Source organism: Brevibacterium sp. HMSC07C04, from assembly GCF_001815905.1.
Taxonomy (GTDB): Bacteria; Actinomycetota; Actinomycetes; order Actinomycetales; family Brevibacteriaceae; genus Brevibacterium.
In genome coordinates this window covers 72053-128871 of the sequence record NZ_KV823250.1, presented here as the reverse complement: position 1 = coordinate 128871, position 56819 = coordinate 72053, and the positions used below count along the sequence as shown (strand labels likewise).

Here is a 56819-nt window from a genome sequence, read left to right as displayed (position 1 = left end):
GGACCCGTCATGAGGAAAGCGGATGCTGGGCGGGCCCCGATCGAGTTCATCTTCGCCTCGATCGTCCTCATCATCCCCCTGGTGTACGGGGCTGTTGCGTTCTCGCAGGTACAGTCAGCCGCCTACGCGGCCCAGGCTTCTGCCGTCGATGCCGCACGCGCGGCCGCCCGCTACCCGCAGACGGCTCAGGAGCGCGCACAGCAGTCGGCAAAGCTGCACTTTGCCGACTTCGGTTTGGACTCTGCCGAATACACCATCAGCTTTGACTGTGCCGGGGACTGTCAGAAAGACGGGACTCGTGTAACGGCAACTGTGAGATCTACGGTTCCGCTGCCTGGCATCCCCAACTGGCTGGCCAGCGGCGGCAGGGCAGGCATCACCGTGCAGTCAGAGCACGCCGACATCGTTGCGGCATTCGGCGAGGTCAGACCATGAACCGCCGCAGGGACCGCGGATCGATCATGCCTCTGTCGATCGGCTTCATGAGCATCGCCTTGGCGCTGCTGATCATTGCGGTTGTCATCACCGATATCTACATGGCCCACAGGAAGCTGTTTGCCCTGGCGGATTCAGCTGCCCTGGCCGCCGCGGACTCCTACACACCAGGTCTGACAGAACGGCCGTCCCTCTACTTCACCAATTCCGATATCGAAAGCGCAGCCAGCCGCTATATTCGGCTCTCCGCCGACGATTCCCGGTGGACCAACATGCGCGTGCGGGCGCAGACCACCGATGCCAATCACGTTTCCGTAGAACTCACCGCCGGCTACAGACCAGTTCTGATCAGCCCTTTTGTGCCAAAGGGACTGCCGCTGCGCGCATCGGTCACGGTTGAGGGCGCTCTGCTCGATCCCGCCCGGCGGTAAATCTCGAGGTGCCGCTCGGCTGCGTCAGCCCGGGCGGCTGCGATGGTGCCGATGTGATCCGGTGACTTCTGTTCGGCGCAGTGTGGATAAGACAACGGCAATGCACAGGGCTAAGCAGCAGGCTGCGCGGTTCTCCCCTGCTGTCCTATGTTCCGAGCATGGCTCAGACAACAGTTCACGTCACCGGTCAGGGGCACGCGTCCTATGCGCTCAGTGCCCCTGACCGGGCGAGTGCTGCTGATGTTCTAGCGGCCTTCACCCGTCACACCGCAGCTGAGTCGGCGACTGCGTGGGCGGTCAGCCCCGATGGCGAACACTTCCGGCCCGCCTCGGAAACCTGGCGCCAATGGTGTGCCCGGTATCCGGCAACCGTGGTCAGCCGTCCAAGCCAGCTGGATGTGCGCGCTGGACTGACCGGCGTTCAGCCGGCCGCCACAGTTGTGGCCGGACCGGATGCGGGTTTCGCTTTCATCCTGCCTGCCCACTCCGTCACGGTCGGCCGCAGCGAGCGTGCTGACTTCTGCCTGCACGACCCTTTCGCATCGCGTGTTCCGCAGCGACTGCAGTTCGGCACGAACACGGTTGGCAGCAGCATCGTGGTTGTTGACGACGGGCAGCCTGAGACCGTCAGCAGCTCAACTATTCCCTGGCCGAAAGCGCCGCGGGTAGCGCAGCTGAACCGCCCATCGATACTGCATCTGATCCTTCCGCTGCTCATTGGGATTGTCTTGGCCGTGGCGATGCAGGTGTGGTGGTTTCTTGCCTTCAGCCTCTCGGGACCGCTGAGCGCGGGACTGCAGCTGCTCACGGAGCGTCGGCGCATCCGCCGACAGTCAGCCGAAGGACTGCGCGCCTACGCAGCCCGGCTGCGTGCTTTGGCAGATGAAGTCAATCTGCAGACAGTCGAAGCGAAGATCCCACCCAGTCGAGACCCGCTGACGGTGTGTGTCGGATACGGGACTGTTCTTCTTCCGGCTGCTGTTGCCGAACCTGCCGAGCCCGAAGAATCATGGGATGACGATTACTGTGCGGCTTGCCAGACACTCGAGGGTCGGACCGTGCTGCCGATCGAGGCTGACAGTCGCAGAATTCAAACGCAGGCGCCCATCAACATCGACCTGCGGCAACATGCTGTGGTGCTCTGCGGTGCAGAAGCCGTGCCGATTGCCCGCGCGCTGTGCGCTCAGGTCTGCACTGCGTCTGTACCTCTTGTCCACGGTCACGCGGCTGTCCAGCGCTCACCGGAACTGGTGTCTGTCCTGCCGACCTGCCCCTGTGTTCGCGGCGAGAGCTGTGTCGACAGCGACGCAGAAGTGTCGATCACAGTTGAAGACGACCGCATCGTGGTGGCGGGCGCTGAAACACGGCACCGTGTTGTAATCGAAGCGTCTGCCCGCACGGCGCGAATTGTGCAAGCCGCTCCGTCTTCTGCAGCTGTTCCCCAACCTGGAATGTTCAATCCCGCGCGTATGACTACCGGTCGGTTCCTCAGCCTGTGCCCGCACACTGCAGGAACAGCGGATGCGTGGGCCGCACCCGTGAGCTTCGATGATCTTGCGGCCCAGTGTACGCAAACGGCTGTTCCCATCGGCATGGGCGAAAATGGTCCGATCTTCGCTGATCTGCGCGCCGATGGGCCGCACGCTCTTGTCGCCGGAACCACCGGAAGCGGAAAATCTGTCCTCCTGCAGACTTGGATCGCCGCTTTGTGCCGAAGCAGAAAGCCGGAGGAGCTGCGGCTTATCCTCATGGATTTCAAGGGCGGAGCAGCATTTGCCCCACTTGCTGACCTGCCGCACGTTGAATCGTGTTCGGACAACCTGGACCTGCGATCGGCTCTGCGCACACTGCGCAGCGTTCAGGCCGAAGTTCGCTACCGCGAAGCAGTTCTCAAAGAGTCGGGCTGTCCTGACATCGATGCGCACAATCAGGCCGGTGCTGAACCTCCGCTGCCCAGAATCGTCGTTGTGATCGACGAATTCCAAGTGCTGACAGCAGATTTTCCACCCGGTGTTGAAGCGCTCGAATCTCTCACCGCGCTGGGCCGATCGCTGGGCATCCACATAGTCCTTGCCACGCAGAAGCCCTCGGGGGTCATCACATCGCGCATGCGGACGAACATCGCACTGCGCGTCTGCATGCGGGTGCGAGACGCTGCCGACTCACTCGAAGTTCTCGATTCCCCCGCGGCTGCCGATATCCCACCGGACCGGCCGGGCATGGGCTGCATATCCACTGGCCACCGCAGCGATATGTTTCGCGCAGCCTCGCTGGATGTTCCCACCGACGTGTCCACCACGGTGAGTTGGCGGCTGCTGGCGGGTGGCAAGCGCGAAAGCGATTCCGCCTCGGGTGAGTGCGGTATCGAAGTTGAAGACCCGCCTGCACCGATCCTGCAGAAGCTGCGGCAGATCAGTCCGCCGCAGCGCACGCGCAGGATCACTCCGGAGGCGCTGCCGGACATCCTGCCGTTCACCGATTCAGGCCCCGTGGGGCGGATTGACCTTCCTGACCGCCAAACTCTCGTCGACTGGACACCCGATGCCGATATCAGCACAGCGATTCTGGGAGGGCCCCGCACGGGCAAGTCATCCCTGCTGTGGCTGCTTGCCGATGGGTCTGACAGCACATGTGAACGTGGTAGGGCGCTATCGTCTGGCTCAGCATCAGACGGCATTGTGGCTCCGACCGGTGTGGTCTTTACGCGAGACAAGCCCTCGCACTGCCGGTATGAGCTGCTCGTAGTCAATCATTCCGATGCCTGGCTGGTGGAATACGCGCTCGGTCTGATTGAACGCACGATCTCTTCCGGTGGCCGACCGCGGGTGTTCATCGACGATTTCGAACACCTGACTGCCCAGCCGCACATCCTCATGCGGGTGGAGGCGCTGCTCGGCGACGCTGCGACCACTATTGTGTGCGACCGCAGAACACTGCATTCGCGGGTCGGCGGATCGGTCAGCAGACGAGTTTTCTTCCCACCTGCCTCTGACGGTGACGCTATTTTTCTCGGGCTCAGCAATCACCGCTTTGACGGTTTTCCACCCGCCGGACGTGCTGTTCTCATCGGCCCGCCCACCGATTGTGCCGGTGCCAGTGCTGATGAAAGACACCATGCGCTGGGGGCGGACGTTATCGGAGCTGACGGGGTCGATGTGCAGATCGCCTGTGCGGCAAGTGCTGTCGGTTCTGCCGCTGCTGCCAAGTCTACCGCCACTGCGGGTGTTGGAGGCGATATTGCTGAATCGCCTCTCCCGCTGCCGTGGGGTGCCGGGCGTTCACCGGCCTACGGCATTCTCGGCTACGACCCCTGCGGCCAACCGGCTGTGTGGGACACGGAAGAGCACGGCCAAGTGCTGAGCATCATCGGTCCTGCCGAGGTGCGGCAGGCTATAGCGGCAGGCCTGCCCGACTGCTTCACGCAGCTCAGTGCGGCCGACGCACTTCCAAGTGACCTAGCACCGGCTATGACGGCAGATCGAGCAATTCTCGGATGGGGTCTGCACGAACAGCTGCCGTACGGTTCACCTGCTGCACAGGCGAGCGCTTTGGGCCCCAGAATCATCGTCGGAGCCAGAGCCCAGGCCGAACTGGAAAACCTGGGCCTGCGACACCTGCCGGTGGCCCCACCGGGTGTTGCGTGGTTCATCACGCGGACTGCCGCGATACCCATTCAGCTGCAGGGAACTCCGCCACAGAAACCTGACCGGTCAGAAGGCCCCGTCACGCCGAAAGAAGGAGAACCGCTGTGAGACTCAGCTGGTGGCAACCGTGTCGTACTCGTAGAGCACGCGTGCTTTGCCGGCCTCCACCAGCCCATCAATGAGCGTTGAGAGCACCGGCATTTCGCCTGTTACCTCAACCACAACAGGGGTGTCCGTCGACAGACGGGCAATGAGCGCGCCCGTGTCCTCCAGTGCGGCCTGGAACTCAGGAGTATCAGCCGATTCCGCCTGGTGCACAGCGCCGTCGCCCTCAGCCCCGGCCGCATCACCGTCGGACACCGCGCCACCGGACACAGCCCCGTCGTACACGGAGCCGACGGTCAGCTCGGTCGCACCGTCCTCACCATCGTCAATTGCGGGGAACGACACTGCGAAAGCCATGATCTGACCAGCCCTGCGCATGAGCGCCGCACCGTGCGCACCGGTTGCCTCAGACAGGAAACGCTGGTTGACCTGGCCAATCGTCATCTCGGCCGGACGGTCAGCGCGATTAACGCCCGCATACCAGCGGCCAAACGCCTGGGTCAGCGCAACAGAACCGGTCGCAGTCACCTCGAAGTCCTCCAACCGGTCAGCACCCAAACCACCCAGCCCGGCAGCCTCAATGCGGACCACCCGGGTGCGAAACAGCGGCGAAAAGCCCCATGCCGCAGCGGCCTGCGCTCCCGCAGTGCCCGGCTCCACCCGAGCCCGCAACGGCAGACCCTCAAGGTCCGTGCCGACAACAGCCTCGCGTACGGCGCTCAGCAGAGCCGAACCGACACCTCGGCGTTCATCGGTCGGGGCGACCTCAACATGTGCCCACGCACGCGTAGGGTGCGCGGGCGACTGCGCGACCACAGCGGCACCGATCAGAACATCATCAGCCACCTGGGCGACAACGGCCCGGCTGACAGGAGCATCAGCATCCGCCCGAAACAGCGAACGAGCCATGTGAGCGGCAGGATTCTGCGGATCGCCGAGGATCGTGTTGAGCTTGAGATCGTCACCGTCGACAAAAGGGCGGATATGCATACAAAGTCCTTCCAGGGCAACTGACCCCACTATTTTAGGCCCGCCCACACCAGCACCCAGAGGCGGCAGTTGTGCCCAGAAGAGCTGTGTCCCACTCTGCCCGGCGCAAGGGCATTCCGCTACCGTTATGACATGACTTCGAATACCTCGCCCACTAAGGCGCAGATGACGGACAATCCCATGAAAGCGGCCGAAGAAGCCGCAGCGGTCATCAACTCGGCAGCCGGTGTCGACAAACACGACATCGCCCTGGTTCTCGGCTCCGGCTGGGGAAGCGCAGCAGACCTGCTGGGCGACACGATCGCCGAAACCCCGGCGGCAGAAGTTCCCGGATTCCACGCCTCGGTCGTCGCCGGCCACGGCGGTACCCTGCGTTCCATTCGCCTGAAGAACAGCGACAAAGTCGCCCTCGTGCTCGGTGCCCGCACCCACTACTACGAAGGCCGCGGCGTACGCGCAGTCGCCCACGGAGTCCGCACCGCAGCGGCCGCCGGCGCCGACAAGCTCGTGCTGACCAACGGCTGCGGTTCAACCTCGGAAGAGTTCGCACCCGGCACCCCGGTCATCATCAGCGACCACCTCAACCTCACCGCCATCAGCCCGCTCGAAGGTGCGAACTTCGTTGACCTGACCGACCTCTACTCACCGCGTCTTCGCGAGGTTCTGCGCAGTGTGGACCCTGAACTCAAAGACGGCGTCTACGCCCAGTTCCCCGGACCGCACTACGAAACCCCGGCGGAAGTGCGCATGGCCCGCACCCTCGGCGCAGACCTCGTCGGCATGTCCACCGCGCTCGAAGCAATCGCAGCACGGGCCGCCGGATTGGAAGTTGTCGGCATTTCACTGGTGACCAACCTCGGCGCCGGAGTATCCGCCACTGCCCTGTCCCACGCCGAAGTCATCGAAGCCGGCCAGGCCGCAGGACCGCGCATCTCTGCTCTGCTGGCCGAAGCCGTCAGCACCATGGCCGAACTACCCCGACAGGAGCGCTGACCCATGATCGCCGATCGCTTCACAAATGGCTTCGACCCCGAAATCGTCAAAGCTTGGATCGCTGACGACCCCGACCCCGTCACGGCCGCAGCCCTCCAGAAGCAGCTGGACGCGGCCACCGGCGAACCCGGCGAGGCCTCCGAGCGCGCAATCGCCGACATCACGGAAGGCTTTCAGGGTCTTCTGCAGTTCGGAACGGCCGGTCTGCGCGGCGAAATCGGGCCAGGCCCCAGCCGCATGAACGCAGCCGTCGTCACCCGTGCAGCCGCAGGACTCGCAGCGGCTCTGCGCGATGTTGTCGGTGAGGGCTTCACCGTCGCCATCGGCTGCGATGCTCGCCACGGCTCAGCCGATTTCGCCCGCGTCACCGCCGCCGTCGTCACCCAGGCCGGTGGCCACGCCATGCTCTTGCCCGCACAGCTGCCCACGCCCCTTCTGGCCTTCGCCGTCAAACATCTGGGAACTGACGCCGGAGTGATGGTCACAGCCAGCCACAACCCGCCCCAAGACAACGGCTACAAGGTCTACCTTGGCGAGCGGCCCCTCGTCGGTTCAGCTCGCGCAGCCGCGGCTGCCGACGGGCGCGAACTCACAGACGCCGAACTCGAAACCATTGCGGCCGGTGCAGGCGCGCAGATCGTTGAGCCTTTCGACGCTTTTATTGCCGGCAAAATCGCCGAGGTTCCGTCTGTCGGCAGCATGACCTTGCCGGACACCGGGTGGACCGAACTGGGTGACGAGGTGCTCGATGCCTACACCGAGCGGCTTGCTGAATTCAGTGACATGGCCGGTGCCCGCCAGAGCGCACCGCTGACGATTGTCTACACTGCCATGCACGGCGTGGGCGGTCAGACCGCGCTGCGTGTTCTTTCCCAGGCCGGCTTCACGGATGTTCACGTGGTCGATCAGCAGCACCAGCCCGACCCCGACTTCCCCACCGTCACCTTCCCCAACCCGGAAGAGCCCGGTGCGCTCGAGCTCGCCTTTGCCAAAGCGCGGGAGGTCGGCGCGGATCTCATCATTGCGAATGACCCGGATGCCGACCGCGTATCGGCCGCTGTGCCGGATCCGCGGGACGAAAGCGGGTACCGTCAGCTCTCCGGTGACGAGGTGGGGCTTCTGCTTGCCGAATTCATGGCCGGAACCGTGCGAGCCCGCCAGGCTGTGGGCGAGACGTGCGTCATGGCGAACTCGATCGTGTCCTCGACCGCTGTTGCCCATTTAGCGACCAACCGGGGCATTGAGCACCGGCAGACGCTGACCGGCTTCAAATGGATCACCCGCGTACCCGGTCTGGTGTACGGCTACGAGGAAGCACTCGGCTACTGCGTCGACCCCGAAGCTGTGCGCGATAAGGACGGCATAAGCGCTGCCGTTGTCTTCGCCGGCCTCGTTTCCAAACTCAAAAGCGTTGGACTCAGTGTTGAAGACCAGCTGGATGACATTCGTCAGCGCGACGGTGTCTTCCTCACCGCGCCACTGACATTCCGCTTTGACGACGTGGAGAAGATCACCGCGGCAGTTGACTCGCTGCGCAGCACTCCTCCTGCCGAACTCGCAGGGCGGGACGTCGTCGAAGTCATCGACCTGGCTGCTGGAAGCGATGAGCTGCCGCCCACCAACGGCATCAAACTGCGTCTGGCAGGCGGTGACAGGATCATCATCCGCCCGTCGGGCACAGAGCCGAAGCTCAAGTGCTACCTGGAAACGGTCGCACCGGCTGACGGCTTCGACACCCCCGAGGACGTGCGCACCGCAGTTGCCGAATGCCGCCAGCGCCTATCGGCGCTCTCAGCCGCACTCGGCGCGTACCTGGGTCTGTAAAAGCTCACGCTGGCAGACCACCAACTCAGCCAAGACACACAGCCGCCGAACCTCGACACACCGCAAAAGAACAAATCCACCCGTTAGCCGTGCGGCTAGCGGGTGGATTTGTTGCTATCGGGAGTTTTCCGGCTGACGAGTGTTTTCCGGCTAGAGCCGAACCCAGAACCTCAGTCTTCGAAGCCGTCGAGAACCGCAGCGGAACCGGAAAGGCCCAAACGCGATGCTCCGGCTTCAATCATTTCGCGGGCAGCTTCAGCCGAGCGGATACCGCCGGAGGCCTTAACACCCAGAGCGTCGCCGACGGTCTTGCGCATGATGGCAACAGCGTGAGCCGAAGCCCCACCAGCCGGGTGGAAGCCGGTGGAGGTCTTCACAAAGTGAGCACCGGCGCGCACCGAGGCTTCGCACGCGGCGACGATTTCGTCGTCTTCGAGCGCTGCGGATTCGATGATGACCTTGACCAGGGCATCGTGCCCGGCCTTCTTCGCGGCATCTGCAACGGCTTCGACAACGCCGCGGATGTCAGCTTCGACGTCATCCCACAGTCCGGCCTTGGCGGCACCGATGTTGATGACCATGTCGACTTCCTGAGCACCCTGTTCAACAGCCAGTGCCGCCTCGGCAGCCTTGATCTGCGGGGCGACAGCACCGGAGGGGAACCCGCAGACGGTTGCGATCACAAGGTTGCCCGTGTCTTTCAGCGGCAGAGCCGACGGCGACACGCACACTGCGAGCACGCCGAGCTTCTTGGCTTCCTCAACGAGAGCGGCGAAGTCTTCCGGGGTGGATTCGGGCTTGAGCAGCGTGTGGTCGATGATCGCTGCGACATCGGTCTTCTTCATAATGCTCCTTGAGTTCACTTGATGTGTTCGAAGATGACCGAGGTGGATTCGGCAGCCGCTGTCGCCTCCGGGCTTCCTGCCGGGGCGATCACCGCTGCTCCCTCGAGGCTTTCGAGGGCTCGGTCGAAGCGCTGGGCTTCATCTGTGTACAGGGTCATGAGCGGGGCACCGGCTTCAACAGTGTCGCCGGGCTTGGCGTGCAGGCGAATGCCCGCACCGGCCTGTACGGCGTCGCCCGGACGGGCGCGGCCTGCGCCCAGTCGCCACGATGCCTGGCCCACAGAAAGCGCGTCAAGACCGGTGAGAACACCGGATTCGGCGGCCGTGACAACGTGGTTCTCGCGGCCCATCGGCAGTTTCGCGTCAGGGTCACCGCCCTGTGCGCTGATCATCTGACGCCACTTGTCCATGGCGCGTCCGTCCTTGAGTGCCGCGGCGACATCGACGTCTGTCTTGCCGACGAGTGCCAGCATTTCCTGCGCCAGAGCGACGGTGAGTTCGACGACGTCGGCCGGGCCGCCGCCGGCGAGCACCTCGACGCTTTCCTCAACTTCGATCGCATTGCCCACAGCCAGGCCCAGCGGGGTGGACATGTCGGTGATGAACGCGGATGTTGCGGTGCCTGCGGCTTTACCGAGTTCAACCATGGTGCGGGCAAGCTCCTCGGCCTTCTGCCGGTCTTTCATAAACGCGCCGGAGCCGGTTTTGACGTCCAGCACGAGAGCTTCTGTGCCCTCGGCGATCTTCTTCGACATGATCGATGAGGCGATCAGCGGAATCGTGTCGACGATCCCGGTGATGTCGCGCAGCGCGTACAGCTTCTTGTCTGCAGGTGCCAGCCCTTCTGTGGTTTCGCAGATGATGGCGCCGACCTCGTCAAGCTGTCGCACAATGCCCTCGGTGGAGATCGCTCCGTGCCAGCCGGGGATCGCTTCGAGTTTGTCGAGCGTGCCCCCGGTGTGGCCGAGTCCGCGGCCGGACAGCTGCGGTACGGCGACGTCGAACACTGCGACAAGCGGTGCCAGCGGCAGCGTGATCTTATCGCCCACACCGCCGGTGGAGTGCTTGTCCGTGGTCGGCACCGACAGGCTGGAGAAGTCCAGGGTTTCACCGGACTTGATCATCGCCTGCGTCCAGCGCGTGATTTCGCGCGACTCCATGCCGTTGAGGAAGATCGCCATGCCGAGAGCAGACATCTGTTCATCGGCAATGACGCCGCGGGTGTAGGCGTCGATTGTCCAGTCGATCTGTTCGTCGGTCAGGGAATTGCCGTCGCGCTTGGCGATGATGATGTCAACGGCGTCAAACTTTTCCACGTCACACACTCCTCATGGTTGCGGTTGGGTGGTCTGCTGTTTCAGGTGGTCGGGCCCGAACGCTTCGGGCAGCACGGTAGACAGCGGCTGGATGCCGCTGGGCATGTCCAGCAGGAGGTCAGGTCCGCCGAATTCGTAGAGCAGCTGGCGGCATCGCCCACACGGGACAAGCTTGCTGCCCTGGCCGTCGCTGCAGCTGAAGGCGACGAGCTTGCCTCCCCCGGTTGCCGCCAGCTGCGATACGAGTCCGCACTCGGCGCACAGGCCGAGCCCGTAGGAGGCGTTCTCGACGTTGCATCCGGTGATCACCCGGCCGTCGTCCACGAGCGCTGCCACCCCGACCGGGTAGCCGGAGTACGGCGCGTAGGCTCGCCGCATGGCTTGGCGGGCCTGTTTTCGCAGGTCCTCCCACACGCGCTCGTCCACGCTGCCCGGCATGCTGTCGGCCTGCCGGCTGTCGCTCTTTTCTGACGAGGCGCCGCTTGGCTGATCGGGCATGTGCATCACTGCTTGGAGTAGGGTACGCCTTCGGCCGCCGGTGCGCGCACTTTGCCCACGAATCCGGCGACGGCGAAGATCGTGACGATGTACGGCAGCATGAGCAGCAGGTCCGGCGGGATCGGCGAGCCAATGGCCGAAAGCGAATTGCCGAGGTTCTTCGCGAACCCGAACAGCAGCGCAGCCATGAGCGCGCCGCGGGGGTTCCATTTGCCGAGGATCATGGCGGCCAGGGCAATGTATCCCTGTCCGGCTGTCATTTCCTTGCCGAAGGCAAGACCCGAACCGACGGTGAAGAACGCTCCGCCCAGACCGGCAATTGCACCGGCCATGATGGTGTTGAGCACGCGGCCGCGGTTGACGTTGATGCCGACGGTGTCAGCTGCCCGCGGGTGTTCGCCGATTGCGCGCAGGCGCAGGCCCCACTTGGAGTTGAACAGCGCAATCTGCAGAACCGCCACGAGGATGTACATGAGGTACACGAGGATGTTCTGGTTGAACAGCACCGGCCCGATGATCGGAATGTCCGACAGGACCGGCACGGGCAGTGCCGGAAGGCGCATGGAGCGGTTCCACTGTTCGGGGTTGTCCGACAGGACGGTTGAGAAGAAGAAGCTGGTCAGACCAATCACGAGGACGTTGAGGACGACACCGATGATGATCTGGTCGACCCAGTAGCGCACCGCGAAGAACACGAGGACAATCGCCACGAGCACGCCGCCGATGGGTGCGGCGACAAGGCCCGCGTAGGGGCTGCCCACGAGCGAGGCGACGACTGCGGCAACAAAAGCACCGGCCAGCAGCTGGCCTTCAATTGCGATGTTGATGATGCCCGCGCGTTCGCCCACCAGACCGCACATTGCGCCGAAGATCAGCGGAACCGACAGTGCAAGAGCACCGGCGAGCAGAGCGGTTGCGGGGATGACGCCTGATCCGGCGCCGGACCACGCGAGGAACGCAATGACGAACAGCACGCCGACGGCCACGGGAAGCCAGTTGCCGATTGTGATGCGCTTGAGCTGACCCCAGAAGGACAGTCCCGCAAGCACTGCCAGCAGCAGTCCCATCACAATGCCGGTGGTTTTGGCATCGACGGTGATGTTCGGAATGTGGAAGAAGTCGCCCTGCTGGCCCAGCTGGAAGGTTGCGTTTCGACCGCCTTCGGCGGCCAGGCCGAAGGCCGCCAGTGCGATGAAGGCGAGGACGCCGTAGACAACCGGGAACTTCCAGTCCCTCGGTGCGAGCTTCTGGGCGCTGTGAACGCTGGTCTGTGTGCTCATCGTTCCTCCCCGCCGTTAGCAGCGGCTGCGGTCGTCGGTGCGGCGTCTGCCGCTTCTGTGCTTTCGGCTTTCGCGCCGGTCGAGTCTGCTGTTTCAGCACCTGTCGAGGTGCCGGTCGACTTCACGTCTTCACGGCGCTTTTCGATGGGCTCCGGCAGGCGGAAGATTGCCCTGACTAGCGGGGGTGCCGCAATCAGGAGCACGATGATCGACTGCACGACGAGCACGATGTCAATCGGCGTGCCGGTTTGGGCCTGCATGAGGTAGCCGCCGGCTTTGAAACCGCCGAACAGAATCCCGGCGAAGAACACTCCGATCGGGCGCGAACGGCCCAGAAGAGCCACCGTGATGGCGTCGAAGCCGATCGTTCCGGCGATGCCGCCGCCGACGTTGCCCTCTGTGGCGAGCACCTGGTTGGCGCCGCCGGCACCTGCCAGCGCACCCGCTACCGCCATGACGACGATCGTCACCTTCGACACGGAAATGCCGGCGGTGCGCGCCGCGGCCGGGTTCTGTCCGACCATGCGCATTTCGAATCCGATGGTGGATCGCTCAAGCAGCCACCAGATGATCGCGGTGGCCAGTATGGCGATCACAAAGCCGATGTGCAGGCGGAACGGGTCCGGCAGGATCTTGAAGAAGTGCGCGGTCGAGTCGATATTGGCCGTCAGCGGGATCGAACCGGACTTGTGCTTGTACCACTCCTGTTTGAGCAGATAGGACATGAGGTACAGCGCGATCGAGTTGAGCATGATCGTCACGATCACTTCGTTCGCACCGGTCTTGGCTTTCAGCACACCGGCAATCGAAGCCCAGATGGCGCCTGCGAGCATACCGCCGAGAAGTGCCACGAGCATGTGGAGGACAGCCGGCAGGTGCAGCGCGTAGCCGAGGTATCCGCCGATGACGGCTCCGAGGATGACCTGGCCCTGACCGCCGATGTTGAACAGACCCGAGCGGAAGGCCAGCGCGATGCCCAGTGCGGTGAGGATCAGCGGGGTTCCCGACACCAGCGATTCGGTCAGCGGGCGCACAGAGCGCACAAAGGAATTCGCGTTCCAGTCGAACACGGCACCCCGGAAGAGAGCTGAATAGGCTTCGAGAACCGAGTGGAAAGCGTAGTAGAAGAAGTCGCCCGGCCGGGCGAAGATGTAGCCTGCGGCCCGCTGGACGTCGGCGTCGGCCAGGATGATGAGCACGGCTCCTGCGACGAGCGCAATGACGATCGCCAGAACCGACACCAGCCAGCTGCCCGACAGCAGTCCGCGGATGATGCTCTGGCGCGCACTGCCTCGATCAGCGCTGGCGGCAGTGGTCTTCTGATTCATACGATGTCCTCCTGGGCTGCCTGGCTGACCTCTGTCACGGCCGAACCGTCGGCAACGCGGGCGTTGGCTTCTTCTTCGGGCACACCGGCCATCATGAGGCCCAGAACGTCACGCGATGTGCCGCCGGGCACGGTGCCGATGATCTGTCCGCGGTACATCACGGCGATCCTGTCGGCAAGGTTGAGCACTTCGTCGAGTTCTGTTGAGACGATAAGGCACGGAGTTCCGCTGTCGCGCTCTTCGATGATCCGCTTGTGGACGAACTCGATGGATCCGACGTCCAGGCCGCGGGTGGGCTGACTGGCCACGAGCAGACGCAGATCGCGTCCCATTTCGCGCGACAGAACAACTTTCTGCTGGTTGCCGCCCGAAAGCGTGGAGATTTGGTCCTGCACTGATCCGCAGCGGATGTCGAACTGCTCGACCTTTTCCAATGCGGCTGAGCGAATGGCCGACGGATTCAGCGCCAGTCCGTTGGCGTAGGGCTTCTGGTCGTACCAGTCGAGGATCATGTTCTCTTCAATCGAGAACCCTGCCACGATCCCGTCTGTTGAGCGGTCCTCGGGGACGAACCCGATGCCCTTGTTGAGTCTGGCCTTAATCGACGAGGCTTCGAGGTTCACGCCGTCAAGTTCGATCGTTCCGGCAGCCGGGGCCTCCAGACCGATGATCGCTTCGGCAAGTTCTGTCTGGCCGTTGCCGTCAACGCCTGCGATCGCAAGGATTTCGCCGCGGCGCACGTCGAGGGACACCTGGTTGAGCGCCGGCAGGTTGTTCTTGTCGAGCACCGTCAGGTCTGTGACCTTGAGTGCGACATCGCCGGGTTCGGCGGGCGTCTTGTCAGACTTGAGGTTGACTTCGCGGCCGACCATGGCCGAGGCGAGTTCCGCCTCTGAAGACTCCGGGCTGACTTCGCCGACGACCTTGCCGCGGCGGATGACCGTGATGGAGTCTGCAACGGCGCGGACTTCGCGCAGTTTGTGGGTGATGAACACGATCGATGTGCCGCGCTCTTTGAGCTGGCGCATGATTTCGATGAGTTCGTCGGTTTCGTGCGGGGTGAGCACCGCGGTCGGTTCGTCGAGGATGAGCACCTGAGCATCACGCGACAGGGCTTTGATGATCTCGACGCGCTGCTGCACACCGACGGGAAGGTCTTCAATGTAGGCATCGGGGTCGATGTCGAAGCCGAAGCGGGCTGAGATCTCCTTGACTTTCTCCCGAGCCTGCTTGAGATCCAAAAGGCCGAGCGATTTGGTGGGCTCATAGCCCAGGGCCACAGATTCTGCGACCGTGAACACGGGAATGAGCATGAAGTGCTGGTGCACCATGCCGATGCCTGCCGCAACAGCGTCACCCGGACCCGAAAAAGACACGGGTTCGTCGTCAATGAGGATACGGCCGGCGGTGGGCTCATACAGTCCGTAGAGGACGTTCATGAGAGTTGATTTTCCTGCACCGTTCTCCCCCAGGAGCGCATGGATTTCGCCTGGTTCGACGACGAGGTCAATCGAATCGTTTGCGGTGAATTCACCGAACTTCTTCGTGATTCCCTCGAGGGTGAGTTTCACTGATTACTCCTCAATACATGTGGACAGGCGCGGTCCCGGCAGGAAGATTCTAACTGCATGAGGACAGTCGCTCTTCCATGCCGGGACCGGCGTCTCGTTTCAGAGACCTGCGCGTTCAGCGCGGGGTCACTTAGGAGCGTTCTCGGTTTCGACCTTGGTCTTGCCGTCGATGATCTCCTGCTTGATCTTTTCGACGCCGTCCTTGACGTCGTCGGAGACCTTGTCTTCGAAGTCGTGGAACGGAGCGATCGACACGCCTTCGTTCTTCAGATCGCCGATGTAGGGCTCACCGGTGAAGTTGTCTTCCGAAGCTTCCTTGGCGCTGTCGTAGACGGCGTTGGACATCTCCTTGAGCACCGAGGTCAGCATGAGGTCGCCGTACTCGGTGGTTTCGTAGCCGTCAGCGTCAACCCACACGAGCGAAACATCGCCGTGCTTCTTAGCCGATTCAGCCGCACCGAGGCCCACCGGCCCTGCAACGGGCATCACGATGTCAGCACCCTGCGAAATGAACTGGTCTGTCAGAGCCTGACCCTGACCCTGGTCGGAGAAGTTTCCGACGAAGGAGCCCTTCTGCTTGGCTTTGTCCCAGCCGAGCAGTTCGACCTTGCCGTCGTGGTCCTTGTTGTAGCGGTCCACACCGTCGGCAAAGCCGTCCATGAAGATAGACACGGACGGAATCTGCATGCCGCCGAAGGTGGCGACTTTGCCGCTCTTGGTGGTGCCTGCGGCAACGTAGCCTGCAAGGTATGCGGCTTCAGCGGTGTTGAACACCAGCGGCTTGGCGTTGTCGTACTCGACGGTTTCGCCGTTTTCGTCAGAGAAGTAGGAGTCGACGAGCGCGTATTCGATGTCGCTGTTCTGCTTGGCGGACTTGCCGAGTTCAGCGGCGAGGTTGAAGCCCACGCCGTAGATGATGCTGCAGCCGTTCTGCACCATGGTGTCGACGTTCTGCGAGTAGTCCGACTTGTCCTTGGATTCGGCGACTGCCTCCTGCAGGCCGAAGTCCTTCACGGCGCGGTCGAAGCCGTCCTTTGACGACTGGTTGAACGACTTGTCATCCCAACCGCCTTCGTCAGAGATGATGCAGGCCTTGAAGTCAGACTTCTTGGCATCGGCGCCGCCCTCCGGGGCTTCACCGCAGGCGGAAAGAGCGAGAGCTGCGGTCGCAAAGACGGCGACGGCAGGAGCGAGAAACTTGCGCTTCACAGTCACTTCCTTAGAAAGACGCACCGAATGGGAGGACCGTCGAGACTGTGGGTGCCTATGAGCACAGCTGTCTGAACAGCCCGCGCGCAGTGCGTGCAGTGATATTACGACTCCAAGAATACTGGAAGAACACCCAGGATTTCATGAGGGGGATCACAGAGCCCTGCCCGCCGTGTTCGCTTCGGTCCGCTTGCCCAGAATGGCGGGCATCGCAGGCTTCGCGCTCGCGTGAACTTAGACACGTCCGCGTCTCGCATTTCGGAGCCTGATTCCCTGCAGTCTCGGCGTTCGCGTTGCCCCTGTCCATAAATGGGGCTGCTTGATCCCAAAGCGCGGACATCGCCAGAGGCGCGGTCGGATTTTCCCAATTAGGATGAACGCCATGCTTCCGGATTCCCTTAACCGCCTGTTCGACACCGCTGGCAAACAGCATTTTCCGTCGGACACTGAATTCAACGCGGAGCTTGCGCGCTTGGTCCATGCCAATATGGCGCAGACCAACCTCATTCGCACCGCGCAAGCACACTTCGCCCGCCGTCACGGTCTCAATCTTGTCGATTTCACCGTCCTGACTGAGATCGTCTACGCGACAGACCAGCACACGACCATCACCCCCGGCTACATCAGCGAACGCGTGGCCCTGTCGGCTTCTACCCTGACCTCTATTCTTGAGCGTCTGGTCTCCCGCGGCCTGCTGGTGCGCGAACGCGATATGACGGACAAGCGCCGGATCGCCGTCAACTACACGGCGGACGCCGCGGAGCTCATCACGAACTTCTACGGCGCAGTCGGCAAGATCTACGCCGCGGCCTTTGCAGACAGGCGAAAAGCGGCAAAGGCTCTCGACATGGCAGAGCAGCTCGAAGACGCCAACCGGTCCCTCTACGAATCTCTGCGCGACCGCATCCTCTGACACTCCGCCAACTCGCACTGCGCCCAGCGGGCACCCCGTAATCATCCGTGCGGGGTTTGGAGCCTGCTGGGCCACCACACCCTGTCGCCGATCAGGGTGAACACGGCCGGCACGATGACAGTGCGCACCAGAAGGGTGTCGATGAGCACGCCGATTCCCACAATCAGGCCCAGCTGCCCCAGGGTCACCAGCGGCAGCACACCCAGGGCGGCGAAGACGGCGGCGAGCACAATGCCCGCGCTCGTAATGACCCCGCCGGTGTGGGTGACGGCTTCGATCATGCCTTCGGCGGTTCCGCGCAGACCGGCCTCGCGGCGGGCCCTGTGAACCAAGAAGATCGTGTAGTCAATGCCGAGGGCCACAAGGAACAGGAACGCCAGAAGCGGAACCTGCAGATCCAGCGCTTCGCTTCCCAACATCAGGCGGCTGAGAACCCAGCCTGCACCAATCGCGGCAAGCGAACTGGCCGCATTGATCGCCAGCAGAACAACCGGGGCAACAGCCGAACGAGCAACGAAGATGAGCACGATGAGCGTCACCCCGAGAATCAGGGGGACGATGAGCGCGAAGTCCTGTGCATTGCCCGCGCGCGCATCGACATCCGCTGCGACCTGCCCGCCGACCAGAGCATCCGCACCGTTTATCGCACCGACGGCGTCGCGCAGCTCATCGATCTGCGCCAGACTCTTGTCCGTGCTCGGGCTGTAGCCGCTTGTCACCATGATCTTCGACAATCCGTTATGCGTGTCGATTTCACCGGCACGGACAACGCCTTCGCGGTCTTCCACCGCCGCCACGACGTCATCAGCCTTGTCTTCGTTCGCGACAATGAGGATCGGCTGGGCCTCACCGGGAGGGAAATGCTGCGACAGGGTTTCCAGACCGGCTGCCGACTCCGACTGCACCCGGAACCGATCCAGCTGGTCAAGGCCGACCTTCACACCGAACAGCCCCGATGCCATAACGGCCAGCGCGGCGATGCCCGCACCTGCTGACACAAGAGGCCGGCGGGCAACGGAAGTCGCCACGCGATGCCACACCCCACCCCGGCCCGCAGCGGCACCGCAGCGTGGAATCGAGGGCCAGAAGGCGCCTCGTCCGACTATCGCGAGCATCGGAGGCAGCACAAGAAGAACAGCAGCCAGTGCGGTCAGCAGGCCGATAGCCGAGGTGACTCCCAGGCCGTGCGTACCGGGAATGACGGCCAGCACGAGTGTCAGCAGAGACAGCACAACCGTGAGATTTGAGGCGACAATCGCACCGACCGTGTGCCGCCACGCAGCCGCAAGCGCCGCCCGGTGGTCGGCCTGGCGCAGCAGTTCCTCGCGGTAGCGCGAAATGAGCAGAAGCGCATAGTTGGTGCCCGCGCCGAATACGAGCACGCTGATGATTCCGGCATCGAACTGCAGATTCCACGCTTGGCCAGCCGCTGCTGTCAGGCGGCCCGCGAGACCATCTGCCAGGCCGACGGCAAGCAGCGGCCCCAGCCACAGAATCGGCGAGCGGTAGGTGACGATCAGCAGGACGGCGACAATCGCGATCGTCACCGCCAGCAGAGTGAAGTCCGCCCCGTCAAACGCGGCGGCGACGTCCGCACCGAGGGCAGGCCCGCCCGTGACTTCCAGCTTCAGATCGGCCGGGCCGTGCTCAGCGACGGCCTCGCGCAGCTCGCCGATGACTTCGGCATTGGCGGTGTTGGATTCGCCCGCCTGGATAGGGGCGAGGACGACCGCGGCGCGACCGTCCTCACTGAGAATAGGCTCGGATGCCTCACCGAGCGATGCTGAAGCGGTTCTGCTCAGCGCCTCAGCGAGGTCTTTCAGTTCGGTCTTCTGGCCGTCTGCGATCTTTCCGCCGTCACGCGCGGTGGCGACGATCAGCACGGACTGTTCGTCCGCGCCGGGAAATTCGTCCAGCAGCGCCTGCGCCCTCTGTGATTCGGATGCGGCAGGGGCCTGTTCGCTGGCTTCGGGCGCTTTCGCCGAACCGAAAACTCCGAACAGCACCCCCATCACCACTAGCCCGATGATGAGTGTGAACCATGACCCCCGCTTGGAGGTGATTCTGTCTGCAAAACCGTGTCGTTCCATGCTTCCAGTTCACCGAAAACACGGGGTGATCCCATCGGTTCTTCGGCTGAACCGGAGTCATACTTTCGGACGACCCCCGCACTGGGGGCGGGGTCGTGGCCGCTGGCGCAGTCAGCTGTCTTCGAGCAGATCAGACAGTTCGAGCCAGCGCTCTTCGAGCTGTTCGGCTTCTTCGCGGTGTCCCCGCAGTTCTTCGCCGAGGGCCTGCAGTCCCTCGAAGTCGGTCTGGTCGTGTTCGCCGAGCCGTTCGAGAACCTTCTCGATTTCCCCGTTGACCCGGTCGAGCCTGCGTTCGATCGCGCCGACCTCTTTGCGCTTGGCGTGCCTTTCGGCGCCGGTCAGTCCGCTGTCAGCAGAGGATGCCGAGGTGCCGCTGTCTTGGTTCCGGGCACCTCGGCTGCTGCTGTCGGCGCCGTCAAGTTCAGCGGCGAGTTTCAGGTATTCGTCGATTCCGCCGGGCACGTGGCGCAGCGTGCCGTCGAGAATTGCGTACTGCTGGTCGGTGACGCGCTCAATGAGGTAGCGGTCGTGGGATACGACGATGAGTGTGCCCGGCCAGGAGTCCATGAGGTCTTCCATGGCGGCGAGCATGTCAGCGTCAACGTCGTTGGTCGGTTCGTCCAACAGGATGACATTGGGTTCGTCCAGCAGCAGCAACAGCAGCTGAAGGCGCTTCTTCTGCCCGCCGGAGAGGTCTTCGACATAGGCCGAGAGATGTTCGCGCTGAAAGCCCAGCCGTTCCAGAAGCTGCGCCGGGGTGTGGTCTTTGCCGTCGATTTCAAAGCTCGTTTTGGTGCGGGCGAGAACTTCGCGCACACGGTCGCGGCCGATGTCGGCAAGCTGGGAAAACTGCTGGTCGAGCACCCCCAGTTTGACGGTCTTGCCGCGTTTGATCCGCCCGTCGGTCGGCTGCAGGCTGCCGGCGATCAGCCCCAGCAGCGTCGATTTTCCCGACCCGTTGCGGCCGAGGATTCCGGTGCGCTCACCGGGGGCGATCCGCCACGTGACACCCGTGAGCACATAGCCGTCCGGGTAGGCAAAGGCCACATCTTCGAGATCGACGACGTCTTTGCCCAGGCGCGACACCGCCAGCCGTTTGAGTTCAAGCGAGTCGCGTACCGGCGGAACATCGGCAATGAGCTGATTGGCCGCTTCCACGCGGAACTTCGGCTTGGATGTGCGGGCGGGGGCGCCTCGGCGCAGCCAGGCGAGCTCTTTGCGCATGAGGTTTTGGCGCTTGGCCTCTGCTGCCGCGGCCAGGCGGTCGCGTTCGACCCTCTGCAGGACATAGGCCGCGTATCCGCCCTCAAACTGGTCGACCGTGCCGTCGTGAACTTCCCACGTGTCGGTGCTGACCTCGTCGAGGAACCACCTGTCGTGGGTGACGACCAAGAGTCCCCCCGTGTTTTTGGGCCAGCGCTTGTTCAGGTGGCCGGCCAGCCAGGCAATGCCCTCAACATCCAGATGGTTGGTCGGTTCGTCGAGTGCGAGCACATCCCAGTCGTCCACCAGCAGGGCGGCGAGTGCCACGCGCCTGCGCTGCCCGCCTGAAAGTGCGGAAATCTGGCGGTCCCAGTCGAGATCGCCCACAAGACCCGCAATGATGTCGCGGATCCGAGCGTCGGAAGCCCATTCGTATTCGGGGCGGTTACCGACAATTGCGATGCCGACGGTGTCATCGGGGTTGAGGCTGTCAGTCTGGGTGAGAACTCCCACGCGCAGCCCACCGCGCTGGGTCACGCGGCCAGAATCGGGCTCCATCTGCCCGGTCAGCAGTGCCATCAGCGTCGATTTGCCGTCGCCGTTGCGGCCGACGATGCCGATCCTGTCGCCTTCGTGGACACCGATGGTGAGCGAATCGAAGACGGTCTTCGTGGGATAGTCCAGCGAAATGTCTTCGGCTCCGATCAGATGTGCCACGGTGCGTCCTTCCTGCAGTCAGTCGGCTGAGGCTCTTCAGCCGCCGTCTCAGTCTATTGGTCGTTCACGCGCCCAGCTCCACCAGGAGCACACCGGTGCAGATGAGCGCAATGCCGGCACCCATTGCCAGGGTCAGAGGCTCCGAACAGCCACGGGAATCAGTCCTCAACGAGGTGAGCTCCCGGGGCGGGTCCCGTTGTGCGCACGACATTGCGCACGGACGTGCTGGCTTCGAGAATGACAGCGAGGTCAAGGGCGTGAGTGGCATCTTCGGCGAGGAAGGCAACAGTCGGCCCGGAACCGGACACGAGCCCTCCGAGGGCTTCAGCTTCACGTCCGGTTCTCAGCACCTCGCGCAGTTGGGGCAGCATGTCGCAGGCGGCGGCTTCGAGGTCGTTGTGCAGAGCATCAGCCAACCGGTGCGGGTCACCGGCGACAAACGCTGCAACAGCCTCCCCAGCATCGACCGTCGGGCCCGGTGCGCGGCCCTCGGCTCGCATCTGGTCCAGCCGACCGTAGACCTGCGGTGTTGACAGTTCGCTCGCCGATGTTGCCAGCACCCAGTGAAACTGCGCATCAGACATGACGGTGGCGAGCTCATCGCCGCGGCCGGTGCCGATAGCCGTCCCGCCCAGGAGCGCAAAGGGCACGTCCGCCCCGAGTGCTGCCGCGGTGTCATGAAGCAGCTGTGGATCGTCCAGGCCGATGCGCGCCGCATAGGCGACAAGCGCTGCTGCGGCATCGGCAGAACCGCCTCCCATTCCACCTGCGACCGGCACGTTCTTGTCGATTGCGATGTCAACCGCAATGTGGGTGTCCGTCGCCCGGGCGAGCGCGTTCACTGCTTTTCGGGCCAGGTTCCGCTCGTCACAGGGAATGGATGACGATGCGTAGGGGCCAGCCACCGTCACCTTCGGGTTGGCGGGGTCGTCAGCTTCTGTCAGTGCGATGGTTTCGCGCACGTTGAGGGCGTGGAAGACGGTGACGAGGTCGTGATAGCCGTCATCGCCTGGTTCGCCGACGCCGAGCATGGCGTTGACTTTGCCGTGAGCGGTGGCCCGAATCATGTGGCTCCTCTGATTGTTTGGGTCCACACTATCGGCTGATGAGCGTTTCTCAGCGAAGCCGGGCTCTATCAGGTGTGCACGGTCAGGACTGTGCTTCTGCGCGGGCGAGCGCAATGAAGTCCTCGATCGCGAGTGTTTCACCACGCGCCTGCGGGCTGATGCCCGCAGCTTCGAGGATCTTCTGGGCGGGCTCTCCCCCGCCGAAAACACCGCTGAGGGCGGCACGCAGGGTTTTGCGGCGCTGCGCAAAGGCCGCGTCGATGAGTGCGAAGACTCGGCTGCGCTCAACCTCGTCGGCCCCCGGCAGCGGCTGTGCGTGGCGGACGATTCGCACAAGCCCCGAACCGATGTTCGGGGCCGGCCAGAAGACGTTCTTCCCGATGTCAGAGCCTCGCGATACCGTTCCGTACCACTGAGCTTTGAGGCTGGGCACTCCGTAGACTCTGCTGCCGGGACGGGCAGCAAGCCTGTCGGCAACTTCGGCCTGCACCATCACCAGCACATTTTCAATCGAGGGAAACTGGGCCAGAAAGTGCAGAAGCACCGGGACGGCCACGTTGTACGGCAGGTTCGCTGCGAGTGCCCGCGGCTGTCGCGGCAGTTCGGTCACGTGCAGGGCATCGCCGACCACCAGGTCGAACGCGGCGTCGGGACCGTGGAATTCCTCGATCGTGCGCGGCAGCCGGGAGGCCAAGAGCTCATCGAGTTCGACGGCGACAACCGGGTGACCAGCCTCCAGCAGACCCAGAGTGAGCGAACCCAAGCCGGGCCCCACCTCGGCAACGGTGATGCCGGGCGCCAACTGGGCTTCGGCAATAATCATGCGCACCGTGTTGGGGTCGATCACGAAGTTCTGGCCGCGCTGTTTGGTGGGGCGCAGTCGAAGTTCCGCAGCGATCTCGCGCACAGTGCGGGCGGTCAGGAGGGTAGTCACATTCATAGCCTATAGGCTCGAAGGCATGGACCCTCAGACTGCCGCTGCCCTGCTCGACCCTGATGTGCTGGCTGTTCTCGACTCAATCGAGTACAGCCCTTCTGCTGAAATGCAGATTCAGCAGCGACTGCGCAAACAAGGACTGTCACCGGATGTCGTGGCCGCCGTTATGACACAGGCGCAGCTGCGGATCGAGGCGCGTGCCAAATTCGGGCCGTTTGCCGATTCCATGCTGTTCACCCGCGACGGCCTGGGGCAGGCCACCCGCCTGCCGGTTGCGGCGATGCACGCCAAGCGCATCCACAGGGGCAAACCTCAGCTGATTGCCGATCTTGGCTGCGGGATCGGGGCTGATGCTCTTGCCTTCGCCGGTGTTGGCGCAGCTTCCGTGTACGCCTGCGATTCCGACGAGGTCACTGCCGCGCTCGCCGCATACAACCTGCGGCCGTTTGACGCGATTGCCGAGCACGCCCGCGCGGAGGACTTCAACCTTGATCGGGCTGACGCCCTGTGGCTGGATCCTGCCCGACGCAGCGGGAAGAACGCGGACGGTTCGGCATTCCGCCTATCGCACCCGGAGGCTTTTTCGCCGCGGCTGTCATGGGCTTTGGCCGCGGCCGAGCGTGTGCCCAGTGTCGGCATCAAGCTCGGCCCCGCTTTGAGTCACGGTCTCGTGCCTGCCGGTTGGGAGGCTCAGTGGACTTCGCACATGGGCGATGTTGTCGAGGTTGCGCTGTTTCGCGGTCACGCGCAGGAACGCGAGGGACGAGCGGCCCTCATCATGGGCGAAGAAGGATCGCTCACGGTAACGGAAGCCGATCTTCCCTCCGCCGAGGTGGAAGTCGCCTCCGTCGGCGACTACCTGTTCGAACCGGACGGGGCGGTTATTCGGTCCGGCCTCGTTCAAGCGCTGTGCGCCCCGCTGGGTGCGCACAGGATTCATGAGTCGATTGCGTACCTGTCCGGGGACCGCCCTGCCGAAGGGCCTGCCGCCCAGGCGGTTTCGCAGTACCGGGTGGAGGACATTCTGCCCACCGGAATCAGGTCCCTGCGCGGTGCGCTGACGCAGCGCGGAATCACCCAGGTGGTCGTCAAGAAGCGCGGCATGGACATTGATCCCGCTCAGGTTCAGCGCCAGCTGAAACTCGAACCGGCGGGCAAGGGCCAGCCGTCTGAATCTGCGGTCGTCATCTTCACCCGGGTGGGCGAACAGCGCTGCGCCATCCTCGCCCGCGAATGTTGAAGCGCGTGGCGAGCGCATTACCGCCCGGCTGCCCAGCCAGCTTCGCGCTTTAATGCAGGTTCACGCGCTAATGCGGCGCATTTAAGGGTGAAAACGCATTACAGCGTGCATCCGCGCCGACGGGCATCCGGCTAACCGCACTTGGGCGGTTTCAGACCCGAAACGGAGACCGGCAGCCGCGCGGAGGCTTCAAGTTTGCCTGCCAGATAGGCGGCGACGGCGTTCATGGCGTATTTGCTGTCGGCATAGGTCGCCAAAACCGTGTCGGCATTCCTCGCTGCGGGTGCGACATTCCACGGCCCGCCCATGCCGACGACAACATCCGCTCCGCCGCCGGAAGAGCTGTCGGTCCCATCAACCAACCGCACGCGCGTACCCCCATCGGCCGTAATACCGTGTTTCTTCAGCGCCTTCTTCAGAGCCTCAGCAGCAGCTGACTGTCCGGAAATCGAAACGCTTTTCGCCGGTTCAGCCGAACAGCTGCCAGCAAGAACCGTGAGAGATTCGCGTCCGACCTCGCTGAAGATCTCGTCCGCCGATTTCTTGTCAGCTTTGCCGTTTCCAGCACCTTCGTCCCCACCTTCAGCGCTGTCACCACCACCGTGCGCTCTCTGCTGCCACAGGCTCATGGCAACAACGCGCTGCGCTTTGGCCTGCATGTCTTCAGCCGACAGTTCACCTGAGTCCATAGCCTTTTTCACAGCTTGCACGGCCGCCTCCAGATCAGGTGGCATGAGAGCAAGGTCCGCTCCGGCTTTCAGTGCTTCGACGGTTTCCTCACCAGCGGGAACACCGTTGGTGATGGCTCCCATATTGAGCCCGTCGGTCACCGCGACCCCTGAAAAGCCAAGGTCGTCCCGCAGCGCGTCATACACTTTCGGATTCAGCGAGGCAGGCTTGTCACCGGCCCTGGCAACCCGCATATGGCCCACCAGAACAGAGGGCACACCGGCCTTGATCGCCGCTTCGAACGGCTGCCATTCGGTGTCGCTGTATTCTTCCAGCGTCTTCTTCGATTCGGGCAGGTCGATATGCGAGTCAACCGTCAGCTGCCCGTGGCCGGGAAAGTGCTTGGCGCTCGAGGCAATGCCCGCTTTCTGATATCCCGTCACGGCCGACTCAACAGCAGCCGAAACCGTCTTCTGACTGTCCCCGGCCGCGCGAACATTGACCGCCGGGTCTTTCTTCCCCAGGGTGACATCAGCCACCGGAGCCCAGTTGACCGTGAAGCCCAGATCGGCCAACTGCCCACCCTGCACGGTCATGGCCTGTTCAGTCAGCTCGGGCTCGCCGGCTGCACCGAAGGCCATGAGAGGAGGAAAGCTGTACGCAGCGGATTCGAGCCTGGCGACTGGGCCGCCTTCTTGGTCCACGCTCAGCTGCACGGGCCATGCGCGCTCACCCGCAGCTTTGCGCAGTGTTGCCGTGTAGTTCTTGACCTGCTCGGGCGTCGTGCCGTCGGGCAGGTTGTAGCCCATGATGATGACACCGGACAGACTGTGCTTTTTGATCATCTTCCCGGCCGCAGCGGGATCTGCACCGTCGTATGTGCCCATGATGGTTGCGCCGACCAGCTGGTCATCGCTCATGTTTTCGACGATCTTGCGGGCCTTGCGCAGATCGTCCTCGCTGACCCCTGACGAGGCGGAGGAGGGTTCTTCTGCAGTGCTCGGTCCCGCTGGGGTCGGTGTGGGCTGGTTCGGCCCCGAGCACCCTGCAAGAACCATGACGCCGGCGGTCAGTGCGGAGAGGAATCGAAACGCGCGCATCTGTGAGAGTGTAGTGGGAATGGCTGTTGTCCGTATGAACGAAGGATTGCCGTATGTCGCTCATCACCGCCGATGCGCTCAAAGCCGCTCTTGCAGACGCAGACTCTGCACACCGATTCGTCATCCTCGACGTCCGCTGGACCCTGCAGAAGCCCAACGGGTTACACGACTACGCGGCCGGACACATTCCCGGGGCTCAGTATGCAGACCTTGACACGCAGCTGTCGGGAACATCGGATGATCCCACTCTGGGCCGCCACCCGCTGCCGGATGCCGCTGACCTGCAGGAAGCTGTCCGCGGCTGGGGCATCACCCCGGATTCGACCGTCGTCGTCTATGACGACAACAGCTCTTTGGGTGCCGCCCGCGGCTGGTGGATTCTGCGGTGGGCGGGTCTTGATGACGTGCGCATCCTCGACGGCGGGCTGAACGCCTGGAAGGTCGCCGGAGGTGGGCTTTCGACCGAAAGTCCGCAGCCGAAGCCCTCCGACATCACGATCACCACCGGTGCGATGCCGACTGTGGATGCAGACCAGGCCGCGGCAACGGCGGCACTCGGCACACTGCTCGACGCCCGACCGTCGGCTCGCTTCCGCGGTGAAGACGATTCCATGGATCCGCGCGCAGGCCACATTCCCGGTGCTCTCAACCGCCCGGCCTCCGACAACTACCGCGGGGGCGCACTCCTGCCGAAGCACGAACTCGCAGCCCAGTTCGCCGAGCTCGGTGCTGACAGCGGCGGTGTCGTCGCCTACTGCGGTTCCGGTGTGACTGCCTGCAGCAACATCTTCGCCCTCGAACAGATCGGCGTGCACGCGGCCCTGTACTCCCCCAGTTGGTCGGGCTGGTCGGCAGATGAGTCCCGCCCCACGGCAAAGGGCTGAGGGCCGCAGCTGACCCGGTGTTACCTGCCGGTTGGTTTAGGATGACCGCATGCTTTCTTTTGCCTCGTCCGCTCAGTCGACACTGGGAGCGGAATGGGAACTTGCGATCGTCGATGCCGAAGACTTCGCTTTGGCCTCCCGCGCGCCTGAAGTCCTCGAGGCTCTCAAAGCTGACGGCAACGAGAACTTCCAGGGCAAGATCGTGGGCGAAATGCTCACCAACACCCTCGAAATCGTCAGCGGAGTGCAGGCCGAGGTAGCCGGTATCACAGCTGACCTGAGCGAAACTCTCGACTATCTGCGCAGCATCCTGGCGCCTCGCGGGCTCGACGTTCTTTCCGCGGGCACGCACCCCTTCTCCCCGTGGTGGGAACAGGAAGTCACGCCCGCCTACCGCTACGAAGAGCTGGTCAACCGCACCCAGTGGTGGGGCAGGCAGATGCTGATCTTCGGTGTGCACACCCACGTGGGCATCGCGAATCGCGATCACGTCATGCCGATTGTCCGGGCCCTCATGGCCTATGTGCCGCACTTGGAAGCCGTCAGCGCATCCAGCCCCTACTGGGCCGGTCATGACACCCAGTACGCGTCGAACCGCGCCATGCTCTTCCAGCAGCTGCCCACTGCGGGTCTGCCCTTCCAGCTGAAGAACTGGGGTGAATACGAAGACTACATCGGCGACATGCTGCACACCGGCGTGGTCGATTCGATCAACGAAATCCGCTGGGACATTCGCCCAGCACCCGGCTGGGGCACCGTCGAGGTCCGCGTGTGCGACGGCATTCCGACACTCGCGGAACTTGCCGCCGTCACAGCTTTTGTCCAGTGCCTTGTCCACGACATGTCGCAGAGGCTGGATCGGGGCGAAAAGCTCAACTTCCTGCCGGACTGGTTCCACCGTGAAAACAAGTGGCGTTCAGCTCGCTACGGCATGGACACGATCATCATTGAAAACGCCGCCTGCGACGAACGGCTGGTCACCGATGTCATAGCTGACGAGGTGGAGCGACTGGCCCCGATCGCCCAGGAACTCGGGTGCTCGGCTGAACTGGAGTCAATGCTGAACTTTGCCCGCGTGGGAGCCTCTTACCAGCGGCAGAAGAAGCTGTTCGAGGAAACCGGCCGCATAGAAGACGTGGCTGGTCTGCTGGCTGCGGAAATGCGCGCTGGCAAGCCCGCCGGGTGGTAATAGCTCAGGCAGACGCTGCGCCGCGGCAGTGCTGCGGGCAGAAAAAGCAGGGCTGCAAGCGCTGAGTCCTCACTGTGCCGAATGCTGGCGCAGCACCTGCTCCAGTTCCGGCCATGCGGCCGCGAATCCCGGGTGAAGTTCGTATTCGGGGACTTCTTCCACCGGCACCCACCGCAGTTCAATGCTTTCAGCGTCCGCCACGCGCTCTTCGAGCCTCTGCGTAACCTGCGTGATGACGGTCGTGTAGGCCCAGCCTTCTTTGTCGACCCGGTATTCGCCGATGACTGTAATGCCTTCACCGCCTGGTCCGGGCACACCGGTTTCCTCCCAACATTCGCGAATGGCACCCTGCTGGGGTGTTTCGCCTTCGTCGAGCGCACCGCCGGGAATGCCCCACGTGCCGCCCTGGGCTGACCACACGGCACGGTGCTGCAGCAGCACCCCTCGGTCGGGGTCATGAATGAGCAGACCGGCTGCGCCGAACAGGCCCCAGAAGCGTCCCTGCGGGGTTTCCACCCAGCCGTCACCGGCGCGGCGCTGCTGCCGCAGGTGCTCTTCCGGTGGGCGTGCATCGCGAGCGCTGGCAGGACCTTCAGACGACAACCTGGTCGACCTCCAATGAACTTGTCACTCCGAAATCCGGTGCTGAGGGCTGTTTTCCGCGGGCAACCACATGTGCGCCCAGGGCTGCCATCATCGCCCCGTTGTCAGTGCACAGGCTCAGCGGAGGGATGAGCAGGGAAATGCCTTCGTCGGCACACCGCTGGCTCAGTCGTTCGCGCAGGCGGCCGTTGGCGGCGACTCCCCCGCCCAGAAGCACCCGGTTGATGCCGGTGTCTTTGCAGGCCAAAAGTGTTTTGCGCACAAGAACATCGACCACGGCCTCCTCAAACGACGCGGCGATATCAGCCAGGCGCACGCGCTGGGATTCCGGTTTGGCCTTTTCGGCTTCAACAGCCCGCAACGCCGCGGTTTTCAGACCGGAGAACGAAAACGCGTATCGGCGTTCGGGGTCGCGCAGGTCTTTTGCCGTCATGAGTCCGCGCGGGAACTTCACCGCCGTCGGATTGGCCACCGCACCATCGTCGAAACCACCCGCGGCGGCCTTGGAAATGTTCGGCCCACCCGGATAGTCCAGCCCCAGCAGGCGGGCAGTCTTGTCGAACGCCTCACCGGCAGCATCGTCGATTGTCGAGCCCAAAAGTTCAATCCCGTCCACCAGGTCGGTGATCTTGAGGATTTCCGTGTGCCCGCCCGACACGAGCAGCGCGATAGTCGGCAGTTCAAGACCGAAGCCGGGCTCCGCCTCGTCAGAGGCAGCGTCCAGGGTTGCCGCAGCAACGTGACCGGCCAGGTGATTGAGCCCGTACAGGGGTTTTCCGGTCGCAGCGGCTAGGCCCTTTGCAGCACTCACCCCCACCATGAGCGCCCCGGACAGTCCCGGGCCGGCGGTTACACACACAGCGTCAATGTCATCCAGGCTCACCCCCGCGGTCTGCAGGGCCTTGGTGAGTGTCGGAGCGAACGCCTGCACGTGGGCACGCGATGCGACTTCCGGCACCACCCCGCCGAAGCGGACGTGTTCATCCATGGACGACGCCACGGTGTTCGCCAGCAGCGTGCGACCGCGCACAATGCCGACCCCGGTTTCATCGCATGAAGTCTCAATGCCCAGGATGAGCGGCTCAGTCATCGCTGCTGTCATCGCCTTCCGGAACCTGGGCAGAGCCAGACTTCACGCTGTCCGCTCCGAATTCCGCGACCGCCAGTTCGGTGTAGCGGGCGTACAGTGCAGCTTCGCTTTCAGACGCTGTCAGATCGGCGTCGCCGAAGGTCCCGGCCAGCAGCCGCAGGTGCGTATCCCACACCGGCCCCACCTGTGGGATCAGCTGCGCGGCCTCTGCGTCTGACGCGTACGTGTGGGCTGCCGTGACTGTGACTCCGGGCTGCCCTGCGAGGGCTTGTGTCAGGCGCAGGCTGATGCGGCCCAGTCCGCCGAGTTCCACCAGCACGTGCTCGTCTTCCACACAGGATAGAACGTGGGCGTTCAGGGGACTTCCCTCGAAATCGAACTCGATTTCGGTGACATCTGAGGCTTCGCTGACAGCCGAGGTGCCCTCGCCCTGATCGGCGTCTTCACCTTGAACCGGGCGGAATGGAGCGAACCACAGTGCGCACTCCATGGGGCTGGTGACGCGCTTCCACACGGTGTGAATATCGGCGCTGATGGTTGTGCTCAGCACAAGGTCGGTGCCGTCTTCCCAATGTGTGATGGATGCCGAAATCATGTGCACAAGCCTAGCAACGACGCCCGCATGACCAGCGCGTCCGCGCCCCTGTAATAGCCGGGCCTGGTGTGCAGAACGACAAAGCCAAGCGACTCGTACAGGCCCAGTGCTGCCGTGTTGTCGCTGCGCACTTCAAGGTACACCGCTTCGACCCCGCGGGCGCGGGCAGTGTCCAGGAGGGATTGCAGGAGAAGACGACCGGCGCCTCGACCCCGGATGTTGGGGTGGGTGGCGATTGTGAGGATCTCGGCTTCTCTGCCGCTGATGCTCAGTCCGGCAAAACCGGCCAGACCATCTTCGGCGTAGGCTGCGGCGAGAAACACGGAGGGGCTTGCCGCCTGCGTCCAGAAGAAGTCTTCACTCCAGGCGTCAGGGCCGAAGATCTCCCGGTCCATACGGGCCGCGGTGGGAATGTCCCACCACTGCAGCGGGCTGAGGCTGACGGTCATAGCGGCGGGCTGATCAGCGGCCGGGCAGCGGTTTGGCATCTGGTTCGCGCAGGTACAGCGGGATGGGATCCAGCTGCTGGCGGCCCGCGGCTTCTGTGCGCGCGGCTATCCGGGCGATATCAGATGCCAGCGCGTCGGTCGGAAAGCGCGGATCGGGTGGCCCGAGAACATCAGCGTAGAGCTCAAAGCCAGCGCCGATGCGCAAGAGGGCGGGCCCTATTGGGTTCGGCTCTGCGAGGCTGTGTTCGGTGGGGCTGTGTTCGGTGGGGTCGGCATGCCCGGAGTCACCGTCAGCAGCTGCGCCCAGGCCCTTGAGTTTGGCCAAATCAGCAGGTTTGGCGACGTCCGGGCCAGCAGCCAGCATCGGCAGGCCGGCCTCGTCGAGTCCTGCGTATTCAGCCCAGTAGACCTCACGGCGGCGGGCGTCTGAGGCCACGAGAAGCCGCACGTCGCCAACGGCTTCGCCAGCGCGGCGCAGCTGTTCGTACACCGCGAGCGCCAGACCGTCGTGGGAACGCACACCCACTGTGGGAAGCCCGCGCCCCACGGCGAAGCCCAAGCCGGAGGCAATGCCTGCGCGCATACCGGTAAACGGTGCTGGCCCCACGCCGACGGCCACGAGTTCGGGTTCTGGCGCCTGCTGCAGCACATCGGTCAGCGCCGGTCCTAAAAGTTCAGCGTGGCGACGCGCCCGCGACTGCGCCCATTCGACTTCAGTCCGGTCATCGGCGACAACGGCAACAGAAGCGGCGGACGATGTATCGAGGGCAACGACCACGGGGGGCTTGGGCTGGGCTTCGCCGGTGTTCCGGGCAGTCACTTCATGGCCTCCTTCACACGTGCCAGACGGGGTGCCCAGGAATCGCCGAAGCCCTGCAGAACAGCCTCGCGCTGACCGGATTCCGGGTCGGCGGAATCGGGCCTGGTCAGGGTGATCTCCAGGTGGTCGTCCGCCAGGGATTCAGCCACGCCCGCACCCCATTCGACGACCGTGACGACTTCGTGCTGTTCAGAGTCGAGGTCGAGGTCATCGAGTTCGGCAGCGTCTTCCAGCCGGTAGGCATCAACGTGGACGAGGCCGGGACCGTCGCCTGCCGGCGGGTGCTCCCTGGCGATGATGAAGGTCGGTGAGGACACGCGCCCGCGAACGTTGAGGTGCACAGCCAGTGACTGCGTGAACGTGGTTTTTCCCGCCCCGAGCCCGCCGGTGAGGATGATGAGGTCCCCGGCGCGCAGCTGCGGCGCCAGTGCAGCGGCGAGTTCAGCCGTACGGGCTTGGTTGCGCAGCTCGATGTCGATGCGGCTCACGCGCGCTCCCCGCTTTCGTCGGCATCGCCTGCCTCGGCACCGGAATCACCGACAGCGCGCCCGGTCATGATCCGCTCAACGCGACTGCCGATGCCGGTGACGATTTCGTAGTTGATGGTCCCACCCCACGCGCCCCAGTCAGCCGCCGTGGGCTCACCGGACTCGCCGGGGCCGAAGATGGTGACTTCGTCGCCAACGCCCACATCCGAGTCCAGGCCGACTTCCACCACAATCTGGTCCATCGCGATTCGGCCCACCTGCCGGTACTGGCGTCCGCCAATGAAAACGCGCGCGGCATTGGATGCAGACCGCGGCAGACCGTCAGCGTAGCCGCCGGCCACGAGCGCAAAGCGGGTGTCGGCTTCACACGTGTAGGTCAGTCCGTAGCTGGCGTGACTTCCGCGGGCTACGTCTTTGAGCGCTACGACCTGGGATTTCAGCGTCATGGCCGGACGCAGTCCAAGGCTTTCCGGGCTGCTGCCCGCGAAGGGGCTGAGCCCATAGACTGCCAGTCCGGTCCGCACGGCGCGCGCGGTCAGTGTGTCCGGTCCCGTGCCGATTGTCAGCGCGGCGGGCGAATTCGACGCGTGGACGATGAGTTCGTCCTCTTCGCCGAGCTCTGGTTGGGACAGCAGGAAACCGCGCAGCTTCGCGATCTCCTCGGTGAAGATGCTGTACTGGTGGTCGGTGAACTCGCTGCCCGGCTCGTCGGCAACTGCCAGGTGGGTCATTGCGCCGACGATTCTCAGGCCCGCGCGAACACCGTCGTCCATCTGGGCGACTTCGCGCAGGAAGCCGTCAAGCTGGTGTTCGGTCATACCGCCCCGGCCCAGCCCGGAGTCGATTTTGATATGGATGCGCAGCGGATTGTCTGTACACTGCCGGGCTGCTTGGGCAAGGTGCGGCAGCTGTTCGGCAGCGGTGATTCCCACTTCGATGTTCTTCTCAGCAAGTTGGGCGAAGTCCACGCCGATGGGCATCAGCCAGCACAGAACAGCAGTGTCTTCTGCTCCTGTGAGCCCCTCGGCGGCCAGGCGCTCTAAAAGGTCGCGCACCTGCAGGGCTTCGGGCACTGTGGCCGTGCCGATTCTGCGAATGCCGGCTTCGACCAGGACGGGAACGACCCCCGTGATGCCGTGGCCGTAGGCGTCGGCTTTGACTACCGGAATGACACCGGCTTCGCCCGCGTGTTCGCGCAGCACCGCAAGGTTGGTGCGGATGGCGTCACGGTCGATGTGCGCCGTCAGCAGCGATGGCCCGTAAGCCGTGGTGGGCAGAAGTTGCGATGACGATGGGGACACGCCTCGATCCTAACGCCCCCGAGCTTTGAGCACAGCCTGCTCCACAGCCTGCGGCAGGCCGGAGGCGTGGACGGCGGTCTTGCCCGCCCTCCCATGGAGCAGAACGGCAGCCGCGGCGGTCACGGCCGTCGTACCGGGGTCGAGGCGCCCTTTGGCTGCCGCTCTTTCTGCCAGGAACGCTGCGAGCACCCCCGTGAGCACGTCCCCTGAGCCTGCTGTCGCAAGGTTGGCTGAACCGGCTTGGGGCAGGTGGACGGTGCCGTCGGGTTCGGCAATGACGCTGCGGTGGCCCTTGAGCAGAACGACCGCGTCGAGTTCTTCGGCGGCAGCGCGAGCCCAGTGCAGCTGGTCCTGTTCGATCTGGGCCCGCTGCACGCTGTGCCCGCGTGCTGTGAGAAGCCTTTCGAGTTCCCCGGCGTGCGGTGTGATGATGCTGCCTGTCGGCAGGTGTTCGGGCAGATGGTCCAGGGCGCCCGCATCGGCAATGACCGGCTCCCCGCTTGCGAACACGGCTTCAGTCCTGTCGCTGCTGGGGCTGCCAGGGCCAACGGCCCACACTTGGACGCGCCCGTCGGCTGCAACGGCTTCTGGAACCTCGGCTGCAACGGCGGACCGCAGCTGAGCATCCCCGGTGATCCGCACCATTCCGGCACCTGCGGCCACCGCAGCGCTGGTGCACAGAACGGCAGCACCGGGATAGTCAGCGGAACCAGCGCAGATGCCCGCAACACCTCGGGTGTACTTGTGGTCCTCCCCCGTCGGCGCTTTGACGAGTTCGCGCAGATCATCCCTTCTGTACACCCACGCATCCGGCACGGTATCTGAGAAATCCAGGCCGATGGGCGCAAGCACAACGCGGCCGGCAGCGGAAGCGCCAGCACCCGTGAACAGGCCGGTTTTGAGGCCGCCGAAGGTGACCGTCCAATCAGCCTGCACGGCAGCCTGTGCGCTGCGTCCGGTCGATGCGTCAATGCCCGTGGGCACGTCGACCGCCACTGTGATCTGCCCCTCCGCACGGGCCGAACTGGCCTGCCACACGCACAGCAGCTGCACAATGTCCTCCGGCAGCTGGGGTTTGGCGCCGGTGCCGAATATCCCGTCGACAACCAGATCAGCCGCTCCCAGGTGGCCCGGCGCCTCGGCGATTTCAGCCTGCCGGCAACCAGCGCTCAGGGCGGCAGCAAGGCCCTCCCGGTGGGGTGTGCCGAGGGTGTGCAGGAGGGTGACGGCAACACCGCGGCGAGCGAGGTCAGCCGCGGCGAACAGAGCGTCCCCGCCGTTGTTGCCCGGGCCGGTGAGAACAGCTGCGCGCCGACCGTAGACGGTGCCGCCGCCTAAGCGCAGCACTCGGCGACACACGGCCGCCAACTGACCCGCGGCCCGACGCATGAGCCTGTCGCCTTCACCGGCTTCCAAAAGCGGAGCTTCGGCCTGGCGGATCTGCTCACCGGTGTACGCGGGGCGGGGCATGGTGTTTCCTGTTCTGTTCGAGCTGGGGGCAATGCGCGGGGTGACTCGGTTTCTGCTGGTTCAGCCGGGGTTGTTCCGGCGGGCTTCCTCCCGCATCCGATTGCGCTCTTGCCGCCTGAGTGCGACATCGGCGCGGAACTGGGCGAGCGCACGGTCGTGCTCTTCTGTTCCCGGCAGCGGCGGGGCCGGCTGGTCGACAGGCGGGGACAGTGACGGTCCGCTGCCTTCGACAATGACGTAGGTGATTGTGCGGTCCCCGTCGTGGGTGATCGACAGGTGCACGTGCTCACCTCCGCGCTGGCAGAACATCTCCAACACCCAACCGCTCAAACGGAAAGACGGGGCACCGGAGAAGGCCGACACCACCTCGGCCTCCTGCCACGGAATGATCTGCGGGAACTGCAGAGCCTTGACCAGGGCCTCTTTTGCCGAGAACCGGGCGGCGAGGCTTTCCGGGCTGCGCCGCCTTCCGTTCTTCTTCAGCTGCTCGGCAGGAGTCAGCAGGCGGTCCAGGAGTTCGGGCACCCGCTCAATGTGCTCCTGGAAGCGGGGAACGTCGGCAATATCAACGCCGATGCCGATGATGCCCACGGCTCTGTCCTCCTCTATGCGGCTCTGTCCGACCGTTTATTCGACCGTGACGGATTTCGCGAGGTTGCGCGGCTGGTCGACATCCAGGCCCTTGGCCTGAGCCAGTTCCATAGCGAAGATCTGCAGCGGCACCGTAGTCAGCAGGGGTGCCAGCAGCGTGGTGGTGTTGGGCACGTAGATGACTTCGGAGGCGTACTCGCGCACTGCTTCGTCACCCTGTTCGGCAATGACGATCGTGTTGGCTCCGCGAGCCCGGACCTCCTGAATATTGGAGACGACCTTCGAGTGCAGCGAATCCCTGCCGAAGCGGCTGGGCACGATGATGATGACAACCTGGCCCTCGTCGATCAGCGCGATGGGACCATGCTTGAGTTCGCCCGCGGCGAAGCCCTCGGCGTGAATATAGGCGAGCTCTTTGAGTTTGAGCGCGCCTTCCATGGCCACGGGGAAGCCCACGTGGCGGCCCAGGAACAGCACGGACGGGGTTTCGGCCAGGCGCTTGGCCAGGTCGGTGATCTGCTGGGAGTCGTCATCCAAAAGCTGCTGGACCTTGCCCGGAATGTTCTGCAGTTCGTCCAGGATCAGCTGGATTTCGTCGCGGTACTTGTTGCCGCGCAGCTGTGCCAGATACAGACCCAGCAGGTAGCAGGCGACAATCTGAGAAAGGAACGCTTTGGTGGAGGCCACTGCGATTTCGGGGCCCGCGTGCGTGTAAAGAACGGCATCGGATTCGCGCGGAATGGTCGAACCGTAGGTGTTGCAGATGGCAACCACCTTCGCGCCCTGGTGGCGGGCGTGGCGCAGGGCCATGATGGTGTCCATCGTTTCGCCGGACTGCGAAATCGCGACGACGAGGGTCTTCTCCGACACGATCGGGTCGCGGTAGCGGAATTCGTGGGCCAGTTCGACTTCTACCGGGATGCGGCACCAGTGCTCGATCGCGTATTTGGCGACCTGACCGGCGTAGGCGGCCGTGCCGCAGGCCACGACGATGATCTTGTCAACGGATTTCAGCACGGATTCGTCAATCCGCATTTCGTCGAGGGTGAGGCGCCCGTCGGTGTCGAAGCGGCCCAGGAGCGTATCGGCGACTGCCTGCGGCTGGTCGTGGATTTCCTTTTCCATGAACGACGTGAATCCGCCCTTGTCCACAGTTGCCGGATCCCAGTCGATCTCATACTCGGTGCCTTCGACCGGGTTGCCGTCGAAGTCCATAATGTCGACTGAATCAGCTGTGATGGTGACGACTTCGTCCTGGCCGATCTCAACGGCGCGGCGGGTGTAGTCGATGAACGCGGCAACATCCGAACCCAGGTAGTTGGCGTCCTCACCCAGGCCGATGACCAGCGGCGAATTGCGGCGGGCGGCGACAACCGTTCCGGGTTTGTCAGCGTGGACGGCCAGCAGGGTAAAAGCACCTTCAAGCTCGTTAGAAGTCCGCCGCATGGCTTCGGTGAGGTCACCGGTTTCGCGGTAGTTCTTGGCCAGCTGGTGCGCTGCGACTTCCGTGTCGGTTTCAGATGCGAATTCGACGCCGTCTTTCAGCAGGCGCTCTTTGAGTGAGGCGTAGTTTTCGACGATTCCGTTGTGGATCAGCGCCAGACGGCCGTCATCGGCCAGGTGGGGGTGCGCGTTTTCGTCAGTCGGTGCCCCGTGGGTTGCCCAGCGGGTGTGGCCGATGCCGGTTGCGGCTTTCGGCAGCGGGTGTTCGGCAAGCTCAGCTTTGAGATTGTCCAGCTTCCCGGCCTTTTTCGCTGATGCCAGCTGGCCGGTCTCGGTCACGAATGCAACGCCCGCGGAATCATAGCCGCGGTACTCCATTCGCTTGAGGCCTCCGACTGTGACGTCTTCAGCGGTGATCTGGGCGTTCGGGTTTCCAACGAATCCAACAATTCCACACATAGACCTCAATATTAACGCGCGGTTGTGCCTTAAGCTGGAATTCCCTGTCTGGGGGATCGCTGAGCGAAACGAGGATCTGCATCACCTATGGAACACAACGACGCCGCTACGTCCGTTCGATCCAGCGACCTCGATCCCGCGCGGCTGCTTGCCGGACTGCGCCCGCACCAGAAGTCGGGCAGCCAGTCCGTCTCATCGCCCTTCTGGCGCTTTGACCGCACAACGTGGTCAGAACTTGCCCAGGCCACTCCCCTGCCGCTGACGGCCGAGGATGTTGAGCGGCTGCGCGGCAAGGGCGAGCGCATGGACACCACGGAGATCGAAGAGATCTACCTGCCTCTGTCGCGCCTGCTCAACCTGTATGTTTCAGCACGCCGCAAAAAGCACAGGCTCACGCGGGAGTTCTTTGCTCCGCTGCGCGCCAGCGGCCACGACCCCGCCCCACAGCACATCCCGTTTGTCATCGGCGTGGCCGGTTCAGTGGCTGTCGGCAAGTCCACCACCGCGCGAGTTCTGCGCGAAATGATGGCCCGGTGGCCGGATACCCCGCAGGTTGAGCTCGTCACCACCGACGGATTCCTCTTTCCCAATGCCGAACTGGCACGCCGGGGTCTGACATCCCGGAAGGGCTTTCCGGAATCCTACGACCGGCGGGCGCTCATGCGCTTCCTCGCCACCGTCAAGTCCGGTGCGGGCGAAGCTCGCGCCCCCGTGTATTCGCACCACACCTACGACATTGTTCCCGGTGCTGAGATCACGGTGCGCTCACCGGATGTTCTGATTGTCGAAGGGCTCAACGTCCTGCAGCCGCCCAGGCCGCGCGCCGATGGGAAAGTGGGAATGTCGGTCAGCGACTACTTCGATTTCTCCGTCTACGTCGATGCGGCACCCGGTGATATCCGCCAGTGGTACATCGACCGGTTCATGGAGCTGAAGTCAGGTGCTTTCACTCAGCCGGATTCGTACTTCCACCGCTATTCAGAGTTGACAGAAGACGAAGCGCTCACCCTTGCCGGGGAGATTTGGGACTCCATCAACTCTCCCAATCTGCGTGAGAACGTTGCGCCGTCGCGCGGTCGGGCCGATCTGATTCTGACGAAGTCGGCTGACCATTCAGTACGCCGGATCCAGCTGCGCAAACTGTAGTCAGCCTGCAGTGCTGGACCCGGCGTCTGGTGGGTCTTACAGGGCCTGAGCCCTTGCGGATGGGTGGATCAGAAAGCGGGGAGCACCGCGCCGTCGGTCCACTTGTCTTCGATGAACTTCTTCACTTCCGGTGAGTGCAGCAGTTCGTCGAGCTTCTTGATGGCTTCGTTGTCCTGGTCGCCTTCGCGGACTGCGAGGAAGTTCGCGTAGGGGTTGTCTTCAGCCGATTCGACGAGCACCGAGTCCTTGGTGGGCGACAGTCCGGCTTCCAGGGCGTTGTTGCCGTTGATGATCGAAGCATCGGTGTCTTCCAAGGTGCGCGACAGCTGTGCTGCGTCGGCTTCCTTGAATTCGAGCTTCTTCGGGTTGTCCTTGATGTCCTTGATTGTGGCGGTGGTTGCGTCCTTGCCGTCAGCGAGGCTGATAACGCCTTCCTTGGCAAGCATTTCGAGTGCGCGGCCCTGGTTGGCGGGGTCGTTGTTGATGCCGATGGTGCCGCCGTCGGGAAGTTCGTCAACCGACTCCACCTTCTTGGAGAACAGTGCGATCGGTTCGATGTGCACGCCTTCGAAACCGTGGATCTTGTAGCCCTGGCCTTCGACTTCCTCGTCCAGGTACGGCTTGTGCTGGAAGTAGTTGGCGTCGAGGTCGCCGTCGACGAGCGCACGGTTGGGCAGCGCGTAGTCGGTGTACTCCTTGATCTCGATGTCAAGGCCGGCTTCTTCAGCCAGGTTTTCGTCGACGTAGCGCAGAATGTCACCGTGTGGGACGGGCGAAACGCCGACGGTCAGCTTGGTGATATCGCCGTTCTTCTGGCCGACCTCCTGGTCTCCTCCGCCTGCACCGCAGCCGGTGAGAACCAGGCTTGCGGCAGCGACGATAGCTGCGATGCGCAGTTTCATATGTGCAGTCCTTCTATGCGAATTGTTCAGTTATTGTCGTCACCTTCTCACTGTGCGGAAACGCATTGCCCGTGTTTCGTCATAAACCTCCACATGACGAGGCGGAGCCGGACTGCCGCTGAGAGACAGCCCAGCCCGGACGCACTGCCTCTGGGCGGGGCTAGACTTCCCGTGCGTCCCTGTGAGGCCGGCTCGGCTGATACGGGTGAGGAAAGGAGCACCGTGACGAACTACTCCCCCATGGGGATTCTGCATCGCACAACTGCCAGCCAGCGCACTAAGGGCCGTCCCGCCCCCGAGGTTGACCGGGAAGCTCTTCGGCGCATCGGCGGTTTTGCAGCCGGGCACAAGAGCAAACTGGTCCTTTTCATCCTGCTCTCGGCGGTATCCGCCGGTGTTGCCGTGGCCACTCCGGTGCTGGCCGGGCGGGTGGTCAATGCCATTACCGCTGGTGGGCCTGCGAAGCTGATTGTCGGCACGGCGGTTCTCATGGGCTTGCTCGCAGTGGTCGATGCGGCCCTGACAATACTGTCGCGCTTTCTTTCTGCCCGCATCGGCGAAGGGCTCATCTACGATCTGCGCACAGCCGTTTTCGACCACGTGCAGACTCTGCCGGTCGCGTTTTTCAACCGGACCCGCACGGGTGCGCTCATATCGCGGCTGAACAACGATGTCATGGGTGCCCAGCGGGCGTTTTCCAACACGCTGTCCGGGGTTGTGACGAACCTTGTGTCGCTTGCTCTGACGGTCGGTGTGATGGTCGCGATTTCGTGGCAGGTGACGGTGCTGTCCGTGCTGCTCCTGCCGATTTTCCTCGTGCCCGCCCGCTTCATTGCGGGGCGTTTGGCGTCGCTGCAGTTTGCTGCCGCTGATCTCAACGCGGCTATGTCCACACGCATGACAGAGCGGTTTTCCGCTGGTGGGGCGACTCTGGTCAAGCTGTTCGGCAGCCCGCAGAAGGAATCTGCGGAATTTGCTGAGCGTGCTGGCCGAGTGCGCGATATCGGTGTGCGCACCGCCATGCTGCAGGTGACGTTCCTTGCCGCGCTCACTCTCGTGTCGGCACTGGCTTTGGCGCTGGTCTACGGCGTCGGCGGTATGCAGGCGGTGGCCGGTTCACTCGATGCCGGAAAGGTTGTTACGCTCGCGCTTCTGCTGACCCGTCTGTACACGCCGCTGACGATGCTGGCGAATGCGCGCATGGACGTGACATCGGCCATTGTATCGTTCCAGCGGGTGTTCGAGGTTCTCGACTTGCGCTCGACCGTTCAGGAACCGGTCAATCCGAAGCCCCTGCCGGCGGGCCCTGTGTCTGTTGAGTACCGAGATGTTTCGTTCCGCTACCCCACCGCCGCCGAGGTGTCGCTCGCCTCTCTTGAAGACGTTGCGGTTCTCGACGGTCGAGAATCAGCCGAGGTGCTGCACGGGCTGAATATCTCCGTCCCGGCCGGGCACACGGTCGCCCTGGTCGGCTCATCCGGTGCGGGGAAGTCCACAATCGCCTCCCTGCTGCCCAGGCTGTACGACGTAACGGAAGGCTCGGTTGAGCTGTCCGGTGTTGATGTGCGCCAGCTGAGCTTTGACACGCTGAAGTCGACCGTCGGCATGGTCACCCAGGACGGACACCTGTTCCACGAATCGATCCGCGACAATCTGACGATTGCCAAACCGGACGCATCGGATGCTCAGCTGCGCTCTGTGCTGGAGCGCGCCAGGCTCTGGACCGTCATCGACGCCCTGCCCGACGGTCTTGACACCGTGATCGGAGAAAGGGGCTACCGGCTGTCCGGCGGGGAACGCCAGCGGCTGACAATTGCCCGTCTGCTTTTGGCCGAACCGGCGGTCGTGGTGCTCGATGAGGCTACGAGCGCTCTCGATTCAACAAACGAGGCGGCTGTCCAACAGGCCCTGAACGAAGCTATGACCGGCAGGACGGCGCTTGTCATCGCCCACCGCCTGTCGACTGTGCGCAGTGCCGATCAGATCATCGTGATCGAAGGAGGGCAGGCTGTTGAACGCGGCACCCACAGCGAGCTTCTGGCTCAGGGCGGTCGCTACGCGCAGCTGTACACCACCCAGTTTGCAGACCAAGAAGAGTCAGAAGATCCTGCCGGCGGCGCCTCGGCAGACTAATGACTCCCGCTGTAGCGGCAGAGATCGGGCCTCTATGCGATGAACCTCAGACGTCGATTGAGCTCACCGCACCTGCTCGCAGCAGAAGCGGCCAGACCAGCAGGAAGATGAGCGCGCCAGCTGCTGAGCACAGCAACGTCGAAACTGCGACGATCAGCCCGTTGGTCAGCCACGGGCCGGTGACGATGTACAGAGCAACCGGGGTCGCGAAGGCTATGAACAGTGCTGTCATTGCGCTCCAGCGGGCAGGCGCGGCCGGGTCAGCCACATAGCCCGCCCGCACGAAACCGGTGAGGAAAGCACCGACCGCGGCGATGCCGCCGAGTACGGCAAATGATGATGTCAGCACACCGAACATCCACCACAGGCCGGACATACCCGACGTTGCCCTAGCCACGAGGCTCAAACCGATTACGACGACGGTGCCGACCGCCGTCGAGGCAGTTGCGGCAAACCCGGCGGCTAAGCGTCCGTAGAGGACTTTCCCGCTGCGCGCGCTCTTCTGCACCGCCTGGTCACCGCCCGTTCATCAGCTCAGCGGCAGCCCGCCGCAGACGCTCACAGAGCAAGGTTCTGCTTGACGCACTCGGCCAGGCGTTCGGCCTGCTTCTGCGCTTCGGATTCTGTTTCGGCTTCGACCATGACGCGGATGACCGGTTCGGTGCCGGAGGCCCGCAACAGAACGCGGCCTGTCTTGCCGAGTTCGCCTTCGACAGCGGCGACCTCAGCCTGAACGGCGGGGTCGTCGGTGCGTGTCTTGTCGACTCCGCTGACGTTGATGAGAACCTGCGGCAGCTGCGGGATTTCCGCGGCAAGATCAGCCAGCGTACGGCCGGTGGAGGCCAGGCGGTTGATCAGGTGAAGTGCTGTCAGCACTCCGTCGCCGGTTGTTCCGTGATCAAGCAGGAGCACATGGCCGGACTGTTCACCGCCGAGCACGTGGCCGCCGGCCAGCATGCCCTCCAGCACGTAGCGGTCGCCGACTTTCGTCTGCACGTCCGCAATGCCCGCCCGTTCCATTGCCAGTTTGAGTCCAAGGTTCGACATGACGGTTGTGACGAGCGTGTCGTTCTTCAGAGTGCCCGCTTCTTTCATGCCCAGCGCCAGGATGCCCATGATCTGGTCTCCGTTGACTTCGCGCCCGCGCGCATCAACTGCCAAACAGCGGTCGGCGTCGCCGTCAAAGGCCACCCCAAGGTCAGCGCCGTTTTCGACGACAGCTTCCTGCAGTGACCCCAGGTGTGTGGAGCCGACACCGTCGTTGATGTTCAGGCCGTCAGGGCTGGCCGCAATCACCGTCACATCCGCACCAGCCTGACGCAGAGCTGCGGGGCCTACGACAGATGCGGCGCCATTGGCGCAGTCGACAACCACGCGTAGTCCCTGCAGCGGGGTGGAAGTGTCGCCGAGGGTGGACACCAGGTGTTCGGTGAATTCATCTGCTGCCGCAGCATACGGTTTGATGCGGCCGACATCCGCGCCGGTGGGACGATCCCATTCAGCGTCGAGCAGTTCGAGGATTTCATCTTCCGCGGCATCGTCGAGTTTGGTGCCGCCGGGACCGAAGAACTTAATGCCGTTGTCCGGCATGGGATTGTGGCTGGCGGACAGCACAACACCGAAATCAGCACCGGTTGCCTTCACGGCATAGGCCACACCCGGGGTGGGCAGAACACCGGCGTTCCACACATCTACACCCGTCGAGGCGATTCCGCCGGAAATAGCCGAAGCCAGGAAGTCACCGCTGATGCGGGTGTCCCTGCCGACAATCGCAAAGGGGCGTTTGCCGCCTGACCCATAGCGCTTCTCGGGCCTGCCGAGAACCCGACTGCCTGCCACACCCAACTGGAGAGCGAGTCGAGCGGTGATGTCCCTGTTGGCCAGACCGCGAACGCCGTCCGTGCCGAAAAGCCTGCTCATAGAACCTCCTGTTTTTGATCGGAACCATTTTACGTTTGCGAAGCTGAACACCTGATCAGAACCCCGCAGTGCATGAAGAACACAGCGGAAGGCGCGCGGCGCCTCGTACCCGGAAAGCACAAAACCCCCGCACCGAAAGTGCGGGGGTCTTGATGCAGGCGTCGTGCGCCCCAAGTGCGATCTGCCCGGGTGGGCGAAGATCAGCGCTTAGAGAACTGCGGAGCCTTGCGAGCCTTCTTGAGACCGGCCTTCTTGCGTTCGGGAACGCGAGCGTCACGCGTGAGGTAACCGGCCTTCTTCAGTTCAGGGCGGTTGTTTTCACGGTCGATTTCGTTCAGCGAACGGGCGATGCCCAGGCGGACAGCACCGGCCTGGCCGGAGGGTCCACCACCGGAAATGCGCACGAAGACGTCAAAACGGCCTTCGAGGTCAAGCAGGCGGAAGGGGTCGCGAACGAGCTGCTGGTGCATCTTGTTCGGGAAGTAGGCTTCAAGGTCACGACCGTTGATCTTCCATTCACCGGTGCCGGGGACCAGGCGGACGCGAGCGATTGCGCGCTTGCGACGGCCAACGCCCTGGCCGGGAGCGGTGAGCGATTCGCCGCGGCCACCGGCCACGGTTTCGCCGAGACCAGCCGAAGCCGGGGTTTCGGTCGAGTACGACGTCATTTCGACGTCCTCGTTCAGGTTCTGGTTGTCAGCCACGATTCTCCTCGGTTAACTGAGCCTTGGGCGCTTACTGCGCGACCTGGCTGATTTCGTACTTCTGCGGGTTCTGCGAGGCGTGCGGGTGCTCAGCACCTGCGTACACCTTCAGCTTGCGCATCTGGGCACGGCCGAGGCGGTTCTTGGGGATCATGCCTGCAACAGCCTTCTCCACTGCACGCTCGGGGAACTTCTCAAGGAGCTCTTCGTAGCTGAGGCTCTTGAGACCACCCGGGTAGTTGGAGTGGCGGTAGGCGCGCTTCTTCTCCAGCTTGTCGCCGGTGAGCACAATCTTGTCCGCGTTGATGATGATGACAAAGTCACCCGTGTCGATGTGAGGTGCGAATTCCACCTTGTGCTTGCCGCGCAGCAGACGAGCTGCCTGCGAAGCAAGGCGACCGAGAACGACGTCAGTGGCGTCGATGACGTGCCACTGGCGCTCGACATCGCCGGGCTTTGGTGTGTACGTACGCAAAAGTTGCCTTCTTTTCGTCTCTAGCTTCCAAGCCACACACGTCTGCCTGACAAGGTCGTGAGTCTTGTTCAGCAGTACTTGACTTGCTTGAGGTGCACGGTACGCGTATACATTTCCCGCTTGTCCTGCAACGCGACTAGAGGTCTGCGGCATGTGTATCTGACGTACAGCGACTGTCCATACTAGCCTGGATTCGCGCGGCTTTGCAAAACGGAGCCGGTGTATGCGGAAACGCTTCGGCGGGCAGCTCCCCTGTGGGAACTGCCCGCCGAAGCATTCAGGGCTTGCGCCTCAGTGACTCAGAACCTTAAGAACCGCAGCTTCAGTTCACGTCTGCGTTCTTGCGGCGGGTGACGACAAGCGCACCGGCACCGGTCAGCAGCAGTGCGACTGCCGCGGCAGCAGCCAGGCCGAGTTCCGTACCCGTGCGCGGCAGCGGGTTGTTCGCTCCGTCACCCGGCTTATCGCCGTCGGTGTCGGCAGCTCCCGGCTGCGCGTCCTTGTCACCGGCTTCCGGCTCAGCGCCTTTGTCGCCAGCCCCCGGCTTGACGGTCTTGTCGTCAGCTTCCGGCTTTTGCGCATCGGCAGGTTTGTCGGCAGCAGAAACCACACTCACGGGAATTTCGACCTTGCCGCCGATGGGCAGCGGGTTGTTGTCCCACCAGTCGTGATCGGGCGAAGCAGTGAGGGAAGCCGTCATCTTCGACCCCTTGTCTGCCTTGGCTTTGCCGCCTTCGGCCTTAGCAGCCTCAGCTCCGTCAACCTTGCCGCCGGCCTTCGGTGTGCCCTTCTTGCCTGCGTCCTTTGAAGCGGTGACCTTGAACTTCACCTCGGACTTGCCTTCGGGAACCGAGTCGAACTTCGCAGCGTTCTTCTTGCCCTTGACGGCGTGCTTGCCAAGGTCGATCGAAACACCCTTCGGCAGGTCGAAGGTCATCTGCAGAGGGCCCTTGATTTCCTTCTTGGCGTTGAACTGAACGCCGATCTCCGCGGTGCTGCCGGCCTTGATTGCAAAGCCGCCGTCTTTGCCCGCAGGATGGTCGATGGAGACTTCGAGGTCGCCGTTCTTCATCACGTCCAGCGCAGCGTCAGCCTGACGTTCGTCCTTGTCGGCCTTCACCTTCTTGCCTTCATCCTGACGGGCATTGAAGTAGGCTTCCCACACTTCGAAGTCGGTCAGACCGGACTGTTCGAACTTGCCGTTGGCAAAGGCCTCGAAGTTGTCGCCGCCTGCCGCCAGGAAGGACAGGGTGGCCACACGGTAGGTCTTCTTCGGGTCAATGTCCTTGCCGTTTACCTTGACGGATACCACGTGCTTGCCGCGTTCAGCCTTGGAGTCGTAGACGACTTCGAGTTCCTTAGACACGCCCAGGTGCAGGAACGGACGGCTGGCACCATCAGGCTGCCACTGCTGTTCAAACAGCTTGATGACGTCGGCGCCCTTGAGCGAAACAACTCCGTGGTCATTGGCAAACGGAAGAACCTGGTTGAGTTCTGCAACCGTGACTTCGCCGGGCTTTTCGCCGTTGAAGATGTCATCGACCTTCAGATCGGTGCGCAGACCACCCGGGTTCGTGATGCCGAAGTCCGACTTCTCCAGCTGAGACAGGCCGGTGCCTTCGTTGAGTGCGTCAGCAACGAGGTTGCCGAGCGTCGATTCGGCACCGCGGTCTTCCGTGCCGTCCTTGTCGAAGGCGCGCGTGATGTCTTCGTCGATTTCACCGGCTACTTCCTTGCCGATTTCCTGCGACTTTTCGGTGGCTGCCTTGATGATCTCACCGGTCTTGCCGATGGTCTCAGTCGAGGCAGTCTGCCCCTTGGTGTCGACAACTTCCTGACTGTCGACGGTCCAGCTGCCGTCGCCCTTAGAGGTCAGGTTGATCGCGGCGACGTTCTTGCCGTACTGGCCTGCCTGCATCACGGGGACCGTATTGTCGCCCTTCTTGTAGGTGCAGTTGACCGGAACGTGCGTGTGGCCGAGGAAGAACGCGTCGACTGAATCGTCAGCGGAGTCGAGGATGCTCTTGACTTCCTTGCTCTTGCCGATCGCAGTGGAGCAGCTGTCTCCCTCAGCCGATCCGCTCATACCGACGTGCGCCTGAACAAGCGTCACGTCCGGTGCCTGATCCTCGGGCAGGTCGGCGATCTTCTTCGAGGTGTTCTTGACCGCTTCTGCGGTGTCGCCGAAGTCAAGGTTCTTGATTCCAGACGGGCTGACGAGGCTTGCGGTTTCCTGCGTCACAACACCGATGACGGCAATCTTAATGCCGTCCTTTTCGATGATTTCGTAGTCCTTGACGCCTTCTGGGACGTCTTTGGTGCCCTTCTTGTAGACGTTGGCGGCCAGGTGCGGGAACTCTGCCTTGTGAGGCCCTGCCAGCACGCGCTCGCTGAAGTCTTTGAAACCGCGGTCGTATTCGTGGTTGCCCATTGCCGAGGCGTCGAGCCCCAGTGCGTTGAGGTAGTCAATCGTGGGCTCGTCTTTCTGAGAAGACGACACGTAGGTGCTTGCGCCGATGTTGTCGCCGGCGGACAGCAGAACTGAGCTGCCCTCAGCTTTGCCGCGCTGGTTTTCGATGGTCGAGGCCATTGCCTGGCCGTCGGGGTCTGCGATTCGTCCGTGGAAGTCGGTGATTCCCAGCACCTGGAGCTTGGCGCCCTCCGGGGCGTCCGCGTAAACCGGCATTGCGCCGAGAGGTGCGACCAGTGCGGCGGCGGCAGCGCCTCCGCACAGCGCACGGCGTGCTTTGAACATGTTCAATCCTCTGTTTCTGAGTCAGCGTCTATTCGCGCGTTCCTGGAAAAGGTCTGACCATAGTGTTGCAAATCTGAGACATTTTTGGGGACTTCTTTATGAACTCAACATGGCCTATTCATGAAGGGCCGTTGTCGTGCGCTACCCGTTTCCCAGCTCGGCCGAGTCCCTCCGAGCCCGCGTCTGCCGCGCCCGCGCGGCCCATTCACCTTCCGGAGGATAGCCCACTTCTTCCATCACCAGCCCCTCCCCGGGGGCTATGTAAAGCGGTTCCGGGCTTCCACCTTGTGAGCTGGCCCGTTCCAGCAATTGGGCAGGGTAATCAGCTGACCACGCACCCGTGCCGACTCGGATCAGGCCGCCGACGATTGCGCGGACCATGTGGTGGCAGAAGGCATCCGCGCGCAGCCTGAAGACAATCACCCCATCACGGTCGCGGCCGACTGAGATCTGCTGCAGCGTGCGGATGGTTGTCGAATCCGGGCGGGGTTTGCAGAACGGCAGAAAGTCATGCAGGCCCAGCAGTCCGGCAGCGGCACGGGCCATGGCGTCAGAGTCGAGGGCACCTCGGTGGCGGACCGTAGCGGCGGCCAGAAGGGGATCGAAGAACGACAGGTCATCAGCCAGCCGGTACGAGTAGGCCCGCCACTGTGCCGAGAAGCGCGCATCGAAGTCATCCGATACCGCAGCGGCACCGTGAATGACGACATCGTGGGCATCCAGTCGACTCAGCGCACCGCGCAGACGGCTGACAAGGGCAGATTCAGGCGTGCGCGGAACACCGTCCCGATCGACTCGACGCTGCCCCACGAGTGCCGCAATCTGGGCTTCGCCGAGGTCCAGGTGCACAGCCTGCCGGCGCGCGTGCACTCCCGCATCGGTGCGCCCGGCAACAACCGTGCGCACGCGAGAACGGCAGACCAAAGCGAGCGCCTCTTCCAGGGTTCCCTGGACGGTGCGCAGATTCGGCTGCACTCCCCACCCGCGGAAGTTGGTGCCGTCATAACCAAGATCGAGTCGAAACCTCACGGACGAAACTCTACGACGGGCTCCGCTTCGACATCCTGGTACTCCATGGGAACAAGCAGCGGAAACGCCGTGCGAAGGGCGAAGGCAGTCGGCTGGCGACGCTGCGAAGTGTATTTGGCAACTGCCAGGTTGTAATAGCGGATGCTGGACACGATCCGCCCTTCGATGATCCGCATTTGGGCGTGCAGATCGATTGCCGAACCTAAGCTTTGGCGGTGCTGGTCAACTTCAATGAGCCCAATGGCCAGTGCGTCGATTGCGTGGGTCAGCCGCTCTTCCGCCTGCCCGATTTCGGATGCGTCCTTGACCGTTCTGGCCCGCCGCAGAGCATCCTGCACTGCCCGCTGATGGTGTTCGTCCTGTTCCGAATGAGCTGTCGCCATGCGCAGGAACTCGGGCACGAGGGCGTGCCGGTCCGTGCGCACCTGGTCCAGCTGCCGCTGGGCCTCCCCCACGAGGTCAAGCGCCAGTCTCAGCCGCGAGCCCCGGGAGTACAGAAGGTAGGCCAGACCCAAACACAGGACGACCGCAACGATCACGAGGACGATCTCTGCCACCGCGCCTCCTTCGCCTTCTCTCCGAACACCTGCACGATCCATGTTCTCGGCACCCGATGGGGCCGTTGGGACAGCTGCTGTGAGCACCTTATCCGCACCCGCGTTCCAGGCTGCACTCATGGTATCGACCGGCCTTGGCGGCTGAAAGGACTCACCGGGCAGGTGACCGAAAGTTCACCTTGGAGTGTTCTGTGCGTGGCAAAACGGCCACCTGGGTGGATGATCCTAAAACCGTGAGAGTTGCGATTGTTGCTGAAACTTTTCTGCCCCAGATGAATGGTGTTGTCGGAAGTCTCCTCAAGGCGATTGAGCACATCACCGAACGCGGCTATGAAGCTCTGGTCATTGCCCCGGGCACCCGAATGGGCGGTCCGCGTGAATACATGGGCGTGCCGATTGTCTATGTGCCCTCGCTGGCTTTCCCCGCGTATAAGCGGCTGCGCGTAGCGCCTGGTGGAGTCGCCCGCATCCGCCGGATTCTCGCCGATTTCGCGCCTGATGTTGTGCACATAGCCTCGCCGTTCCTTCTGGGATGGCGTGCGGTGCAGGCGTGCCAGGAGCTCAACATCCCGTCAGTCGCGGTCTACCAGACTGAGGTTCCCGCCTACGCTGCCCGCTACGGTCTTACCGGCGTTGAGTCCATGCTGTGGGGCCACGTGCGAAACATCCACAACCGCGCCACCATGACCCTCGCCCCGTCGACCCCGACGATCGAACAGCTGGAATCGCACGGTGTTGACCGGATCGCCAAATGGGCCCGAGGCGTCGACGCCGCGCGTTTTCACCCGGACCGCAGGTGCGATGAGTGGCGGCAGTCGGTGGCCGGCGGGAAGAAGGTCATCGGCTACGTGGGTCGGCTGGCCGCCGAAAAACAGGTGGAGAATCTGCGGGTGCTTGCCGATGTCCCCGATGCCAAGATCGTCATCATCGGCGAAGGTCCGCTCATGGGCCGCCTGCGGACGGTTCTGCCGAACGCGCACTTCACGGGCTTTCTCGGCGGCGAAGCTCTGGCCCGGGCTGTTGCCGGCTTTGACCTGTGCATAGCACCCGGTGAATTTGAGACGTTCTGCCAGACAATTCAGGAGGCCATGGCCTCCGGTGTCCCCGTGATCGCGCCGGCTCGCGGCGGACCGCTGGACCTGGTGGATCATTCGCGCACCGGCTGGCTGTACGCCCCGGGCGATGTTGCGGGTCTGCGCGACCGCGCTTTGGACCTGCTGGGTGACGATGCCAAGCGCCGCGCCTTTGCGCAGGCCGCCCGGGCCGAAGTCGAGTCCCGCACGTGGCGCGGGGTGTGCTCGCAGCTGGTCGGCTATTACGCGCAGGCGATTGCCGCTCACGAAAACCTGGCGCACTCCCGGTAGTCGGCGCCTCGGCGGTGTGCCAAAGCGCAGCTGCCGCAGCGGCACCCCTCCCGGAGGTCCCGGTCGCCTACTCCCCCGAGGTACTACCCGGCTCTTCGACGAGACCGCGCGCTTCCAGCGCGGCACCGGTGTCAATGGCGTAGCGCACCGTACCGAGCACAACCGGCACTGAGCGCGCCCGCAGTGACCTTTCCAGTCCGCGGGCGCGGGCGGAATCGGCGGCCAACCCTACGAGGTCCGCGATATACGACACACTGCGAATGGTGAGGGCCGCGGCCAGGCCCACGATTCTGGGACTTACCCCCACCCAGCCCAGCGGCCTGGCGGCAGCGGCGAACACGCGAAGCAGTTCGCTGATGCTGGTGGTCAAGATGAGCACGGATGCTCCGATGACTCCTGCGAGCATGGCGGTGGCCACCCTGGCGGCGGTGACCGCGTCTGTGAATATGAGGTTGCCGAGCACCAAGAGCAGCATGACCGGCCACATGCGCAGCAGGGGCAGGACCACTTTGCCAAGCGGCAGGCCCGCAGTGAGTGCGATGAGCACGATCAGCACGAACACCGCACCGTTGACCCATGCGTCGCGCACAATGATCACCGGCAGGCTGGTCAGCATCAGGACGATGACTTTGATCCAGGCGGGCGTTCGGTGCAGCCAGCCTGGAATCGGCCAGCGCACCCCGAGGAATTCACCGCGGCGACGCTGAACCGTGCGCGGCTTCGGCATGGCCGATCGGGCAATCATGCGAGGCGCTGTCTGGCCGGCGGGGTCGACGCTGGCTGACGAGGCGCCGCTTTCCTCGGCCTTGTCAGTCATCGGCACTCGGGGTGCTGGGATTGTGCGGGGGACGGCGTGTGGCTCGGGCAGCTGAGACAGCTGCTTTGCGGTAGTGGGCGATGGCCTGGTCAGCAGGGCCGTCGAAGGCGATCTGGCCGCCGTCGATCACCAGGGCACGTTCGGCATCGGCTGCGAATTCGAGATCGTGAGTGGTGGTGATGATCTGCACGCCGCGTTTTTCGGCGAGTTCGTCCAGGGTATCCCGCAGGAGCGTCCGGTTAGTCAGGTCGAGCAGGGTTGTAGGTTCGTCCATCAGCAGAACCTGCGGTTCCACCGTGAGGACCGAGGCCAGCGCCACCAGTTGGCGCTGGCCGCCGGAGAGCTCATAGACCGATCGGTCGGCAAGTCCGGTCAGGCCGAGTTCGTCGAGCACCGCGAGGCAGCGTTCGCGCCGCTGGCGCTTGTCTTCTATGCGCCGCAGTGACAGTTCGATGTCTTCTATGACGGTCGGCATGACCAGCTGCGCTGCCGGGTCGGTGAAGACAAAGCCGACGTTTTGGCGTACGGTGCGCCCGTCATCGACCGTGTCGAAGCCGTCAACGGCGACCCTGCCCCACGTGGGCAGAGTAAGGCCGTTGATCATCCGCAGGAACGTGGACTTACCTGAACCGTTGGCGCCGATGACGGCCACCCGCTGCTCATTGATTTCGCAGGTGAAAGGGCCTGCCAGGGTGCGCCACTGACGCTCTGGCCCGCCTTCTGCCGAATCGAGAACAGCGGCGTGAGCGCCGTCGAAGACAATGTGGGCCATCAGCGTCGTGTCAGAACCGGGAAGGCGCGCAGAACCATCACGGCTAGGAAAGCAGCAACGGTGGTCTTGATGACGTCACCGGGCCAATAGGCCATATCGGCAACTGTCGCAGCGCCGAACGGGATGCCGCCGTTGATGGACATCCCGGCAATTCCCATCAGGTGCAGAAGAACCGAGGCGGTCACCAGCGAACCGAGGATCATCACGACAACTCGGCGGGCACCGGAGAAGCGGCGGTAGGCAAAGCGTGCAGTCCAACCGGACAGCAGCGTGTAGAACGGGAAGCCCAGAATGAAGCCAGCTGAAGGGCCGGCGAGAACGCCGATTCCGCCTCGTCCTCCCGAGAACACGGGGAGACCCACAAAGCCCAGCGCCAAGTACAGCAGCACCGCAATGAAGCCGCGCGTGGGGCCCAACACCATGCCGGTGAAGGCCAGCATGAGAGTCTGCAGGGTGATCGGCACGCCGACCGGACCGACCGGGATGGGAGGCACGAGGGCGAACACCCAGATGAGAGCCGCGAACACGGCGATGAGTGCAACGGACAGGCCGGCAGAAACGCCCTGCCCGCGGGCGCCGTTCTGCGGCGCGGAAGGGTTGTTGGAAGTCATGAGGTGAATCGTACCTGAACACTGTTCAGGTGAAGAAATCTTACCGAGTTAGCAGAGTTGCCCACATTGGGGTGGCGTGTGATTCTGCCGCCGCTGGCCTTGAGAGACCTCGCCCCGCCTAGGCCCCGCCTCAGCTAGGTGCGAACCTCTGCCTCGTTCTAGTGCTGAGGCCGCCTCCCAGCACTGCCCCACGCTTTAGCAACAAAAACTCCCGTTAGCAGTTGTTGCTAAAGCGCAGATTTGTTGCTGAGGGGGGGTCCCCTTGGGGCTAACGGGTGGATTCGTTGCTAACGGGTGTTGTTCCTGGCAAGAGGCGCCAGCAGCTGGCCAGGTCAGGCCGCACCCGCGCCTAAGCGCAACTGCGCCGACAAGCATTCGCTTGTCGGCGCAATGTTCTGAGTGGAAGGGCTACACCCCGCTCACTCCCATTCGATGGTGCCCGGAGGCTTCGAGGTGATGTCGAGGACGACGCGGTTGATCTCGTCGACTTCGTTGGTGATCCGGTTGGAGATCTTCGACAGCGTGTCATAGGGCACGCGGGTCCAGTCTGCCGTCATGGCATCTTCGCTCGAAACGGGACGCAGCACAACGGGGTAGCCATAGGTGCGGCCGTCACCGGCAACGCCGACGGAGCGGACGTCTGCCAGCAGCACAACGGGGCACTGCCAGATGGTGTTGTCAAGGCCGGCGGCGGTGAGTTCTTCGCGGGCAATCGCATCGGCTTCGCGCAGAATGCTCAGGCGCTCTTCGCTGACCGCCCCGACAATGCGGATGGCCAGGCCGGGGCCGGGGAACGGCTGACGGGCAACGATCACTTCCGGCAGACCGAGTTCGCGGCCAACAGCCCGAACTTCGTCCTTGAACAGCGCGCGCAGCGGTTCGACGAGTTCGAACTGGAGGTCCTCCGGCAGACCGCCGACGTTGTGGTGGCTCTTGATGTTCGCGGTGCCCGATCCCCCACCGGATTCGACAACGTCCGGATACAGGGTTCCCTGCACCAGGAATTCGATGTTTTCGCCGTCGCCTTCGCGCGATTCTGCAACGAGTTCAGCCGCGGCCTGTTCAAAGGTGCGGATGAATTCGCGGCCGATGATCTTGCGCTTGCGTTCGGGATCTTCAACACCGTCGAGTTCGCCCAGGAACTTCTGCGAAGCGTCGACTGTCACCAGTCGAACGCCGGTCGCTGCCACGTAGTCCTGTTCGACCTGTTCGCGTTCGTTTTTGCGCAGCAGGCCGTGATCGACGAAAACGCAGGTCAGCTGATCGCCCACGGCGCGGTGGACGAGAGCTGCGGCGACCGCGGAGTCAACGCCGCCGGACAGACCGCAGATGACCTTCTTGGTGCCGATCTGTTCGCGGATGCGGGCAACCTGTTCGTCGATGATCGAGTCAGCCGACCAGTCCGCACTGAGGCCAGCGACCTTGAACAAGAAGTTCTCGATGGTCTGTTTGCCGTATTCGCTGTGCATGACTTCCGGGTGCCACTGCACCCCGGCAAAACGACGCTCGCTGTCTTCTATTGCGGCGATGGGAGCCCCGGCTGTGCTGGCTAGGACCGTGAAGCCCTCGGGTGCGGTTTCAGCGGAGTCGCGGTGGGACATCCAGACGGTCTGCGCTGCGGGCAGGCCGGACAGCAGAGCCCCTTCTTCTGTCACTTCGAGTGCCGTCGATCCGTACTCACTGGCCCCGGTGCGGGCCACACGACCGCCGAGTGCCTGCACCATGGTCTGGAAGCCGTAGCATATGCCCAGCATGGGAACGCCGAGGTTGAACACCTCCGCGTCAATGGACAGGGCGTCTTCTGCGTTGACGGATGACGGCCCGCCCGAAAGCACGATGGCGACCGGATTCTTGGCCGCGAATTCGTCAGCGCTTGCGGTGTGGGCAATGATTTCGGAGAAGAGCCCGGCTTCGCGTACACGGCGTGCGATCAGCTGCGCGGTCTGTGCACCGAAGTCGACGACGAGGACGGGGCGAGCGTCCGTACCGGTTTCGGGGGTCTGGGTCATGCTTCTATCCTAAGCCTTCGCAGAGCTGATTCTGCTGGTGCAGACGGTGGTCAGAGGGCTGATTTCGGTGCGACGACGACAGCGTCGTCGAGTTCTTTTTCACCGCGGCGGTGGATTTTCGCTTCGACGATGAACGACATGACCGGAACAACCCCGGCCAGGGCCAAGATGATGAGGTTCTTCAGCCCCCACTTCATCTGCGAGTTCAGCCAGAAGCACACGATCAGGTAGGCCACGTAGCACCAGCCGTGTGCAATGGCGACGGCCGCGGCGGCGTTGAAGCTGCCGAAGGTCAGCGCTTCGGAGGGGTCGCCGCCCATCATGAGCCCCCAGATGAGGTACTTGAAGATCATTTCGACCGTCAGGATCAGCAGCATGACGCCGGTGATGATCGCCATGATCCGGTAGAACCGCAGTGCGTTGCGGGCGGACTGCCAGCGGTTGAGGGTGAACACCGCGTTGGGGTCTTCCTCGTTGAATTCGGGACGGCGGTCCAGAGGGTCGCCGCCGTTCTGGGGATCCTGGCTCACTGGTCGTCTCCGTTCGTTCGAGTGCGGGGCATCTTTTCGCCGGCGTCTTTGACCACCACGTATTCAACGGGGCCCTGTTCTTCCCGGCGGAGAGAATTGTATTCGTCGCGCAGCAATCGGAACCAGATGTACACGGCGAAGACTGCGAACACGATCCATTCGACCGCGTAGAACGCCGATTGGAGGTCAAAGCCCGCATCCTGCGGTTCCTGGTAGGGAACATGGGACAGCTGGTCGCCGCCGATGCCGACTTCCGGGTTCTCCTGCGGGAAGAGGAACGCGGAGTAGGTGTAGACGTCGAACAGGTTGACAAGCTGTGAGGTTGAAATGGACCGGACTACGCCTTCGGGCAGGCCCTTTGTGTCCAGGGGGCCTTCAATGGGGGCGATGCGGGCGTCAAGTGTGACTTCCGCGTCCGAGGCGGTGCTTGCCTTGGCCGTTTCGAGGTCTTCTGTCCATCCGCGCACCACCGGGATGGCGACGGGTTTGGATTCGAGTTCGTCGGTGTCTGCGTCCTGGGAGAACTGCGGGTCGTCAGGGGCGAACATGGTGACGACCCAGTAGCCCTTGACGCGGTTCAGGTAGCGGTCGTCGATGATGATCTGCTGGTCTGGCAGGAAGTGCCCGCTGATGGTGACCCGCTGGTCGGCCAGGTAGCCCGGCATGGGCCCCTGGGCTTGCATGATGTCGTTGAAGGGCTTCGCCACCGCCAGTTCGGGGTTGTCGGCCTGCTGGCTTTTGGACTGGGCGCGGTCAATCTGCCATGCAGAAAGCGTGACGAAAGCGGTGACCAGCAGCAGAACGAGCGCCAGGAATCCCAGCCATCTGGGTTTCAAGGCAAGACGAAGCACGGCGCCCCTCAGCTTTCGGCGTCGACGACCACGTTGACGCGCTGGAAGGATTTGAGGTCCGTGTAGCCCGTCGTGGCAAGGGCGCGGCGGAGGGCACCGGCGAGGTTGACTTCGCCCACTGCGGAGTGGCCCGGCCCGTGGATGAGCTGCTCCAGCGGTGCCACGGTGCCCATGTGCACGCGGCGGCCGCGCGGGAGTTCCGGGTGGTGGGCTTCTGCACCCCAGTGGAAGCCCTGACCGGGGGCTTCTTCGGCCCGGGACAGTGCTGAGCCGAGCATGACGGCGTCAGCGCCCATGGCGAAGGCCTTGACGATCGAACCGGTGGAGCCCAGTCCGCCGTCGGCGATCACGTGCACGTAGCGACCGCCGGATTCGTCCATGTAGTCGCGGCGGGCAGCCTGGACGTCGGCGATTGCCGTGGCCATGGGCACCTGAATGCCGAGAGTGTGGCGGGTGG

The 56819-nt window shown here is 63.5% G+C and carries 51 protein-coding genes (1 of these 51 cut by a window edge); 13 read left to right on the top strand and 38 right to left on the bottom strand.

Annotated elements, in window-relative coordinates; all coding sequences use genetic code 11:
• The 4 genes from HMPREF3162_RS04125 to HMPREF3162_RS04110 all read left to right on the top strand — a co-directional run.
• Positions 1-13 carry the end of a TadE/TadG family type IV pilus assembly protein gene (locus HMPREF3162_RS04125; RefSeq protein WP_070776992.1) on the top strand. Its footprint begins 398 nt before the window's first position, so only the last 13 of its 411 coding nucleotides appear in the window; the start codon falls outside the window, past its left edge; its stop codon occupies positions 11-13.
• Positions 10-435, top strand: coding sequence for a hypothetical protein (locus HMPREF3162_RS04120; RefSeq protein ID WP_070574526.1), 426 nt, complete (start codon positions 10-12; stop codon positions 433-435). The genes HMPREF3162_RS04125 and HMPREF3162_RS04120 overlap by 4 nt, the downstream gene beginning before the upstream one ends.
• A complete protein-coding gene (locus HMPREF3162_RS04115) occupies positions 432-866 on the top strand; it encodes a pilus assembly protein TadG-related protein (RefSeq protein WP_070574528.1) in 435 nt (144 codons plus the stop codon). The genes HMPREF3162_RS04120 and HMPREF3162_RS04115 overlap by 4 nt, the downstream gene beginning before the upstream one ends.
• 158 nt (positions 867-1024) lie before the next feature.
• On the top strand, positions 1025-4618 hold the full coding sequence (locus HMPREF3162_RS04110; protein ID WP_083318903.1) for an FtsK/SpoIIIE domain-containing protein: 3594 nt from the start codon (positions 1025-1027) through the stop codon (positions 4616-4618).
• A gap of 3 nt (positions 4619-4621) precedes the next feature.
• Here the strand turns inward: HMPREF3162_RS04110 and HMPREF3162_RS04105 are convergent, their stop codons facing one another.
• Positions 4622-5605 (bottom strand): histone acetyltransferase, encoded by a 984-nt coding sequence (locus HMPREF3162_RS04105; protein ID WP_070776990.1) that lies wholly within the window; start codon positions 5603-5605, stop codon positions 4622-4624.
• A 165-nt stretch (positions 5606-5770) separates the two neighbouring features.
• Between HMPREF3162_RS04105 and HMPREF3162_RS04100 the strand changes: the two genes are divergently transcribed.
• Together HMPREF3162_RS04100 and HMPREF3162_RS04095 are read left to right on the top strand one after the other, a co-directional pair.
• Positions 5771-6598, top strand: coding sequence for a purine-nucleoside phosphorylase (locus tag HMPREF3162_RS04100; protein ID WP_070776989.1), 828 nt, complete (start codon positions 5771-5773; stop codon positions 6596-6598).
• A gap of 3 nt (positions 6599-6601) precedes the next feature.
• On the top strand, positions 6602-8422 hold the full coding sequence (locus tag HMPREF3162_RS04095; protein ID WP_070776988.1) for a phospho-sugar mutase: 1821 nt from the start codon (positions 6602-6604) through the stop codon (positions 8420-8422).
• Positions 8423-8592: 170 nt separating this feature from the next.
• Here the strand turns inward: HMPREF3162_RS04095 and deoC are convergent, their stop codons facing one another.
• The 7 genes from deoC to HMPREF3162_RS04060 form a co-directional block, all read right to left on the bottom strand.
• Entirely contained in the window at positions 8593-9267 is a 675-nt protein-coding gene (gene deoC / locus HMPREF3162_RS04090) for a deoxyribose-phosphate aldolase (protein WP_070776987.1), read from the bottom strand.
• Positions 9268-9281: 14 nt separating this feature from the next.
• The gene (locus tag HMPREF3162_RS04085; protein ID WP_070776986.1) at positions 9282-10583 is read right to left on the bottom strand and encodes a thymidine phosphorylase; all 1302 of its coding nucleotides are present in this window, start codon (positions 10581-10583) and stop codon (positions 9282-9284) included.
• A gap of 12 nt (positions 10584-10595) precedes the next feature.
• A complete protein-coding gene (locus tag HMPREF3162_RS04080; RefSeq protein WP_070575290.1) occupies positions 10596-11021 on the bottom strand; it encodes a cytidine deaminase in 426 nt (141 codons plus the stop codon).
• A gap of 65 nt (positions 11022-11086) precedes the next feature.
• Positions 11087-12361, bottom strand: coding sequence for an ABC transporter permease (locus HMPREF3162_RS04075; protein WP_070574541.1), 1275 nt, complete (start codon positions 12359-12361; stop codon positions 11087-11089).
• Complete coding sequence (locus HMPREF3162_RS04070; RefSeq protein ID WP_070776985.1) at positions 12358-13689, bottom strand: ABC transporter permease; 1332 nt, start codon at positions 13687-13689, stop codon at positions 12358-12360. The genes HMPREF3162_RS04075 and HMPREF3162_RS04070 overlap by 4 nt, the downstream gene beginning before the upstream one ends.
• Complete coding sequence (locus HMPREF3162_RS04065) at positions 13686-15260, bottom strand: ABC transporter ATP-binding protein (RefSeq protein WP_070574545.1); 1575 nt, start codon at positions 15258-15260, stop codon at positions 13686-13688. The genes HMPREF3162_RS04070 and HMPREF3162_RS04065 overlap by 4 nt, the downstream gene beginning before the upstream one ends.
• A gap of 126 nt (positions 15261-15386) precedes the next feature.
• A complete protein-coding gene (locus tag HMPREF3162_RS04060; RefSeq protein ID WP_070574547.1) occupies positions 15387-16469 on the bottom strand; it encodes a BMP family lipoprotein in 1083 nt (360 codons plus the stop codon).
• A 382-nt stretch (positions 16470-16851) separates the two neighbouring features.
• Between HMPREF3162_RS04060 and HMPREF3162_RS04055 the strand changes: the two genes are divergently transcribed.
• Positions 16852-17382 (top strand): MarR family winged helix-turn-helix transcriptional regulator, encoded by a 531-nt coding sequence (locus HMPREF3162_RS04055; RefSeq protein WP_070574549.1) that lies wholly within the window; start codon positions 16852-16854, stop codon positions 17380-17382.
• A 41-nt stretch (positions 17383-17423) separates the two neighbouring features.
• Here HMPREF3162_RS04055 and HMPREF3162_RS04050 read toward each other — a convergent pair whose 3' ends face one another.
• The 4 genes from HMPREF3162_RS04050 to rsmA all read right to left on the bottom strand — a co-directional run bounded on the left by HMPREF3162_RS04050 (position 17424) and on the right by rsmA (position 23399).
• Positions 17424-19472, bottom strand: coding sequence for an MMPL family transporter (locus HMPREF3162_RS04050; protein ID WP_070776984.1), 2049 nt, complete (start codon positions 19470-19472; stop codon positions 17424-17426).
• Positions 19473-19583: 111 nt separating this feature from the next.
• Positions 19584-21392, bottom strand: a complete 1809-nt coding sequence (locus HMPREF3162_RS04045; RefSeq protein ID WP_070574553.1) for an ABC-F family ATP-binding cassette domain-containing protein — start codon at positions 21390-21392, stop codon at positions 19584-19586.
• Positions 21393-21550: 158 nt separating this feature from the next.
• Positions 21551-22459, bottom strand: a complete 909-nt coding sequence (locus HMPREF3162_RS04040; protein WP_070776983.1) for a 4-(cytidine 5'-diphospho)-2-C-methyl-D-erythritol kinase — start codon at positions 22457-22459, stop codon at positions 21551-21553.
• Positions 22460-22541: 82 nt separating this feature from the next.
• Positions 22542-23399 carry a 16S rRNA (adenine(1518)-N(6)/adenine(1519)-N(6))-dimethyltransferase RsmA gene (gene rsmA / locus HMPREF3162_RS04035; protein ID WP_070574560.1) on the bottom strand — a complete coding sequence of 286 codons (858 nt, stop codon included), beginning with the start codon at positions 23397-23399 and terminating at the stop codon, positions 22542-22544.
• 19 nt (positions 23400-23418) lie between these two features.
• Between rsmA and HMPREF3162_RS04030 the strand changes: the two genes are divergently transcribed.
• Positions 23419-24636: a class I SAM-dependent methyltransferase gene (locus tag HMPREF3162_RS04030; protein WP_070776982.1), complete on the top strand. Its 1218-nt coding sequence runs from the start codon at positions 23419-23421 to the stop codon at positions 24634-24636.
• A gap of 131 nt (positions 24637-24767) precedes the next feature.
• Here HMPREF3162_RS04030 and HMPREF3162_RS04025 read toward each other — a convergent pair whose 3' ends face one another.
• Positions 24768-26405 (bottom strand): glycoside hydrolase family 3 protein, encoded by a 1638-nt coding sequence (locus HMPREF3162_RS04025; protein WP_070776981.1) that lies wholly within the window; start codon positions 26403-26405, stop codon positions 24768-24770.
• 53 nt (positions 26406-26458) lie between these two features.
• On the opposite strand from HMPREF3162_RS04025, the gene HMPREF3162_RS04020 reads away from it, so the two are divergent.
• Both HMPREF3162_RS04020 and HMPREF3162_RS04015 read left to right on the top strand, forming a co-directional pair.
• Positions 26459-27289 carry a sulfurtransferase gene (locus tag HMPREF3162_RS04020; RefSeq protein ID WP_070776980.1) on the top strand — a complete coding sequence of 277 codons (831 nt, stop codon included), beginning with the start codon at positions 26459-26461 and terminating at the stop codon, positions 27287-27289.
• 49 nt (positions 27290-27338) lie between these two features.
• Positions 27339-28478 (top strand): glutamate--cysteine ligase, encoded by a 1140-nt coding sequence (locus HMPREF3162_RS04015; RefSeq protein ID WP_070776979.1) that lies wholly within the window; start codon positions 27339-27341, stop codon positions 28476-28478.
• A gap of 69 nt (positions 28479-28547) precedes the next feature.
• Here HMPREF3162_RS04015 and HMPREF3162_RS04010 read toward each other — a convergent pair whose 3' ends face one another.
• The 10 genes from HMPREF3162_RS04010 to glmS are packed head-to-tail and all read right to left on the bottom strand — an operon-like array spanning position 28548 to position 37787.
• Entirely contained in the window at positions 28548-29081 is a 534-nt protein-coding gene (locus tag HMPREF3162_RS04010; RefSeq protein ID WP_083318902.1) for an NUDIX domain-containing protein, read from the bottom strand.
• Positions 29071-30171: a tRNA (adenosine(37)-N6)-threonylcarbamoyltransferase complex transferase subunit TsaD gene (tsaD, locus tag HMPREF3162_RS04005; protein WP_070776978.1), complete on the bottom strand. Its 1101-nt coding sequence runs from the start codon at positions 30169-30171 to the stop codon at positions 29071-29073. Before tsaD ends, HMPREF3162_RS04010 begins: the two co-directional genes overlap by 11 nt.
• Positions 30164-30766: an SRPBCC family protein gene (locus HMPREF3162_RS04000; protein ID WP_070776977.1), complete on the bottom strand. Its 603-nt coding sequence runs from the start codon at positions 30764-30766 to the stop codon at positions 30164-30166. Before HMPREF3162_RS04000 ends, tsaD begins: the two co-directional genes overlap by 8 nt.
• Positions 30763-31215, bottom strand: a complete 453-nt coding sequence (gene rimI, locus HMPREF3162_RS03995; protein WP_070777022.1) for a ribosomal protein S18-alanine N-acetyltransferase — start codon at positions 31213-31215, stop codon at positions 30763-30765. The genes HMPREF3162_RS04000 and rimI overlap by 4 nt, the downstream gene beginning before the upstream one ends.
• Before the next feature lie 13 nt (positions 31216-31228).
• Positions 31229-32035, bottom strand: coding sequence for a tRNA (adenosine(37)-N6)-threonylcarbamoyltransferase complex dimerization subunit type 1 TsaB (gene tsaB / locus HMPREF3162_RS03990; protein WP_176747335.1), 807 nt, complete (start codon positions 32033-32035; stop codon positions 31229-31231).
• Positions 32032-32523 (bottom strand): tRNA (adenosine(37)-N6)-threonylcarbamoyltransferase complex ATPase subunit type 1 TsaE, encoded by a 492-nt coding sequence (gene tsaE / locus HMPREF3162_RS03985; protein WP_070574574.1) that lies wholly within the window; start codon positions 32521-32523, stop codon positions 32032-32034. The genes tsaB and tsaE overlap by 4 nt, the downstream gene beginning before the upstream one ends.
• Positions 32520-33824: an alanine racemase gene (gene alr / locus HMPREF3162_RS03980; protein WP_083318899.1), complete on the bottom strand. Its 1305-nt coding sequence runs from the start codon at positions 33822-33824 to the stop codon at positions 32520-32522. Before alr ends, tsaE begins: the two co-directional genes overlap by 4 nt.
• Before the next feature lie 9 nt (positions 33825-33833).
• Positions 33834-35294, bottom strand: coding sequence for a bifunctional ADP-dependent NAD(P)H-hydrate dehydratase/NAD(P)H-hydrate epimerase (locus HMPREF3162_RS03975; protein WP_070776976.1), 1461 nt, complete (start codon positions 35292-35294; stop codon positions 33834-33836).
• A 60-nt stretch (positions 35295-35354) separates the two neighbouring features.
• On the bottom strand, positions 35355-35885 hold the full coding sequence (locus HMPREF3162_RS03970; protein WP_070776975.1) for a holo-ACP synthase: 531 nt from the start codon (positions 35883-35885) through the stop codon (positions 35355-35357).
• Between the two features lie 36 nt (positions 35886-35921).
• Positions 35922-37787: a glutamine--fructose-6-phosphate transaminase (isomerizing) gene (glmS, locus tag HMPREF3162_RS03965; RefSeq protein WP_070776974.1), complete on the bottom strand. Its 1866-nt coding sequence runs from the start codon at positions 37785-37787 to the stop codon at positions 35922-35924.
• An 87-nt stretch (positions 37788-37874) separates the two neighbouring features.
• Between glmS and coaA the strand changes: the two genes are divergently transcribed.
• Entirely contained in the window at positions 37875-38933 is a 1059-nt protein-coding gene (gene coaA, locus HMPREF3162_RS03960) for a type I pantothenate kinase (protein WP_070574582.1), read from the top strand.
• Positions 38934-39001: 68 nt separating this feature from the next.
• Here the strand turns inward: coaA and HMPREF3162_RS03955 are convergent, their stop codons facing one another.
• Entirely contained in the window at positions 39002-39835 is an 834-nt protein-coding gene (locus HMPREF3162_RS03955) for a MetQ/NlpA family ABC transporter substrate-binding protein (RefSeq protein ID WP_070776973.1), read from the bottom strand.
• Positions 39836-40075: 240 nt separating this feature from the next.
• On the opposite strand from HMPREF3162_RS03955, the gene HMPREF3162_RS03950 reads away from it, so the two are divergent.
• The gene (locus HMPREF3162_RS03950; protein ID WP_070777019.1) at positions 40076-41968 is read left to right on the top strand and encodes an ABC transporter ATP-binding protein; all 1893 of its coding nucleotides are present in this window, start codon (positions 40076-40078) and stop codon (positions 41966-41968) included.
• 46 nt (positions 41969-42014) lie between these two features.
• Here the strand turns inward: HMPREF3162_RS03950 and HMPREF3162_RS03945 are convergent, their stop codons facing one another.
• The 7 genes from HMPREF3162_RS03945 to HMPREF3162_RS03915 all read right to left on the bottom strand — a co-directional run bounded on the left by HMPREF3162_RS03945 (position 42015) and on the right by HMPREF3162_RS03915 (position 49408).
• On the bottom strand, positions 42015-42476 hold the full coding sequence (locus HMPREF3162_RS03945; RefSeq protein WP_070776972.1) for a hypothetical protein: 462 nt from the start codon (positions 42474-42476) through the stop codon (positions 42015-42017).
• Positions 42477-42526: 50 nt separating this feature from the next.
• On the bottom strand, positions 42527-43888 hold the full coding sequence (gene glmM, locus HMPREF3162_RS03940) for a phosphoglucosamine mutase (protein ID WP_070574589.1): 1362 nt from the start codon (positions 43886-43888) through the stop codon (positions 42527-42529).
• Between the two features lie 200 nt (positions 43889-44088).
• Positions 44089-44556, bottom strand: coding sequence for a 30S ribosomal protein S9 (gene rpsI / locus HMPREF3162_RS03935; RefSeq protein WP_070777018.1), 468 nt, complete (start codon positions 44554-44556; stop codon positions 44089-44091).
• A gap of 67 nt (positions 44557-44623) precedes the next feature.
• On the bottom strand, positions 44624-45067 hold the full coding sequence (gene rplM / locus HMPREF3162_RS03930; protein WP_019176036.1) for a 50S ribosomal protein L13: 444 nt from the start codon (positions 45065-45067) through the stop codon (positions 44624-44626).
• Positions 45068-45389: 322 nt separating this feature from the next.
• Positions 45390-47822: a 5'-nucleotidase C-terminal domain-containing protein gene (locus tag HMPREF3162_RS03925; protein ID WP_070776971.1), complete on the bottom strand. Its 2433-nt coding sequence runs from the start codon at positions 47820-47822 to the stop codon at positions 45390-45392.
• Between the two features lie 141 nt (positions 47823-47963).
• Positions 47964-48851, bottom strand: coding sequence for a tRNA pseudouridine(38-40) synthase TruA (truA, locus tag HMPREF3162_RS03920; protein ID WP_070776970.1), 888 nt, complete (start codon positions 48849-48851; stop codon positions 47964-47966).
• A complete protein-coding gene (locus HMPREF3162_RS03915) occupies positions 48848-49408 on the bottom strand; it encodes a LemA family protein (RefSeq protein ID WP_070776969.1) in 561 nt (186 codons plus the stop codon). The genes truA and HMPREF3162_RS03915 overlap by 4 nt, the downstream gene beginning before the upstream one ends.
• A 272-nt stretch (positions 49409-49680) precedes the next feature.
• Between HMPREF3162_RS03915 and HMPREF3162_RS03910 the strand changes: the two genes are divergently transcribed.
• Entirely contained in the window at positions 49681-50772 is a 1092-nt protein-coding gene (locus HMPREF3162_RS03910) for a glycosyltransferase family 4 protein (RefSeq protein ID WP_083304197.1), read from the top strand.
• A 67-nt stretch (positions 50773-50839) separates the two neighbouring features.
• Here the strand turns inward: HMPREF3162_RS03910 and HMPREF3162_RS03905 are convergent, their stop codons facing one another.
• The 7 genes from HMPREF3162_RS03905 to HMPREF3162_RS11995 form a co-directional block, all read right to left on the bottom strand.
• Positions 50840-51589, bottom strand: coding sequence for an energy-coupling factor transporter transmembrane component T family protein (locus HMPREF3162_RS03905; protein ID WP_256278283.1), 750 nt, complete (start codon positions 51587-51589; stop codon positions 50840-50842).
• Positions 51582-52361: an ABC transporter ATP-binding protein gene (locus HMPREF3162_RS03900; protein WP_070574599.1), complete on the bottom strand. Its 780-nt coding sequence runs from the start codon at positions 52359-52361 to the stop codon at positions 51582-51584. Before HMPREF3162_RS03900 ends, HMPREF3162_RS03905 begins: the two co-directional genes overlap by 8 nt.
• Entirely contained in the window at positions 52361-52972 is a 612-nt protein-coding gene (locus HMPREF3162_RS03895; RefSeq protein WP_256278284.1) for a biotin transporter BioY, read from the bottom strand. Before HMPREF3162_RS03895 ends, HMPREF3162_RS03900 begins: the two co-directional genes overlap by 1 nt.
• Positions 52973-53391: 419 nt before the next feature.
• Positions 53392-54981, bottom strand: a complete 1590-nt coding sequence (guaA, locus tag HMPREF3162_RS03890; RefSeq protein WP_070574602.1) for a glutamine-hydrolyzing GMP synthase — start codon at positions 54979-54981, stop codon at positions 53392-53394.
• A 50-nt stretch (positions 54982-55031) separates the two neighbouring features.
• Positions 55032-55511, bottom strand: coding sequence for a DUF3817 domain-containing protein (locus HMPREF3162_RS03885; RefSeq protein WP_083304158.1), 480 nt, complete (start codon positions 55509-55511; stop codon positions 55032-55034).
• The gene (locus HMPREF3162_RS03880; protein ID WP_070574604.1) at positions 55508-56362 is read right to left on the bottom strand and encodes an SURF1 family protein; all 855 of its coding nucleotides are present in this window, start codon (positions 56360-56362) and stop codon (positions 55508-55510) included. Before HMPREF3162_RS03880 ends, HMPREF3162_RS03885 begins: the two co-directional genes overlap by 4 nt.
• 8 nt (positions 56363-56370) lie before the next feature.
• Positions 56371-56819: IMP dehydrogenase (locus tag HMPREF3162_RS11995; protein WP_256282678.1), on the bottom strand; the 449-nt coding region annotated here is incomplete at its 5' end.

What these genes read in the sequence shown, in the direction of transcription:
- HMPREF3162_RS04120 (WP_070574526.1), top strand. Translation starts at nt 10, where the DNA reads ATGAGGAAAGCGGATGCTGGGCGGGCCCCGATCGAGTTCATCTTCGCC.
- HMPREF3162_RS04115 (WP_070574528.1), top strand. Translation starts at nt 432, where the DNA reads ATGAACCGCCGCAGGGACCGCGGATCGATCATGCCTCTGTCGATCGGC.
- HMPREF3162_RS04110 (WP_083318903.1), top strand. Translation starts at nt 1,025, where the DNA reads ATGGCTCAGACAACAGTTCACGTCACCGGTCAGGGGCACGCGTCCTAT.
- HMPREF3162_RS04105 (WP_070776990.1), bottom strand. Translation starts at nt 5,605, where the DNA reads ATGCATATCCGCCCTTTTGTCGACGGTGACGATCTCAAGCTCAACACG.
- HMPREF3162_RS04100 (WP_070776989.1), top strand. Translation starts at nt 5,771, where the DNA reads ATGACGGACAATCCCATGAAAGCGGCCGAAGAAGCCGCAGCGGTCATC.
- HMPREF3162_RS04095 (WP_070776988.1), top strand. Translation starts at nt 6,602, where the DNA reads ATGATCGCCGATCGCTTCACAAATGGCTTCGACCCCGAAATCGTCAAA.
- deoC (WP_070776987.1), bottom strand. Translation starts at nt 9,267, where the DNA reads ATGAAGAAGACCGATGTCGCAGCGATCATCGACCACACGCTGCTCAAG.
- HMPREF3162_RS04080 (WP_070575290.1), bottom strand. Translation starts at nt 11,021, where the DNA reads ATGCCGGGCAGCGTGGACGAGCGCGTGTGGGAGGACCTGCGAAAACAG.
- HMPREF3162_RS04075 (WP_070574541.1), bottom strand. Translation starts at nt 12,361, where the DNA reads ATGAGCACACAGACCAGCGTTCACAGCGCCCAGAAGCTCGCACCGAGG.
- HMPREF3162_RS04070 (WP_070776985.1), bottom strand. Translation starts at nt 13,689, where the DNA reads ATGAATCAGAAGACCACTGCCGCCAGCGCTGATCGAGGCAGTGCGCGC.
- HMPREF3162_RS04055 (WP_070574549.1), top strand. Translation starts at nt 16,852, where the DNA reads ATGCTTCCGGATTCCCTTAACCGCCTGTTCGACACCGCTGGCAAACAG.
- HMPREF3162_RS04050 (WP_070776984.1), bottom strand. Translation starts at nt 19,472, where the DNA reads ATGGAACGACACGGTTTTGCAGACAGAATCACCTCCAAGCGGGGGTCA.
- HMPREF3162_RS04040 (WP_070776983.1), bottom strand. Translation starts at nt 22,459, where the DNA reads ATGATTCGGGCCACCGCTCACGGCAAAGTCAACGCCATGCTCGGCGTC.
- rsmA (WP_070574560.1), bottom strand. Translation starts at nt 23,399, where the DNA reads ATGAATGTGACTACCCTCCTGACCGCCCGCACTGTGCGCGAGATCGCT.
- HMPREF3162_RS04030 (WP_070776982.1), top strand. Translation starts at nt 23,419, where the DNA reads ATGGACCCTCAGACTGCCGCTGCCCTGCTCGACCCTGATGTGCTGGCT.
- HMPREF3162_RS04025 (WP_070776981.1), bottom strand. Translation starts at nt 26,405, where the DNA reads ATGCGCGCGTTTCGATTCCTCTCCGCACTGACCGCCGGCGTCATGGTT.
- HMPREF3162_RS04020 (WP_070776980.1), top strand. Translation starts at nt 26,459, where the DNA reads ATGTCGCTCATCACCGCCGATGCGCTCAAAGCCGCTCTTGCAGACGCA.
- HMPREF3162_RS04015 (WP_070776979.1), top strand. Translation starts at nt 27,339, where the DNA reads ATGCTTTCTTTTGCCTCGTCCGCTCAGTCGACACTGGGAGCGGAATGG.
- tsaD (WP_070776978.1), bottom strand. Translation starts at nt 30,171, where the DNA reads ATGACTGAGCCGCTCATCCTGGGCATTGAGACTTCATGCGATGAAACC.
- HMPREF3162_RS04000 (WP_070776977.1), bottom strand. Translation starts at nt 30,766, where the DNA reads ATGATTTCGGCATCCATCACACATTGGGAAGACGGCACCGACCTTGTG.
- rimI (WP_070777022.1), bottom strand. Translation starts at nt 31,215, where the DNA reads ATGACCGTCAGCCTCAGCCCGCTGCAGTGGTGGGACATTCCCACCGCG.
- HMPREF3162_RS03975 (WP_070776976.1), bottom strand. Translation starts at nt 35,294, where the DNA reads ATGCCCCGCCCCGCGTACACCGGTGAGCAGATCCGCCAGGCCGAAGCT.
- glmS (WP_070776974.1), bottom strand. Translation starts at nt 37,787, where the DNA reads ATGTGTGGAATTGTTGGATTCGTTGGAAACCCGAACGCCCAGATCACC.
- coaA (WP_070574582.1), top strand. Translation starts at nt 37,875, where the DNA reads ATGGAACACAACGACGCCGCTACGTCCGTTCGATCCAGCGACCTCGAT.
- HMPREF3162_RS03955 (WP_070776973.1), bottom strand. Translation starts at nt 39,835, where the DNA reads ATGAAACTGCGCATCGCAGCTATCGTCGCTGCCGCAAGCCTGGTTCTC.
- HMPREF3162_RS03950 (WP_070777019.1), top strand. Translation starts at nt 40,076, where the DNA reads ATGGGGATTCTGCATCGCACAACTGCCAGCCAGCGCACTAAGGGCCGT.
- glmM (WP_070574589.1), bottom strand. Translation starts at nt 43,888, where the DNA reads ATGAGCAGGCTTTTCGGCACGGACGGCGTTCGCGGTCTGGCCAACAGG.
- rpsI (WP_070777018.1), bottom strand. Translation starts at nt 44,556, where the DNA reads ATGACGTCGTACTCGACCGAAACCCCGGCTTCGGCTGGTCTCGGCGAA.
- HMPREF3162_RS03925 (WP_070776971.1), bottom strand. Translation starts at nt 47,822, where the DNA reads ATGTTCAAAGCACGCCGTGCGCTGTGCGGAGGCGCTGCCGCCGCCGCA.
- HMPREF3162_RS03910 (WP_083304197.1), top strand. Translation starts at nt 49,681, where the DNA reads ATGAATGGTGTTGTCGGAAGTCTCCTCAAGGCGATTGAGCACATCACC.
- HMPREF3162_RS03905 (WP_256278283.1), bottom strand. Translation starts at nt 51,589, where the DNA reads ATGACTGACAAGGCCGAGGAAAGCGGCGCCTCGTCAGCCAGCGTCGAC.
- HMPREF3162_RS03900 (WP_070574599.1), bottom strand. Translation starts at nt 52,361, where the DNA reads ATGGCCCACATTGTCTTCGACGGCGCTCACGCCGCTGTTCTCGATTCG.
- HMPREF3162_RS03895 (WP_256278284.1), bottom strand. Translation starts at nt 52,972, where the DNA reads ATGACTTCCAACAACCCTTCCGCGCCGCAGAACGGCGCCCGCGGGCAG.
- guaA (WP_070574602.1), bottom strand. Translation starts at nt 54,981, where the DNA reads ATGACCCAGACCCCCGAAACCGGTACGGACGCTCGCCCCGTCCTCGTC.